Annotated in this window: 57 protein-coding genes and 1 pseudogene (1 of these 58 running past the window's edge); 12 read left to right on the top strand and 46 right to left on the bottom strand. The window is 40.0% G+C overall.

Translation table 11 applies throughout. The features are described from left to right. From ACP69Y_RS10680 to ACP69Y_RS10670, 3 genes are all read right to left on the bottom strand, one after another. Positions 1–837, bottom strand: partial view of a malate synthase G gene (locus ACP69Y_RS10680; RefSeq protein WP_425918374.1) — the 5' end (the start) only. It extends 1329 nt beyond the left edge of the window; the window shows 837 of its 2166 coding nt (coding positions 1–837); its start codon is at positions 835–837; its stop codon lies beyond the left edge, outside the window. A gap of 360 nt (positions 838–1197) precedes the next feature. Further along, on the bottom strand, positions 1198–2346 hold the full coding sequence (zapE, locus tag ACP69Y_RS10675; RefSeq protein WP_425918373.1) for a cell division protein ZapE: 1149 nt from the start codon (positions 2344–2346) through the stop codon (positions 1198–1200). An 84-nt stretch (positions 2347–2430) separates the two neighbouring features. Next, positions 2431–3438: a helix-turn-helix domain-containing protein gene (locus ACP69Y_RS10670; protein WP_425918372.1), complete on the bottom strand. Its 1008-nt coding sequence runs from the start codon at positions 3436–3438 to the stop codon at positions 2431–2433. 155 nt (positions 3439–3593) lie between these two features. Between ACP69Y_RS10670 and ACP69Y_RS10665 the strand changes: the two genes are divergently transcribed. Continuing rightward, positions 3594–5105, top strand: a complete 1512-nt coding sequence (locus ACP69Y_RS10665) for a flavin-containing monooxygenase (protein WP_425918371.1) — start codon at positions 3594–3596, stop codon at positions 5103–5105. A 51-nt stretch (positions 5106–5156) separates the two neighbouring features. After that, entirely contained in the window at positions 5157–6065 is a 909-nt protein-coding gene (locus ACP69Y_RS10660) for a lysine exporter LysO family protein (RefSeq protein WP_425918370.1), read from the top strand. Between the two features lie 133 nt (positions 6066–6198). Here ACP69Y_RS10660 and pyrF read toward each other — a convergent pair whose 3' ends face one another. The 28 genes from pyrF to ACP69Y_RS10520 form a co-directional block, all read right to left on the bottom strand. Then, the gene (gene pyrF, locus ACP69Y_RS10655; protein WP_425918369.1) at positions 6199–6879 is read right to left on the bottom strand and encodes an orotidine-5'-phosphate decarboxylase; all 681 of its coding nucleotides are present in this window, start codon (positions 6877–6879) and stop codon (positions 6199–6201) included. Between the two features lie 36 nt (positions 6880–6915). Continuing rightward, positions 6916–7275 (bottom strand): lipopolysaccharide assembly protein LapA domain-containing protein, encoded by a 360-nt coding sequence (locus ACP69Y_RS10650; protein WP_131216209.1) that lies wholly within the window; start codon positions 7273–7275, stop codon positions 6916–6918. A 24-nt stretch (positions 7276–7299) separates the two neighbouring features. Continuing rightward, positions 7300–7602 (bottom strand): integration host factor subunit beta, encoded by a 303-nt coding sequence (locus tag ACP69Y_RS10645; RefSeq protein ID WP_004648770.1) that lies wholly within the window; start codon positions 7600–7602, stop codon positions 7300–7302. A 160-nt stretch (positions 7603–7762) separates the two neighbouring features. Then, entirely contained in the window at positions 7763–9439 is a 1677-nt protein-coding gene (rpsA, locus tag ACP69Y_RS10640) for a 30S ribosomal protein S1 (protein WP_131216210.1), read from the bottom strand. Positions 9440–9546: 107 nt separating this feature from the next. Further along, positions 9547–10230 (bottom strand): (d)CMP kinase, encoded by a 684-nt coding sequence (gene cmk / locus ACP69Y_RS10635; protein ID WP_425918368.1) that lies wholly within the window; start codon positions 10228–10230, stop codon positions 9547–9549. Between the two features lie 17 nt (positions 10231–10247). Next, on the bottom strand, positions 10248–10679 hold the full coding sequence (locus tag ACP69Y_RS10630) for an SRPBCC family protein (RefSeq protein WP_425918367.1): 432 nt from the start codon (positions 10677–10679) through the stop codon (positions 10248–10250). Between the two features lie 58 nt (positions 10680–10737). After that, positions 10738–11259, bottom strand: a complete 522-nt coding sequence (gene tadA / locus ACP69Y_RS10625) for a tRNA adenosine(34) deaminase TadA (RefSeq protein WP_425918366.1) — start codon at positions 11257–11259, stop codon at positions 10738–10740. A gap of 2 nt (positions 11260–11261) precedes the next feature. Beyond that, positions 11262–12386, bottom strand: coding sequence for an enoyl-CoA hydratase/isomerase family protein (locus ACP69Y_RS10620; RefSeq protein WP_425918365.1), 1125 nt, complete (start codon positions 12384–12386; stop codon positions 11262–11264). Beyond that, positions 12383–13096 (bottom strand): uracil-DNA glycosylase, encoded by a 714-nt coding sequence (gene ung / locus ACP69Y_RS10615; RefSeq protein ID WP_425918364.1) that lies wholly within the window; start codon positions 13094–13096, stop codon positions 12383–12385. The genes ACP69Y_RS10620 and ung overlap by 4 nt, the downstream gene beginning before the upstream one ends. A 50-nt stretch (positions 13097–13146) precedes the next feature. After that, complete coding sequence (locus ACP69Y_RS10610; RefSeq protein WP_425918363.1) at positions 13147–13743, bottom strand: 6-pyruvoyl trahydropterin synthase family protein; 597 nt, start codon at positions 13741–13743, stop codon at positions 13147–13149. Positions 13744–13900: 157 nt separating this feature from the next. Beyond that, positions 13901–14848: a type II secretion system minor pseudopilin GspK gene (gene gspK / locus ACP69Y_RS10605; RefSeq protein ID WP_425918362.1), complete on the bottom strand. Its 948-nt coding sequence runs from the start codon at positions 14846–14848 to the stop codon at positions 13901–13903. Positions 14849–14869: 21 nt separating this feature from the next. Beyond that, on the bottom strand, positions 14870–15604 hold the full coding sequence (gspJ, locus tag ACP69Y_RS10600; RefSeq protein WP_425918361.1) for a type II secretion system minor pseudopilin GspJ: 735 nt from the start codon (positions 15602–15604) through the stop codon (positions 14870–14872). Further along, complete coding sequence (gspI, locus tag ACP69Y_RS10595; protein WP_425918453.1) at positions 15604–15993, bottom strand: type II secretion system minor pseudopilin GspI; 390 nt, start codon at positions 15991–15993, stop codon at positions 15604–15606. The genes gspJ and gspI overlap by 1 nt, the downstream gene beginning before the upstream one ends. 115 nt (positions 15994–16108) lie before the next feature. Beyond that, positions 16109–16666, bottom strand: a complete 558-nt coding sequence (locus tag ACP69Y_RS10590) for a pilus assembly FimT family protein (protein ID WP_425918360.1) — start codon at positions 16664–16666, stop codon at positions 16109–16111. Between the two features lie 9 nt (positions 16667–16675). After that, complete coding sequence (locus ACP69Y_RS10585) at positions 16676–17290, bottom strand: TetR/AcrR family transcriptional regulator (protein ID WP_425918359.1); 615 nt, start codon at positions 17288–17290, stop codon at positions 16676–16678. A 46-nt stretch (positions 17291–17336) separates the two neighbouring features. Continuing rightward, entirely contained in the window at positions 17337–18110 is a 774-nt protein-coding gene (locus ACP69Y_RS10580) for a TatD family hydrolase (RefSeq protein WP_425918358.1), read from the bottom strand. A gap of 26 nt (positions 18111–18136) precedes the next feature. Continuing rightward, on the bottom strand, positions 18137–18478 hold the full coding sequence (locus ACP69Y_RS10575; RefSeq protein WP_425918452.1) for a PilZ domain-containing protein: 342 nt from the start codon (positions 18476–18478) through the stop codon (positions 18137–18139). 19 nt (positions 18479–18497) lie between these two features. Beyond that, positions 18498–19481 carry a DNA polymerase III subunit delta' gene (locus tag ACP69Y_RS10570; RefSeq protein WP_425918357.1) on the bottom strand — a complete coding sequence of 328 codons (984 nt, stop codon included), beginning with the start codon at positions 19479–19481 and terminating at the stop codon, positions 18498–18500. Positions 19482–19510: 29 nt separating this feature from the next. Next, complete coding sequence (gene kdsB, locus ACP69Y_RS10565) at positions 19511–20272, bottom strand: 3-deoxy-manno-octulosonate cytidylyltransferase (RefSeq protein WP_425918356.1); 762 nt, start codon at positions 20270–20272, stop codon at positions 19511–19513. 12 nt (positions 20273–20284) lie between these two features. Further along, positions 20285–21289 carry a tetraacyldisaccharide 4'-kinase gene (lpxK, locus tag ACP69Y_RS10560; protein WP_425918355.1) on the bottom strand — a complete coding sequence of 335 codons (1005 nt, stop codon included), beginning with the start codon at positions 21287–21289 and terminating at the stop codon, positions 20285–20287. A gap of 3 nt (positions 21290–21292) precedes the next feature. Then, positions 21293–23020, bottom strand: a complete 1728-nt coding sequence (msbA, locus tag ACP69Y_RS10555; protein ID WP_425918354.1) for a lipid A export permease/ATP-binding protein MsbA — start codon at positions 23018–23020, stop codon at positions 21293–21295. After that, positions 23020–23442, bottom strand: a complete 423-nt coding sequence (locus ACP69Y_RS10550) for an ExbD/TolR family protein (RefSeq protein ID WP_425918353.1) — start codon at positions 23440–23442, stop codon at positions 23020–23022. The genes msbA and ACP69Y_RS10550 overlap by 1 nt, the downstream gene beginning before the upstream one ends. An 8-nt stretch (positions 23443–23450) precedes the next feature. Next, on the bottom strand, positions 23451–24089 hold the full coding sequence (locus tag ACP69Y_RS10545) for a MotA/TolQ/ExbB proton channel family protein (protein ID WP_425918352.1): 639 nt from the start codon (positions 24087–24089) through the stop codon (positions 23451–23453). A gap of 32 nt (positions 24090–24121) precedes the next feature. After that, positions 24122–25009, bottom strand: coding sequence for a ParB/RepB/Spo0J family partition protein (locus ACP69Y_RS10540; RefSeq protein WP_425918351.1), 888 nt, complete (start codon positions 25007–25009; stop codon positions 24122–24124). Beyond that, positions 25006–25788 (bottom strand): ParA family protein, encoded by a 783-nt coding sequence (locus ACP69Y_RS10535; RefSeq protein WP_067866770.1) that lies wholly within the window; start codon positions 25786–25788, stop codon positions 25006–25008. Before ACP69Y_RS10535 ends, ACP69Y_RS10540 begins: the two co-directional genes overlap by 4 nt. Before the next feature lie 25 nt (positions 25789–25813). Continuing rightward, positions 25814–26446, bottom strand: a complete 633-nt coding sequence (gene rsmG / locus ACP69Y_RS10530) for a 16S rRNA (guanine(527)-N(7))-methyltransferase RsmG (RefSeq protein ID WP_425918350.1) — start codon at positions 26444–26446, stop codon at positions 25814–25816. An 85-nt stretch (positions 26447–26531) separates the two neighbouring features. Further along, positions 26532–27221, bottom strand: coding sequence for an N-acetylmuramate alpha-1-phosphate uridylyltransferase MurU (gene murU, locus ACP69Y_RS10525; RefSeq protein ID WP_425918349.1), 690 nt, complete (start codon positions 27219–27221; stop codon positions 26532–26534). Then, positions 27221–28234, bottom strand: a complete 1014-nt coding sequence (locus ACP69Y_RS10520; RefSeq protein ID WP_425918348.1) for an aminoglycoside phosphotransferase family protein — start codon at positions 28232–28234, stop codon at positions 27221–27223. Before ACP69Y_RS10520 ends, murU begins: the two co-directional genes overlap by 1 nt. A 120-nt stretch (positions 28235–28354) precedes the next feature. Between ACP69Y_RS10520 and ACP69Y_RS10515 the strand changes: the two genes are divergently transcribed. Together ACP69Y_RS10515 and ACP69Y_RS10510 are read left to right on the top strand one after the other, a co-directional pair. Continuing rightward, complete coding sequence (locus ACP69Y_RS10515) at positions 28355–30814, top strand: LPS-assembly protein LptD (RefSeq protein ID WP_425918347.1); 2460 nt, start codon at positions 28355–28357, stop codon at positions 30812–30814. Further along, entirely contained in the window at positions 30814–32118 is a 1305-nt protein-coding gene (locus ACP69Y_RS10510) for a peptidylprolyl isomerase (protein WP_425918346.1), read from the top strand. The genes ACP69Y_RS10515 and ACP69Y_RS10510 overlap by 1 nt, the downstream gene beginning before the upstream one ends. Before the next feature lie 645 nt (positions 32119–32763). On the opposite strand, the gene hfq is transcribed toward ACP69Y_RS10510, so the two are convergent. The 4 genes from hfq to tsaE form a co-directional block, all read right to left on the bottom strand. Further along, a complete protein-coding gene (gene hfq, locus ACP69Y_RS10505; RefSeq protein WP_425918345.1) occupies positions 32764–33291 on the bottom strand; it encodes an RNA chaperone Hfq in 528 nt (175 codons plus the stop codon). 90 nt (positions 33292–33381) lie between these two features. Next, positions 33382–34326 carry a tRNA (adenosine(37)-N6)-dimethylallyltransferase MiaA gene (gene miaA, locus ACP69Y_RS10500; protein WP_425918344.1) on the bottom strand — a complete coding sequence of 315 codons (945 nt, stop codon included), beginning with the start codon at positions 34324–34326 and terminating at the stop codon, positions 33382–33384. Between the two features lie 6 nt (positions 34327–34332). Next, positions 34333–36291, bottom strand: coding sequence for a DNA mismatch repair endonuclease MutL (gene mutL / locus ACP69Y_RS10495; RefSeq protein ID WP_425918343.1), 1959 nt, complete (start codon positions 36289–36291; stop codon positions 34333–34335). Next, complete coding sequence (gene tsaE / locus ACP69Y_RS10490) at positions 36284–36760, bottom strand: tRNA (adenosine(37)-N6)-threonylcarbamoyltransferase complex ATPase subunit type 1 TsaE (RefSeq protein ID WP_425918451.1); 477 nt, start codon at positions 36758–36760, stop codon at positions 36284–36286. Before tsaE ends, mutL begins: the two co-directional genes overlap by 8 nt. A 152-nt stretch (positions 36761–36912) precedes the next feature. On the opposite strand from tsaE, the gene ACP69Y_RS10485 reads away from it, so the two are divergent. From ACP69Y_RS10485 to ACP69Y_RS10475, 3 genes are all read left to right on the top strand, one after another. Next, entirely contained in the window at positions 36913–37818 is a 906-nt protein-coding gene (locus ACP69Y_RS10485) for a pseudouridine synthase (protein WP_425918342.1), read from the top strand. Positions 37819–37932: 114 nt separating this feature from the next. Beyond that, a complete protein-coding gene (locus ACP69Y_RS10480; protein WP_425918341.1) occupies positions 37933–38268 on the top strand; it encodes a type II toxin-antitoxin system RelB/DinJ family antitoxin in 336 nt (111 codons plus the stop codon). Positions 38269–38357: 89 nt separating this feature from the next. Beyond that, positions 38358–38801 (top strand): GNAT family N-acetyltransferase, encoded by a 444-nt coding sequence (locus tag ACP69Y_RS10475; protein WP_425918340.1) that lies wholly within the window; start codon positions 38358–38360, stop codon positions 38799–38801. On the opposite strand, the gene ACP69Y_RS10470 is transcribed toward ACP69Y_RS10475, so the two are convergent. Then, a complete protein-coding gene (locus ACP69Y_RS10470; RefSeq protein ID WP_425918339.1) occupies positions 38794–39504 on the bottom strand; it encodes a pseudouridine synthase in 711 nt (236 codons plus the stop codon). The genes ACP69Y_RS10475 and ACP69Y_RS10470 overlap by 8 nt on opposite strands. 140 nt (positions 39505–39644) lie before the next feature. On the opposite strand from ACP69Y_RS10470, the gene ACP69Y_RS10465 reads away from it, so the two are divergent. Then, a complete protein-coding gene (locus ACP69Y_RS10465; protein WP_425918338.1) occupies positions 39645–40097 on the top strand; it encodes a DUF441 domain-containing protein in 453 nt (150 codons plus the stop codon). A gap of 69 nt (positions 40098–40166) precedes the next feature. Here ACP69Y_RS10465 and ACP69Y_RS10460 read toward each other — a convergent pair. Both ACP69Y_RS10460 and ACP69Y_RS10455 read right to left on the bottom strand, forming a co-directional pair. After that, positions 40167–41132: pseudogene (locus ACP69Y_RS10460) on the bottom strand (sensor domain-containing diguanylate cyclase). 258 nt (positions 41133–41390) lie between these two features. Further along, positions 41391–42311, bottom strand: coding sequence for a LysR family transcriptional regulator (locus ACP69Y_RS10455; protein ID WP_425918337.1), 921 nt, complete (start codon positions 42309–42311; stop codon positions 41391–41393). Positions 42312–42887: 576 nt separating this feature from the next. On the opposite strand from ACP69Y_RS10455, the gene ACP69Y_RS10450 reads away from it, so the two are divergent. Then, positions 42888–43028 (top strand): hypothetical protein, encoded by a 141-nt coding sequence (locus ACP69Y_RS10450; protein WP_425918450.1) that lies wholly within the window; start codon positions 42888–42890, stop codon positions 43026–43028. 235 nt (positions 43029–43263) lie between these two features. Here the strand turns inward: ACP69Y_RS10450 and ACP69Y_RS10445 are convergent, their stop codons facing one another. Continuing rightward, a complete protein-coding gene (locus tag ACP69Y_RS10445) occupies positions 43264–43626 on the bottom strand; it encodes a hypothetical protein (RefSeq protein ID WP_425918336.1) in 363 nt (120 codons plus the stop codon). Positions 43627–44076: 450 nt separating this feature from the next. Between ACP69Y_RS10445 and ACP69Y_RS10440 the strand changes: the two genes are divergently transcribed. Then, on the top strand, positions 44077–45024 hold the full coding sequence (locus ACP69Y_RS10440) for a 3-carboxyethylcatechol 2,3-dioxygenase (protein WP_425918335.1): 948 nt from the start codon (positions 44077–44079) through the stop codon (positions 45022–45024). 92 nt (positions 45025–45116) lie between these two features. Here ACP69Y_RS10440 and ACP69Y_RS10435 read toward each other — a convergent pair whose 3' ends face one another. From ACP69Y_RS10435 to hrpA, 5 genes are all read right to left on the bottom strand, one after another. After that, complete coding sequence (locus ACP69Y_RS10435; RefSeq protein WP_425918334.1) at positions 45117–46832, bottom strand: AAA family ATPase; 1716 nt, start codon at positions 46830–46832, stop codon at positions 45117–45119. Positions 46833–46920: 88 nt separating this feature from the next. Next, positions 46921–48927 carry a hypothetical protein gene (locus ACP69Y_RS10430; RefSeq protein WP_425918333.1) on the bottom strand — a complete coding sequence of 669 codons (2007 nt, stop codon included), beginning with the start codon at positions 48925–48927 and terminating at the stop codon, positions 46921–46923. 168 nt (positions 48928–49095) lie between these two features. Further along, positions 49096–49854, bottom strand: a complete 759-nt coding sequence (locus tag ACP69Y_RS10425) for a lysophospholipid acyltransferase family protein (protein WP_425918332.1) — start codon at positions 49852–49854, stop codon at positions 49096–49098. Between the two features lie 11 nt (positions 49855–49865). Then, positions 49866–50975 carry a beta-ketoacyl-ACP synthase III gene (locus tag ACP69Y_RS10420; protein ID WP_425918331.1) on the bottom strand — a complete coding sequence of 370 codons (1110 nt, stop codon included), beginning with the start codon at positions 50973–50975 and terminating at the stop codon, positions 49866–49868. A gap of 28 nt (positions 50976–51003) precedes the next feature. Further along, complete coding sequence (gene hrpA / locus ACP69Y_RS10415) at positions 51004–54891, bottom strand: ATP-dependent RNA helicase HrpA (protein WP_425918449.1); 3888 nt, start codon at positions 54889–54891, stop codon at positions 51004–51006. A gap of 520 nt (positions 54892–55411) precedes the next feature. Between hrpA and ahpC the strand changes: the two genes are divergently transcribed. Together ahpC and ACP69Y_RS10405 are read left to right on the top strand one after the other, a co-directional pair. Continuing rightward, complete coding sequence (ahpC, locus tag ACP69Y_RS10410; RefSeq protein WP_131215921.1) at positions 55412–55975, top strand: alkyl hydroperoxide reductase subunit C; 564 nt, start codon at positions 55412–55414, stop codon at positions 55973–55975. A gap of 266 nt (positions 55976–56241) precedes the next feature. Further along, positions 56242–56448, top strand: a complete 207-nt coding sequence (locus ACP69Y_RS10405; RefSeq protein ID WP_425918330.1) for a KTSC domain-containing protein — start codon at positions 56242–56244, stop codon at positions 56446–56448. Between the two features lie 74 nt (positions 56449–56522). On the opposite strand, the gene ACP69Y_RS10400 is transcribed toward ACP69Y_RS10405, so the two are convergent. Next, positions 56523–57113: an O-methyltransferase gene (locus ACP69Y_RS10400; RefSeq protein WP_425918329.1), complete on the bottom strand. Its 591-nt coding sequence runs from the start codon at positions 57111–57113 to the stop codon at positions 56523–56525. Between the two features lie 63 nt (positions 57114–57176). Next, positions 57177–57398 carry a DUF1653 domain-containing protein gene (locus ACP69Y_RS10395; RefSeq protein WP_425918328.1) on the bottom strand — a complete coding sequence of 74 codons (222 nt, stop codon included), beginning with the start codon at positions 57396–57398 and terminating at the stop codon, positions 57177–57179. Positions 57399–57671: the final 273 nt, after the last annotated feature.

The raw sequence follows: 57671 nt of genomic DNA, 5'->3' as shown, positions 1-57671 counted from the left end.
TGCATCCACTGCAGCAATCGAATCTTCTAAATCTTGGATAGTGGTTACAGCTGCTTCAAGCACTAAGTCTTTAACGCCAGCCGCATCTGTTTGACCAATCGGACTGGTTGCATCAATTTCAACAATTACATGCAATCCATTATTTTTAAATACAATTTCATTCGGTGCAGCAGCTTCGCCGTTATACCCAACGAATTGTGCTGAATGCGCTAAAGTGGTGGTAGAACCATCTTTTAAAGTCACAACCAGTGCATTGTGCTCTACTGTGTATTTTGTTGCATCTACATGCGAACCATTTGCCAACGGGAAAGTTTCATTTAAGAAATTTTTCGCGAATGCAATTACTTTTTCACCACGGACTGGATTATAGCCCTTACCTTTTTCCGCGCCATCTTCTTCAGGGATCACGTCGAAACCGTAAAGTGCATCGTATAAAGAACCCCAACGCGCATTTGCCGCGTTCAAGCAATAACGTGCATTACGTACAGGTACTACAAGTTGCGGACCAGCCAAAAGCGCGATTTCTTCGTCGACATTTTCTGTGCTGATCTTGAAATCTTCTACTTCTGGTAATAAGTAGCCAATTTCTGTAAGGAAAGCTTTGTAAGCTCCTAATTCAAATTTGTTGTTGCGGTGCCATTCATCAATTTTAGCCTGAAGATCTTCACGCTTAGCTAAAAGCGCCTTATTCTTGGGACTAAGATCAACAACGACTTGCTCGAAGTTTTTCCAGTATGTTTCGCTGTCTAAACCAGAACCTGGTAATGCTTCATTTTCGATAAAATCGTAAAGTTCTTTAGCAATCGCTAACTTGCCTTTTTGAATACGTGCAGTCATTGTCTTTCCTGATATTGCTACTTTTTATAACAAGAGATTCTAGTATACCGATTTAAATCTAGCTGAATAGTACTATCACATTGCTAAATAGTGATCATTTTTTATAAAACAAATATGCATATTATTAAATAAAATAGAGCTCATAAATGCAGTGTCATCATCAACTTGAATACCTTTTTACAGTTTATAAAGTTTTTGAAATGTCGAAATTAGACTTAAGTGCAGATTTATGGATAAAAACAGTACTTAAACCCGACATTGGTATAGTTATAGAGCAAAGATTAAACAATGACTAGCCTTAAATGTCGACTAAATACACATTTTTTAGCAATAAAAAAGCGCCATTTCTGGCGCTTGCTTTTAATTCGCTGGTGATCCTATATTCTGTATAAGCTTGTGCTCCGCATTTAGATACTCATCGGACTGCATTTCTAGTAAACGTGAACGCGTACGTTCAATTTCAAAGGCTAATTTTTCACCTTGATAAATCTCAATAATTGAATCTTCAGAAGTTAATAACAGTTTCACGCCACGATCATAAAACTCATCGACCAGATAAATAAAACGACGTGCGCCTTCCGACAAGTAGTCTGTTAAATGCGGAACGTTACTCACCAGCACGGTGTTATAGATATTGGCGATTTCAATAAAGTCTGCCGGACTACGCGGTTTGAAACACAACTCTGAAAATTCACACCATAAAACGTCTTCAGTATGCCCAACTGTTTCCACAATACGGTTATTAATAATAATCGGCTCTTGAGAAATTTTTTGAGTTTGGGTCAAAGCAGTAAAACGCTGTGCGATCCAGTTTTTGTGATCATGCGTCAGTGGAGATTTAAACAATTGCGCTTGTTTAAGTACGCGTAGACGATAATCTACCCCTGCATCGACATTTAAAATTGCACAGTTCTTTTTCACCATCTCAATGGTGGGAATAAAACGGTCACGGTGAATCCCATTTTTATACAGACCATCTGGGGCAATGTTGGATGTTGCAACCAGCGTGATTCCGCGATCAAATAATTTTTGGAACAATTCACTTAGAATCATCGCATCTGTAACATTCGATACAAAGAATTCATCAAAACAAATCACCACGGCTTGTTGGTAAATTTGATCAGCCACCAACTCAAGTGGATTACGTTGCCCTGATAATTTGTTTAATTCACGATGCACATGCTGCATAAAATGATGGAAATGCATGCGCATTTTGCGACGAAAAGGAATCGAATCGAAAAACTGATCCATCAACCAGGTTTTTCCGCGCCCTACACCGCCCCACATATAGACACCTTTAGGAGAGGTTTGACGACGGAAGCGACGGAAAGCTTTTTTTGATGCCTTAAAACGCTGTAGCAGTTCTTGCCAAACACGATCCAACTCATGGACAGCTTGTGCCTGTGCATCATCCGGCATGAACTGACCAGAAGAGATCGCTTGCGCGTAACGTTCTGCAGGTGACAAAGGAATAAAGGCGGTGCTGTGCTTAGAATTTAAGTCTGACATATGATTGGATACTATTTTAGGCTATTCAAAGTATAGCGAAGTTTGAGATGGAATATATAACACTTTGGCATTAATAAACTTAGGCTATTTAAAGTACTGGCGTGGACTGTATCCAAACCATCTTTTAAAGGCATGATTAAAAGCCGCTGGCTCGGAATAGCCCAGTAACTCTGCGATCATTTCAATAGAATACTCTTTATATTCTATCAACCTTAGTGCTTTATCTTTAATCAGTTGTTCACGTATTTGTTTATAACTGCTCTGTAATTGTTGCAATTGATGGCGCAAGGTTCGCTCTGGAATTTGCAATGCTTGCGCTGTTTCTGCCATCGTTGGCATCACGCCTTGCTGTAACTCTAAATAATCTTGCACACGTTGCACTAATAAAGGTACTTGTTGATCCACTTTTAAGCGTTCTAACTCCGCTATACATTTACTTTCATAGATTTTAAAAGTTATTTTATCTGCGGATGGAATCTGAACATCCAGGACTGCATCATCAAACCAGAATTCTGCACACTTCGAATCAAACCGTAACTCTAAACCATAGTAATCATGATAGTTTTTTAAGAACTCTTGGTTTTCTGGTTGTAAAAATGGCAAATCAATGTGGATTTGAGGAATGCTCAATCCCATCATTTTATAAAGATCTTGAATAAATTTATAGGTCCCTGAAATTTCACATTGCGCCCGTAATAAACCCAGATCACTATTTAAATCATGCGGCTCATAACACAAAGCAACTTTATGCTCTGTATATTTCAAGCTTAAAGCCCCAGTTAAATGGGTTAAAGATTGATACAAAATACCTTTCTCTAAAGCTGTACGTACATTGTCACTGGTCACCAACAGCATCAGTAAAGGACCATAGCCAGCAAGTGCATAATGCTGCCCAATAAACAACCCTTTTTCGGGCGCAACGTCTTGCCCTATGACTTTTAAGATGTCCCACTCCAAACTTGGATGAATAATTGAACTTGGATCCAATGCGTCAGCACGCAGACCAATACTTTGAAGTTTTTGATCGACTGCAACCCCAGCTTTACGCATGCCTTGAATTAAATACATCAAGCCAAGAATTGATCGTTTCATAGCATTGTCAAATTAAAAGAATATGACAGTTTTTACTATAAAATTTCACTCTTGCAAATTGCCGAATCTATCAATTTTTTTGTCATGTCTATCATGTTGCAGATTCATCTATTCATATAAGCTATATAAAAATAGACCTATAAGGCAAATAAAAAATGTGTGATGCAACTCAAAGCAGGCAACTACCACAACAAACTCAAATTGCCGTTATTGGAGCAGGATTTGGCGGCTTAGCCATGGCCATTCGTTTATTACAAAACGATATTCAAGATTTTGTCATTTTAGAAAAAGCGAATGATGTTGGTGGGACTTGGCGTGAGAATCAATACCCGGGTGCAGCCTGTGATGTGCAATCCCATATGTATTCACTTTCTTTTGCAGCTAAAAGTGATTGGTCGAAGCGCTATGCTGAAGCACCTGAAATTTTTGCCTATATTCAAAGCTTAATGAGCGGTTATGATTTGAAAAAATACTGCCATTTTAATTGCGAGGTTATGGCTACCGAATACAATCAGCAAAGTTGTGACTGGAAGCTGACATTAAACAATGACACAACCCTGATGGCTCAATTTGTTGTTTTCGCATCTGGCCCTCTACATGTTCCGCAAATTCCACACATCACAGGCATTGAAAAGTTTCAGGGTAAAGTTTTTCATTCATCGCAATGGGATCATCAATATGACCTCAGCAATAAAAACGTTGCATCCGTGGGTACGGGTGGTAGCGCCATTCAATATATTCCTGAAATCGCCCCCAAAGTGAAGCAACTGTATGTATTTCAACGTACTGCAGCTTGGGTCATTCCACGAGATGAACGTAATTATTCAAGCTTAGAAAAGCAGTTGTTTGATAAGTTTGATTGGTTTAGAAAGCTGCATCGTGCACGTCTCTATTGGTCAAATGAATCGCGTGTAATCCCCATAGTTAAACCAACCGTGATGAAATACACCCAAAAACTCGCGGAAGCTTATATTAAATATCAAGTGAAAGATAAAAACCTGGCTCAAAACCTCACCCCTGATTACATTATGGGGTGTAAACGTATTTTAGTTTCTAACAAGTACTATCCAACCTTTAAACGACGCAATGTCGAACTCGTTACCGATAGCATTCAAGAAATCACCACCAACAGCATCATTAGCAAAGATGGTAAAGAACGTAAAATTGATTGCCTAATTTACGGTACTGGATTTATCACAGACCCACGTATCTATTTAAAATCTTTTAAATGTACGGGAGAAAATGGTCTTGATTTACGAGAGGCTTGGCATGATGGCGCGGAAAGCTTTTATGGCATTTGCACCAAACATTTTCCAAATTTATTTCAATTATTAGGACCCAATACAGTTTTGGCGCACAACTCTGTCCTCTTTATGATTGAGTCACAGGTCAATTATATCTTACAAATGATTCAACTGGTTAAACAATCCCATAGCCATGCAATTGTGGTGAAAGACCAAGTACAAGATCAATTTAATGTAGAAGTACAAAGCCTTCTTAATGGAACTATTTGGCAATCTGGATGTGTCAGTTGGTATCAGCAAGAGGGAGGTAAAAACTTTGCGCTTTGGCCCACCTATACATGGAAATATTGGCTAAAAACCAAAAAACTTAATCCCGCAGATTACCGCTTGCTAAATAAAAAATCTGGAAGTCGTGCAGCCTAAATACTTAATGGTCATAATAAGCAGGTGTCTTTTCACCTGCAGACTTTTTGTATGCAATCACTTTGGTTGATCATCCAACTTCTGATTTGTTTATTCCTTGGCTTCGTTCTTGCCCGTAAACTTCCTCGGTACTTAGAAAGCTTAGCTTTTAAAGTTCTACCCTATTTTACTTATATTCTACTCATTGCCATCGCGATGGAATTTTCTCAAACACTGCACAGCATAAGCAGTCCATTGCAAATTTTATCTCATGCACTCATCCTCTCGATTGCAACATCACTGGGTGCTTTTCTCTGCTGTTATATCCTGTTTAAAAGTATTGGCTATCAACCCACACAAGGTAAAGTATCCGCAAAGTTATTGGTTAAATCGCTGCTTAACATTAGTTATGCCTTTATTGCACTCGCATCAGGTTATGGGCTGGCTGAAATTTTTAATCATTTTGATTATAGCTTGCACCTGAGCACATGGAATCTACTGCTCATCTTTATGTTCTTGATTGGTTTGGATCTAGCCTATTCCCCACTCGACCGCTCATGGCTGAACTGGAAAATCATGCTTGTACCCATCGGCTGTATCGTCGGTTCATTAAGCGGTGCTTTTTTTACTGCAGCAATTGTGAGAGATATCAGCCTCAAAGACCTGATTATGCTGTCACAGGGTTATGGTTTTTATTCCATGACCGGCATTGTGGTAACTGAATTAAAAAATGCCGAGCTGGGCAGTATCGCACTGATGAATGATTTATTCAGAGAGATTATTGCCATTATTTTGATGTATAGCATTGGCTGGCGCTATCCTCGCTCTGCAATTTCATCCGCTGCAGCAACTGCTATGGATGTCACTCTACCTATGGTCAAACAAGCCTGTGGCAATGAGTTTATTCCACATGCCATGGTCAGTGGTTTTATTCTTTCTGTGCTTGCACCGATTTTAGTGAGTGTATTGGCAGCTTTATAAATAATCTGCCTAAATCTTTCACTTCCATTAAAAGATTATCCCCGTCTTTTTCAAAGGAGAGTTAGAAAGGATTTAAAAGAATTAAAACAAAAAAGCCGACATCAAGTCGGCTTTTAAATACACCAAATTTAGATTAAATTGTCGCTAAAATATCACGCAAAGTTTGACTTGGGTCTTCTGATTGAGTAATTGGACGACCAATTACCAAATGCGTTGAACCATCAAGCATCGCCTGTTTTGGCGTTACAATACGTTTTTGATCATCTGCATTTGAACCCGCTGGGCGAATACCCGGAGTGACTAAAGCAAAATCCTGATCCAAAGTTTCGCGAAGCATTTTTGCTTCCTGAGCAGAACACACCACACCATCCAAACCACTGTCTTGAGTGAGCTGAGCAAGGCGTTTTACTTGCTCAACTGGTTCAATATCTAAACCGATATCTTTTAAGTCCTCACGCCCCATTGAAGTCAACACAGTCACAGCAATCAGTTGAGTCTTGTAGTTCCCCGCTTTTAAACGTTCTACACAGGTCTCCATCATCTTACGGCCACCTGATGCGTGTACGTTCACCATCCACACACCAAGATCTGCTGCTGCGCATACGGCTTGTGCAGTCGTATTTGGAATATCATGGAATTTTAAATCCAAGAAAACCTCAAAGCCTTTTTCGTGCAGTGCCTTAACTACACTTGGACCTTCATGGGTAAATAACTCTTTACCAACTTTTACTCGACATAAAGCAGGGTCTAATTGCTCTGCAATGGTTAACGCGTCATATTGGCTTTTAGCATCCAGTGCAACAATGATACTCAAGAGAATTTACCTTCGGTCGGACAAAAAGAAAGCCCATTATAATGGGCTTTTATTTTCGTTGGTAATATCTAATACAGTTTTTTCATGCCTAGTATGAGCTGCAGCTTCAGCAGCAGCCAATTGGGCAGTTTGAATTTGCTCTTTCCGGAGATATTCAATGTCTTTACGCAATCGTTTAATTTCCCAACTATTTTGAAATACTCGGAAAATTTGCACACCTAACAATAAACCCAATACCACACCCAAAGCTAAAGTAAGTAATAACAATAAGCCTAAACGCATAGCAGGAACTTGAGTAAATAGCAGATCTACACTTAGTTCAGTACCATTTTGTAAAACCAAAGCCAGTGAATAGCCAAACAGTACAATAAGCAAAGCAACCAATACGTAACGCATAAATACCCCTTTTGGAATTTTTTATTACTCTGCAGATTCGTTTACTGCATCACGTAATGCCTTACCAGGTTTAAAGTGTGGAACTGCTTTTGCAGCCACTTCAACAGACTTTCCTGTTTTAGGATTACGCCCCACACGTGGATCACGGTGATGCAAAGCAAAACTGCCAAAACCACGAATTTCAATACGATTATCAGATGATAATGCAGCTATCATTTGATCAATCATAATTTTAACAGCTTCTTCGACCAAAGGTTCTGCTAAGTGTGGATTTTTAAGGGAAATTCGCTCTATTAAGTCAGACTTATTCAGTGCTTCCGTAGTCATCTGCGACCTCTTTAATTATCAAGCTACTTTGTAGATGATCCGATAATAACGTGTTTAAATACAAAACGGTAGCGCAATAAGTTAATACTACGCTACCGTTTACAGTATTTGTGTAAAAAGTATTAGTTAATTTACATTAACAATACATTTTAACGCCTACTTAGTTGCCCATTTGAGCTTTGATCAAATCACCAATAGTCTTAGGACCATTTTCTGTAGAAGTTGTTGCTGTTTTCAAGTTAGCAACTGCTTCTTTCTCTTCAGCTTCGTCTTTCGCTTTGATAGACAAGTTGATAGAGCGTGATTTACGATCTACGTTGATGATTTTAGCTTCAACTTCTTGACCAACTTCCAAGAATTTAGTTGCATCTTCAACGCGATCGCGGTTGATTTCAGAAGCTTTAAGAGAGGCTTCAACTTCGTCAGCTAACTTAACAGTTGCGCCTTTAGCGTCAACAGCAGTCACAGTACCTTTAACCAAAGCACCACGTTCGTTAGTTGCCAAGAAATCATTGAACGGATCATTGTTCATTTGTTTGATACCAAGGCTGATACGGTTGCCTTCAGCATCTACAGACAAGATAACCGCTTCAACAGTGTCACCTTTCTTGTAACGACGAATCGCTTCTTCACCTTGTTCGTTCCAAGAAATATCAGACAAGTGAACTAGACCGTCGATACCACCTGGTAAACCGATGAAGATACCGAAATCAGTGATTGATTTGATCGTACCTGATACTTTTTCGCCTTTGTCGTGGTCTTTAGCAAACTCTTCCCATGGGTTAGCACGAGTTTGTTTGATACCAAGAGAAATACGACGACGTTCTTCATCAACTTCAAGAACCATAACATCAACTTCGTCACCAATCTGAACAACTTTAGATGGGTGGATGTTTTTGTTAGTGTGATCCATTTCTGAAACGTGTACTAAACCTTCAACGCCTTCAGCGATTTCAGCGAAACAACCGTAATCAGTCAGGTTAGTTACGCGCGCTTTAACGATTGAACCTTTAGGGTAACGGTTCATGATCGCTAACCATGGATCTTCGCCTAATTGTTTAAGGCCTAAAGATACGCGGTTACGCTCACGGTCAAATTTAAGTACTTTAACAGTAACTTCTTGACCAACTTCAACAACTTCTGAAGGATGCTTGATACGTTTCCAAGCCATATCAGTGATGTGAAGAAGACCATCGATACCGCCAAGGTCAACGAATGCGCCGTAATCAGTAAGGTTTTTGATTGTACCAGTAACTGTTTGGCCTTCTTCAAGTTGAGCAAGAAGAGCTTCACGGTCAGCTGAAGATTCAGCTTCCATAACAGCACGACGAGATACAACAACGTTATTACGTTTAGCATCAAGTTTGATTACTTTGAATTCTAACTCTTTACCTTCAAGGTGAGTTGTGTCACGGATAGGACGAGTATCTACCAAAGAACCTGGTAAGAATGCACGTACTGGACCGATGTCCACTGTGAAACCGCCTTTAACTTTACCAGAGATAACACCAGTAACGATTTCGCCGTCTTCAAAGATTTTTTCAAGTTTAGTCCAAGTTTCAGCACGTTTAGCTTTTTCACGTGACAAAACTGTTTGACCCATACCGTTGTCAAGAGCTTCAACAACAACATCAACAGTATCACCAACTTGAACTTCAAGTTCACGTTGGTCGTTTAAGAATTCAGCGCGGTCAACAATACCTTCTGATTTAAGGCCAGTGTCAACTGTTACCCAGTCAGAGTCGATGCTTACGACAACGCCTTGGATGACAGCACCCTTTTCAACGTTGAGGTTTAATTCGCTTTCTTCAAAGAGGGCTGCAAAAGATTCGGTCATGATATACCTGATAAAGTCAGCGGTCTTGGATCAGACAAGGCCGGTTTAATAAAGCTTCCACATAGTCCGTAATAAACTGATCTAGCTATGCTTTGGCTGAAAATTCTTTAATTGGCTAATTGCTTTTCGACAAAATTGGTCATCAACTTGAATACCTCATCGATGCCCAATTCTGAACTATCGATGATATAAGCATCTGCTGCTGGCTTGAGTGGAGCGACTGTGCGCTCCATATCTCGTTTGTCTCGAGCTTGTATATTAGCTAAAATGTCGCTTATTTTAACATCTAGCCCCATACCCTGCAACTGCTTTACACGTCGCGTCGCTCGGGATTCCGCTGAAGCAGTCAAGTAAATCTTGGCTTGCGCTTCCGGAAAAATAGAAGTCGCCATATCACGTCCGTCTGCAACCAAACCCGGTTCTTGCGCAAAAGCACGTTGACGCTCTAAAAGTGCAGTTCTAAGTTCAGGAATTGCAGCAACTTTTGAAGCAAACTCACCCACTCGTTCAGTACGGATGGTTTGAGTAACATCTTCACCCTCGAGTTGAACCTGAGTACCGGCTTCAGTTGTAACAAATTTTATGTCTAAATTTGTTGCAATTTTAACGCACTGCTCAAGCGCTGAATCCAAGCAATCCAACAATTCTTGTTGATGTAATGACAGCCCCAGCAAACGATATAAAGCACCAGAATCCAGTAAATGAAATTGATAGTGCGCTGCCAGTTTAGCCGCAAGTGTGCCCTTTCCAGAACCACTTGGACCATCGATAGTAATAATTTGAACTGTCATTAATTTTCCACTTTATGCTATACAGTTTTAGCGAGTTTCGAAAAACCTAGTTTAATCGCAGATTTAAGCTGTGCAAGGATTAATTTACTCACAAAGGGTGCGCGTGCCTGCAATTCAATGGTGTAAGTCACTAAAGTTTTGTCAGCATCTTTTGCTTCAAACTCAATAATCCCTAAATGATGTTTTACCAAAGGATTTTTAATAATTTGGTATTCGATACGCTGATTGGGTTCTAGCAAAGTAATTTGCTCCTGCAACGGTTTGACTGGACCAAAGCCCATACGACGCACTGAGCCAACACCATCTGGACGTTCAGGATCTGCAGAGTCTTTAATCCGTTCCACCTGAATCGGTGCGAAGGCAACATTATAAGTTGAGTGTTTTGATAACAAATCAAAAACCTGATCAATAGGTGCACTAAATTCTTTTTTTACTTGAATGGAATTCATAACTTATCCTAATTTTTATTGACAATGCTTATTGTCATTGTAGTTTACATGGTTTTAATTAATGATTCTGATCATTTACGGGCTTTTCTTGTAATTTCTGCAGTCGTTTTTGCTCACGGCGCATCTTAAAAAAATCACTGAGTTGCTTGGAACATTGCTCATTCAAACATCCAGCCTCAATGTCAAACTGATGATTATAATAGCCTGTTTCAAATAACTTTCTCGCACTAATCAGTGAACCTGCTTTTGGTTCAGTTGCACCAAACACTACTTTGGAGATTCGTGCATGAATCAAAGCCCCGACACACATGGTACAAGGCTCTAAAGTGACATACAGAACCGAGTCTTCTGGAAGTCGGTAATTATTCAGATGAGCACAGGCTTGGCGCAATGCTTGAACTTCAGCATGGGCGGTGGGATCATTTAAAGAAATGGGCGCATTATAGCCTGCACCAATAATTTGATTTTGGCTGACAATAATCGCACCGACAGGAATCTCCTGTTTCGATGCGGCAATAGCAGCTTGCTCGTAGGCAAACTGCATCCAGTACTCATCTGTCAATGGTGTTGCATCAGTCATTCTTAACCGATCACACCATAATGTTTCAACAAATTATTCCAGCTTTCATTTTTGGTCACAGGTGGACAATCAGCCAAAATTGCTTTCAGTGAGAAATCCGTTCCTTTTTTCCATTCTGGAGATAAGTCCTTATCCACCAAACGTGCACGCACACCTTCTACGAAATCGGGATGACGAATTTTCCAGTCAGAAATTTGAGTTTCAAGTTCAAATACTTCATTCCATGAATGAACCTGCTTACCCCACTGCCACAATAGCCAAGTTAAAGCTGCGGTTGTAGGCGAACCTTTCTGCAAGTTCTCACTGGCTTGACGTAACCAGTCACTGCGCGCATCACTCAGCCCAATAATAGATTCATAATCATGTTCGAAGTTCACGCCACGGCAAACACTATGAATCACATCTAGCGAGTTTTGCAAGGGTCCCGGACCCACTGGACGGTGCATCCCATTTAACGTGTCATCAATGGCACGAAAATCACCGGCCGGGTAGTGTCCCCAATTAATACTGATGACTTTTTCAAGTACGTTATCACGCTGCGCATCACAAATATGGGTCGCCCAACCAATCCCATAAGCACCTGCTGCGGTCATAATCGAACCGGTTAGCCCAGTAAACAGACCGATAGCCCCGCGATCTGCCAAGAAACGAGTAGCACCAACATCCGGATACAAACCGATGTTAATTTCAGGCATGGCCAAACGTGAATAAGGCGTGACTAAACGGAATGGTGCAGCCATGAATAAACCAAGCCCCCCACCCATCACATAACCTTCACCCCAAACCAGTACAGGCTTAGCATAGTTATGCAGCAATAAATCTAATGCATATTCTTGTTCAAAGAATTTATTTGCTGTCTCAACTTCATCATTTATTACCAATTGACGAAGTTTACGCACATCTCCACCCGCACAGAATGCTTTCGGCGTGGTTGAATCCAACCAAATGGCTTTAACAGCATCATCGTGGTGAAAATCTTGGAACACTTCCAATAGTGCGGTAACGATAGACTCATCCAAAGCATGCAGAGATTTCGGACGGTTCAGGCGAACAATGCGCCAGCCATTTCTTGCTTCTTCTACAATAAGATCAGGATGATAGTTTTTTAATTCAGGAGATTTTGTCATGCGTCCAGCTGCCAATTTATCGGCTCAATGCCATTTTGTTTCAGGTAATTATTTGCTTTTGAAAATACTTTACAGCCAAAAAAACCACCACGGTTTGCTGCAAGCGGTGAAGGATGTGCAGCTTTTAAAATAAGGTGTTTATTCGGGTCGATCCGCTGACCTTTACGTTGCGCATATGCTCCCCACAGGATAAAAACGATATGCTCACACTGCTCATTCAATACATCAATAACATGATCGGTGAAATCTTCCCACCCCTGTTTTTGATGCGAAGTTGGCTGACCTGCTTCAACAGTTAAAACTGCATTCAGCAATAAAACCCCTTGTTCCGCCCAACGTGTTAAATCACCGTGTTTTGAAACAGGAACACCCAGATCGGTATTTAACTCATGGAAGATATTACGTAAAGAAGGCGGTAATGCAAGTCCCTTTTGCACAGAAAAGCTTAATCCATGGGCTTGATTAGGACCATGATAAGGATCTTGACCTAAAATAACGACTTTCACATGGTTTAATGGGGTTGTATTTAAGGCATTAAAAATTAGCGAACTCGGGGGATAGATCACTTTATCTGCGTATTTTTCAGCAATCAGAAACTGCCTTAACTCATCCATTTTTGGGCTAAGCAAAAAATCACTCAAAACCGCTTTCCAACTCGCATCTAACTGAATTTTATTTAGTTGAGCTTGCTGTTGTTCCGTTAAAGACATAACTGCTTCCTAATCCTTTTTTGAAAACCTACCACGTGACTCAATGATCTTTAGAGGTGTACCTGAAGATCAACACTCGGGTTTTGGAATTTAATTCCTTGTTGTAATTTTTCATACATATTCGGGTCAGTCCATTCAACTTGAACTTGTTCAGAGAACACAATTTGTTCAAGACTCAGCACACCCATTTGCTCATTTTCAATATCTTCTACAAAGCTTTGGGCATACCCTGTATCGGTTTCATGCACAATCACAGAGTAAACCTCCACATCACCTTCCCCGTTTTGGGTTTCAGTAGACGCAAGCACCTGTTGGGCCAAGTAGAAGAAAATACGTGAAAATTGTTCTGCCGAAGGAGAAACGGGTAAAGCTACCCAACGTGCACTAAATTTTTTGCAAGCTTCAATATATTCAGCATCATCATGCTGCCAAAAACAAATGGCATGATCGAAACTGTCAAAAATGTCCTTGATTACGCCCTTCAACAACCCGAAGTCGTACACCATTTGACCATGATCAAGCTTCGAAGCTTTAAGCAATAATTCAACTTTATAACTATGACCATGAATCGAACGCTTACAGCGATCCGATGTGCAATTTCGCACAATATGAGCATTTTCAAACTTAAATAACTTACGAATTAACATGTGCCGTGATGTAATCAAAAATATGTGAATTGAATTTGATTATAAAGCAAAAGTGAAAGACTGGACATTACTTTTACTGTTCAACACTATTGACAAAACATATCTTAGCAAAACAAAGAATTAGGCACCTTATATTTCAGTGTATTGGTTTATATCCTTAAAATGGTGCCATACTACGATACGCTACATATACCGTTTTATCTTTACGCACCAAATCACTACTAAACTGACGTTTACGCTCGCTTAACAGCACTTCAATCCTGGCTTTGAAATAGCTGGATTGTACACCCAGCAAATTATTCACTTCATTTCGGACATCAGGATTAACCTGAGTGAAAGGTTCAATCGCCCAAAGATCACTAATATTTGAAAAATGCTCTAACTTTGCTTGGCGTTGCTGCAAGACCTGTTCAACCGCATTTACATCCAACTTGGGATCAAGACTCGCAAGTACCATCGCTGGCGCGGTATTTATATTGACTTTACTGTCTGATGTAGGTGCAGCACTGACATAATCCGCAATTTGCAGATATTTTTGACCTTCAAAGCCACGGACTAATTTAAGTTCTTCAACACTATGAAATTTACTGTTTGACGGTAAATAACCTTGTGGCAAGCCTTGATAGTAATTGGACTCTGCTCCCATCGCACCAATGGTTTCATCATCAGCATCTTGCCAATCAATCACTGCCTCGCTCAATTTTTCTGGCAAACCCACACGGATTAACAGCTTTTCAAACCAAGCTTTCGCCTGAGGATTCGCTGTACCGTCATTGTTGACCAAGCTATTTAAATTAAATTTACCTGATTCATCCTGCAAAGTTCCTGATACAAAGCCATCTTCCACTGGAAAAGCTGGCATCGGTTTGGCCCAGTTCTCTTGCAGATGATCAATATCCCCTGCATTTTTCGCATCATCTACCAACAGCTCTGAAAAAAAGGCTTCTGCACTTTTAGCATACAGTAAAGATTGGTTTTGACGCATCAAATATGCCGTATTTTCAGCAGTATTGGCCTGACGTTTGGCAATCGTCGCAGCAAGAATTGTTGCTAATGCGACCATGACCAAGATCGTAATTAAGGCGATACCCTGCTGCTGCTTCATGTTCAGTCTCTTTAACTTTGGTTATGTTGGATTATTTGAATTGTTATTTTGATTATTGTTCTGCGGTTTTAAGTAGTCTGTATTTAACAAACTAAAAATCCATTCATAAGCAACATCTTTTACTATTAATTTAATTTTAATCCCTTTGGGTAGTATCTGTTTTTGCACGACATCATTTAAATCCACTTGACCCTCTGGCCAGGAGGTTGACTCATTCGGATTTAGCACAACAATTTCAAACTGATCTACATCGTTTAACAACATGCTGGATTCGGGTTGATCGCGTCCACTGCTGTTTAAATTACGATATTTCAAACGATATAGTTTTTTTTCATCTGCACGATATTGATATTCCACACGTTCATCCGCGGAGATACCTTGTTGCAAAGGATCAGCCACCCCTGTTTTACTAAAATTAAAGCGCCCATTTTGCAAAACCAAAGCAGGTTGAATATTTTTATTGATATTCGCGCTAAGTGGCACGGCCTGAACCGTATCACGCAGAATTTGTTGATAGGCCTCTTGTAGCTGGCCCAAATTCACTTCATGTTGAGTATTACGCTCTTTGACTTTGATCAGATAATCAAAAACTTTCCAGCCTAATGCCGAAAGTACTGCAAATATGGCAATCGCCACCAATAATTCAACCAAGGTAAATCCTGAGCGAGGATTAACGAAACAACGTTTCGTCCGAGCGCAAGATGAGTAAGTTTGCTGTGAGTGTAGAGTTGGATTTTTTTTATTTTTCGTCTGCATTAAACTTTGGCCTTATAATTAAAGAAAACCAAATTGGTAATACCGGATTCCACTTTACCTGATTCAGCATTAAACAAACTGACTTGTACTTCTATACGTTGCACATTTGGGCTAATCGTAGATTGTGCAGATTTATCAATTTGCCAGGTTTCACCCTGCTGCGTGATCTGTTTGGATTGTGTTCCTTGCAACCACTCTTGGTTAATTTCCATCACGGCAACTTCATTTAAAGCAACAAATTGCGCTTTGGTACGTAAAATTGCGTTTGATGTCGCTTGCGTATACTGCATCGCCACTTTGGTAAAAGCGATTGCTGCTGTCACAAAAATGGCTAAAGCCACCATCACTTCTAATAGGGTAAAACCTGAGGCACGATTAAGTCGAGTAATACTCGACCTGAGAGGTATTACCTCGCAAGAAAGTCCGAAAGCTGTGCTTGAGGAGCAGCGATGAGTGAAACGCCGTTTCACCGCTGCGCAAGACCAAGAGCTATGCTTGGAATATCTAGCTTTCATTGATTTTACCTAAATGATCAATCTCGATTTCTTCACCAATCGGACGTTGCTCGAAATAAAACTGAATCCGTACCGGTTTTGCTTCACCATTGCCTAGCCAAAGTAATTTTGGTGCATTTGCATTCAGCAAATCATCATTATTGGCATTTTCATAGCGATGATCGAGAGCAGTAATACTGAACGAGACATGCTCAGGTAAAGCACGCTTTTCAAATTCTGAATAGTCTTGCCATTTTTTATTTTGATTGAGAACTGAATTTTGTGTAGCTTGAAGAGATGGAACTAGATATTCAACCACACCATAACGAAATGGCGATACATCTGTAGCAGTTTGAACATCAAGGGCAAAAATGCGTGCCTGATCATTCGCTTCACGATTAATCCTGCGTAAATCCATAATAAACACTTCACGTGCCTGCATGGCTTTACGTTGATCTACCCCGTTAATATGGGTAAGAATTAAAGATGCCATGATTGCCATAATCACAATCACCACCATCAACTCTATAAGGGTAAAACCGCGAATTGATGACGCTGTTTGCTTCATGGCAGACCTTTAGGCAAATTGTTCCGTGGAACGGATTTGTTTTGGCATCGCCAGCGCCTGGTCAATATAAGCCACACGCAATGTATCGCGTGAACCCAAATAACGCTGATAAAAACTAGAATTCAGGATTGCTGCTGCACCGTGGGTTAAAGCCCAAATGGAGGCCAAATAATCACGCACCGACATGCTACTTTGAATGCTTTCCAAATAGCTTTCAGTCATACGAAAAATAATCCGTAAGCGCTGCTTTCTCACCTGATACAGCTCGCTGAATAAATGATGAATTCCTACACCCGTGGTAGAAAGACGTTCTTCAATTTGATGGAACAGCACTGTACGTTCTGGATGATGTAAATGATGCAACATGAAGAAAGCCAAATGTTCTGGAAAAGCTTTCTCTACATCCTTGATCATCTCGAGCAACATCTTCTCATTACGGATAATGAGAAGCATATAGAGTTCATCTTTACTTTGGAAATGTTTATATAGAGTCCCTTTCGCTAGATCGAGTTCTGCTGCCAACGCATCAAGCGTCATCCCTGATTCGCCATTTTCTAATAACAGTTGCTCTGCAACCTGAAAAATTAACGCTTCTCTTGCTCGAAACTGAGCCTGACGATCCATCTTCACCCTGTAACTCTCTTTATGCGCTTATATCAATTCGAATTATTTACTTTAAATTGAGGAGATTTTCAAAATTTTGCATGGTAATGAAAGCAATTTCCTCAACTGACTTATCATATACATCACTTAAGGCTTTGGCTACATAGGGAACGTATTTTGGTTCATTAGACTTCCCTCTATAGGGCATTGGTGCCAAATAAGGACTATCTGTCTCAATCAGAACGCGATCCAGTGGAACCTGCTTGGCCACATCACGTAAATCTTGCGCATTTTTAAAAGAAACAATTCCAGAAAATGACACGTAATAACCACAATCCAGCACCGCCTTTGCAGTTTCCCAATCTTCGGTAAAACAGTGCAGAATGCCATGAGTCGACTTTTCAGCGCGAATGATATCCACCGTATCATGCTTGGCTGATCGGGTATGCACCACTACAGGTTTTTTGACTGCCTGAGAGGCATGAATATGACGGGCAAAACATTGTTTTTGTTCAGCAATGAAATCAGTACTATGAAAATAATCTAGCCCTGTCTCACCAATCGCCCAAACTTTTTCAGGCTGAGCCAGTTCAATTAAATAGTCGGTAGTTGCGCGCGCCATGGTCTCAGGATCTTCACAGGGATGAACCCCGACACTGTATCCGACATCAGCATGACGTGCTGCAATTGTAGCAAGCTCAATATGGTCATCCAGATCAACCGAGATACTCATGAACTTGGATACACCCGCTTCACGCGCCTGTGCTAATGCCAGATCTAAATTGCCATCATAAGGCGTTAAATCCAGCAAGGTTAAATGGCAGTGAGTATCTACAAACACGGTGAGATCCTAAATCGTTTAAACAGCTACATAGTGTAACTAGTTCGCCCCTCAGACTTAATACCTACAAGCAACTTTTCAGCTTCTGATTTGTAATAAACGCCTTTTTCACCAGTCAACTGCATCCCAAAGCCTTGCAACTTGATGCCATTTTGTTTTTGAGAAATCCAGATGACTTTACCTGTTAAAGGAATTTTTTGTGATTGTTCAGGCAAAGTTGCCAGTACAAACACCTCTTCACCAAGTTTTACCGGCTGTGTGGTTGGAATAAATAATCCACCACCGGCAACATAAGGCATATAGCTGGCATACAAGGTGTCTTTATCTGGAATATTCGCCTGAATAATACCGCCCATACGTGGTTGCATCATATTCCCCTTTAAATATTTAAATGTTCATTAGTTTTATACACAATTGATCAAGCACCAAATTAGCTTGTACGTTTTGCTCGATAAACTGTTTAGACTGTTGCAAATCGGAATAAATAGTAAATAAAAATTCCAATGAATATTGTTCTGATAATTCACTTAAATCCAAATCTGGATTTTTAACCTGCTGATTGAGCTTGACACAAATCAAATCGGACAACAAGTATTCAAACATGTGCGAAAAGTCACTAAAACTGAGGGCTTTGTTCCATTTGGTCGCAATTGCCATCGGCATATTTTTTTGACTGACCAATTTTAGCCAATCGTTTACAAACTCTTGTCGTTTGTTTAGCCATTCAGCTTGTGCCAATTGCATGGCCTGCAAAGGCATTTGATTGGACAGATTCAGCAATAGTTGTTTTTGTGTTTGATTCAACTCAGGTAACTGCTGAGACAAATACTCACCTGCCTGAACTTCCGACATCCGATCCAAAGCAAAATGTTGTAAACGGCTACGAATAGTCGCAGGAAGTTTCAGATAATGATCGGCCAGTAAAATAATGACAACACGATCTCCGGGTTCTTCCAGCGTTTTTAATAATGCATTCGCAGAAGCCACATTTAAAGCTTCTGCCGGCTCAATCACAATCACCCGCCAACCATCTACCGTTTGTTGTACAAAGGGCAATAAATCACGAATTTTTTCGATTTTAATTTTGGCGTTTTGCTTTTTATTTTCTTCATCTGTACTGATGTGCACATAGTTCGGATGGGTATCTGATTTCAGCCACAAGCAACTACCACATTCCCCACAAGGTACATTGTTTGCATGGCGATTAGAACACAACACCCAAGCCAAAAAATATTGTGCAAAAGCTTCTTTACCACAGCCTTTTTTGCCATAAAAAAGCAAGCCATGTGCAATTTTCGGGAAACGCCCTGTCAGCGTATCCCAAACGGTTTTTTGCCACGGATAAACTTGTGCGACTACATCGTTTTGCATTGAATTAAAGTCCAACCTCATCCCAACTCTTACTCAAAGCAGGAAACATCCATTTCATTAAGACGATCTAAATCCGCTTGCGTATCCACTCCGGGTGGCAAATTAGCTTCTGCAACCGCAATTGCAATACGATGGCCATTTTCAAGCACCCGCAATTGTTCCAAGCTTTCCAGTTTTTCCAGTACACCCATCTCCCAAGATACATATTCTTGCAGCAAATTCACCCGATATGCATATAAACCCAAATGACGGTAAGCTTGCTGATGTAATTCTTGAATGTCATGCTTCGCACCATCACGATCATAAGGAATTGTCGCACGGCTAAAATACAAAGCCTGGCTGTATTTAGACATCACTACTTTGACAATACTGTCACGATTAAATTCGTCTAGACTGTGAATCGGCTCACACAAGGTAGACATAGAAGATTCAGGTTGTGATTCCAGCAATTGGGCAACCTGTTGCACCAATTGTGCCGGAAGCAAGGGTTCATCACCTTGTACATTAACAATAATGTCTTCACTCGCCCAGCCTTTAATTCGAGCAACCTCGCTTAAACGATCTGTACCTGATGGATGATCAGCACTGGTCAGCACAACATCCACACCTTCTGCACGGCAAACTTCAGCAATCCGCTCATCATCGGTTGCGACACATAAATCATCAAAACCCGCGACTTTTTTTGCTTGATCCACCACCCGTAAAATCATGGCACGACCATGAATTTCCAGTAATGGCTTACCCGGTAAACGTGAACTTGCAAAACGGGCAGGAATAACAATATGTTTCATAAACAACGAACCTTAAGAAATTTGAATACCGAATTGCTGCAATTGCTGATGTAAAACTTCATAACAGCCTGGCGAAAGTACAGCCTCAACAGGAACCACCCAAATTTTCCGTTTAAAATCTGGATTTTGCTTTAGCAAGGGCAAAAGTTTTACTGCATCTTTTTCAGTGGTAATGATTGGACTTATATCTTCAAATTGAAGATCGGTAATTTCATACTCATAATGGTCGGGAAATTCATGACATTGAAATTGATGGATACCAATAGACGCTAAAGTTTCATAAAACCGCTGGGGAAAACCAATCCCGACCACCGCATAAAAATTATCAGATGGATTAAAGGGTGGACTATCTTCAGCATTCAGTAAATAGGGTGTAGCCACTTCTAAATGCATATTTAAAGCAGATGCAGGCGCTGCGGCATGCTCAATGACCGTGCCTGTGTTTAAACGGTTTGGAGGCTCGCGCAAATATCCTTCTGGCAATAACTTTTGATTACCCAAGCCACGATTCTGATCCAGAACAATCCATTCAATTTGACGAGCTAAAGCTAGATGCTGTAAACCATCGTCACTAATGATTAAGTCCAATGTATGCTTAGATAACAGATATTCAATACTGCGCTGTCGGTTTGAACCCACAACCATCGGAACCCCAGTGGATTGAACGATCAAACAGGGTTCATCACCCACAATTTCTGGCATAGATTCCAAATCGACATAAGCTGGAAAAGGACCTTTTCCACCATAACCACGACTAATCACACCCACCCGAACATTTTGACTTTGTAGATAATTTACCAGCTGGATCAGCAGCGGCGTTTTACCGCTTCCCCCGACAGTAATATTGCCGATTACCATTACCGGGACTGGGGCCTGATAGCTGGTCTTAATACCTAGTTGGTAAAGCTTTTTATTCAATAAAAAGCCACCACGATAAATCCATGATAAAGGTCTAAACACAATTAACCACTTGGCCTGTTTATTCCAAGCATCCTGAATCAATTGTGCAATTGACATAAATCAATTTTCCTCGAAATTACGCTGATGCAATTGGTAATAAGCACCATGCTTGGCAATGAGTTCCGCATGCGTACCTTGTTCCACAATTGTACCTTTATCCATTACCACAATAAGATCAGCATTTTCAATGGTCGATAGACGATGCGCGATGACAATGGTTGTGCGATTTTGCATTGCTGCATCAAATGCACGTTGAATATAGTATTCCGATTCGTTGTCGAGTGCACTAGTCGCTTCATCAAGAATCAAGATCGGTGCATTTTTTAAAATAGCACGTGCAATTGCAATACGCTGACGTTGTCCACCTGACAAGTTCAAGCCCTGTGCGCCCAATGGCGTATCGTAGCCTTGTGGCAGTGCCATAATAAAATCGTGCGCATAAGCGGCTTTTGCTGCAGCGATAATATCTTCATCGGATGCACCTTCGAGCTGCCCATAGGCAATATTTTCACGAACGGTTCGATTAAATAGCACCACTTGCTGATTGACCATCGCAATCTGGGTGCGCAAGGTATTCATATCCAGCGCTTGAATATCATGCTGATCTAAATAAATATGACCTGAACTTGCTTCCTGAAAACGCACCAGCAGATTCACTAAAGATGTTTTTCCTGCACCTGAACGCCCCACCAATGCAATGGTTTCACCCGCTTTAACATTCAAGTTAAAATCATGAATCGCTTGATGACCATCAGAATAAATTAAATTCACGCTTTGGAATTGAATATTACCTTTCAATACTGTAGTTAAAGTTCCTGTATTTTTTTCTTCGGGTAAATCGAGTAATTCAAAAACTGAATGTGCTGCCGCCATACCGCGTTGTAATTTTTCATTTACATCCGTTAAAGCTTTAATTGGTTTGCTTAACATACCCGCTGCTGTGATATAAGCAACAAACTCACCGGCACTGGTATCACGCAAAATTTCTGGTCGTAATGCAATCCAGATAATAAGCCCCATAGCAATCGACATAATAAATTGTACAACAGGGCTATTGAGCTGTTGTACCACCACCATTTTCAAACCACGTTTTAAGTTTCTGAGCGAGTGATCTTTAAAACGGGTTTGCTCATACTCTTGCCCACCAAAACCCTTTACCACTAAATTGCCATTTACCGTTTCTTGCACCACATGGTTAACATCCCCCATGGTGTCTTGAACTTGTAAAGATAATTTACGCATACGTTTCGCGGCTTGACGAATCAGAAAACCCATCAACGGAGCAAAAATCAGAATAATCAGGGTGAGTCGCCAATTGCTATATAACAAGTAGCCTAGCAATCCAATCGTAATCAAACCTTGTTGCACAATAGTTTTTAGTGATTCAGATGAAGCAGCGGTTAACTGCTCCACGTTATACATAATTTTAGCAGTGATATGACCACTAGTATTATCTAAATAATATTGAGACGGAAGTCTAAGTAATTTAGCAAAAACCTCCTGTCGGATATTAAAAACTAAATTCCGTGAGATCACTGCCGTGAAATACCCCCCAATAAAGGAACCTACTCCACGGAAAAACATCAGCAAAATAACCAGGAAAGGAAATATAGAAGTAAAGCCTTGATCTCTATTTTGGATTGCAGTAATGATTTTTTCTAGTAATTTTGCAATAGATACTTCTGTTGCTGCACTAATTGCAAAACCGATAAAAACTAATATCGCCACACCCCAAAAAGGCTTCAAATAGCCCAAAAGACGTAGATAGACTTTAAAATCTTGCTTCACTAATAACCTCTAGACGGAACTTTAGTACTAATGTTGATATTAACAAAGCCCAGTTGACCTGCAACATCCATCACCCGAATAACATCCTGATGCGTTGCTTTAGCATCCGCGGCAATCACGAACATTAAATCACGGCGATCATTAGAAATCTGTTTAATTGCAGTATTTAAATCTGCAATGTCTTTACTGTCAATCGATTGTCCGTTAATTGAATAATGCCCTGCAGCATCAACCACCACTTCAACTTTATGATCATATTGCTTGGGCGGAACACCCTGCGCATCCGGCAAGGTTAAATTCATACGGCTAAACTGGTTGAAGGTGGTCGATAACAGTAAAAAAACCAGAATAAACAGCAAGCAGTCGATCATGGGTGTCAAATTAATATGAATATCTTCAACTTGTGTGCGTTTGAATTTCATTTTTCACCCTAACCTGCTTTTCTAATATCTTGTTCTTCATCTGTAGAATCTTGATAGAAAAGTGCTGCATGAAATAAGGTCGATTGTTGCTCAAGCTCAGCAATATACTCTTGCACCAGACGCTGAAAATAACGATAGGCAAATAATGCAGGAATAGCAATAAACATCCCTGCTGCAGTTGTAATCAATGCTTTTGAGATACCTGGAATCATTAAGGTCGGGTTGCTGTTGGTGCCCAAATCAATTACCAAAAATGATTCAATAATCCCCAGAACTGTACCCAACAAGCCCAACAGTGGCGCCACCGCACTTAATGTGCCCAAGAAATTAATATTCTTTTCCAAATAGCCAATTTCTTGAGAAGCAGTGGTTTCCATCTGCGCGCGAGCATATTGCTCATTTTTATTTTTACTTTGATATCCGGCAGTAAAGATGCGTCCCAATGTACTACTTTGCAATATTTTGTCCTGCTGTAATTGTTGCATGACAGCATCGGCAGTCTGAGTGTGATTCAGCAACAATGCTTTGGGCAAAATCATCGATTTTTTTAATCGAATAAAGCGCTCAATGGTTATTGCTACTGTAAAAATCGAACATAAGACAAGGGGAAGCATAAGCCACCCACCTGCCTTGACTAATTCCCACATGTGTTTTTCCCCAATAAAACCAACAAAAAAAATTATTCTGCGAAACAAATATTCAAAATACCATCTAATTCATCAAGTGAATGATACTGAATGACAAGTTTTCCTTTGCCTTGCTTATTATGATCAATTTTTACATCTGCACTAAAACGTTCTGCTAAACGCCGAGTCAACTGCTGGATATCGGGAGCAAGATCCTCTTTGACTTTTTCTTGTTTAGGCGTGTTTAACTCACGTACCAGTTGCTCGGTTTGACGCACTGATAAACTTTTTTCAATCACATGTTCTGCAACTTTCAGCTGATCTTTGGCTTTTAAAGTTAAGATGGCTCGCGCATGTCCCATATCAAGCAGACCTTGCTGCATGAAATCTTTGACCGATTCAGCCAAAGTCAAAAGACGCAATAAATTACTTACCGTCGTACGGGCCTTACCGACTGTATCGGCAATTTCCTGATGACTTAAACCAAATTCTTCATGAAAACGCTGCAATGCCATCGCCTGATCAATTGGATTCAAGTCTTGACGTTGAATGTTTTCAATTAAGGCTAATGCAATGGCAACCTGATCGGTCAAGTCACGTACAATAGCCGGAATTTCAGTTAATCCCGCCAGTTGTGCAGCACGCCAGCGTCGCTCACCGGCAATAATTTCATAGGGGAATTTTTCATCCTCGATTGGACGAATGACAATGGGCTGCATCACCCCATGTTTTTCAATCGAAGCTGCAAGCTCTTGAAGATCGGGTTCATGGATAAAACGACGCGGTTGATATTCACCACGTTTCAGCAAATGAACATCAATCTGCTTCAGCTGACCATGATCTAAACCTTGAGCCTCCATTTGTAATTTTTCTTTCTGGATTGATCCAAGCAAGGCATCCAAACCACGACCTTTAGCTAATCCGCGTTTTTTTGTGGTCATGCTTTAATTCCTTTTTTTACTTTACTTTTCTTTAACACTTCAGCTGCTAAATTTAAGTAAGCAACTGCACCTTTTGAATTTTTCTCAAAATAGATAATCGGCAAACCATGCGCAGGTGCTTCAGCCAGGCGAACATTACGCGGAATCACGGTGTCATACAGCTTCTTGCCAAAGTATTGTTCAAGTTCTTCTGAAACATCACGTGTCAATGCATTCCGTGCATCATACATGGTGCGCAATACCCCTATAATTTGCAAGTCCGGATTCAGAGCTTGCTGAATACGGTCAATGGTTTGGGTTAAATCGGCCAAGCCTTCTAGTGCGTAATATTCACATTGCATTGGAATAAGTACACTATCAACCGCTGCCAAAGCATTTACGGTAATCAGGCTTAGGCTAGGTGCACAGTCCACAATAATATAATCAAAAGAATGTTCAATTTCTTTTAGTGCTTCACGCAGAATAAACTCACGCCCATCCTGTTCCGCAATCGCAAGCTCTACACCAGCCAAATCACGGTTTGCACCTAAAACTTTATAGCCGACTTCTGCTTTGCTAATCGCTGTCTCTATGGGAACTTCACCCAATAAAACATCGGTTACCGAATACAAAAGATCATTTTTTTGGATACCAGACCCCATCGTGGCATTTCCTTGTGAATCCATATCCACAAGTAAAACGCGCTTTTTTAACACAGCTAACGATGCTGCCAAATTTACTGCGGTTGTGGTCTTGCCTACACCACCTTTTTGGTTCGCAATCGCAATAATTTGTGCCATGGTAACCCCAATCCTTCGAAAATAATTAAATACGTTTTAATAAAAGCAGATGACGCTGTTCATCCAATCGCGGAACCTTTAACGCAATAATGTCACAGCTAAATTCCTGCTTAATGGCGGCTACTTCTTCTTCAGGAATTAAGCCTTTCATTGAAGCAATAATACTGTTTTCATGCATATAAGGTTTCGATGCAGTAACAAAGTCGGTTAATGATGCAAAGGCGCGACTGGTAATGACATCGAATTGACCCAAGTCATTGATGCTATCTTCATTTTCAACACGCGTTTGCACAGCAATCACATTTTTTAATTTTAAATCAGCAATAAATTGCTTCAAGAAACGAATTTTTTTGCCATTTGAATCGAGCAAAACACATTCACGCTCTGGCTGACATAATGCAATGATCATGCCCGGCATACCGCCACCCGTACCAATATCGAGCAGACGCCCTTGTGGCAAGTCCTTTAAAATACTTAAGCTATCCAGCAAATGCTTGACCAGCATTTCCTTTGGATCACGAATTGCAGTCAAATTATATGCTTTGTTCCACAATACCAAAGCATCTTGGTATTTGAGTAATAAATTTAAAGCCTCATCGCTGAGCTCTAAACCCAAAGCCTGACTACCCTGCTTGAGTTCTTGAAAAAACGTATGCATATACAATTAACGTCTCGAAAAAGTTAGGTGAAGTATACCGATTTATACATGAAGTCACAGTAGCGAGTGCTTAGTGAATACGCACTTAAGCGTACAAGCCTTGCTTAATTTGTTGATCCAGTGCATTTAATCGTTCCGGAGTGCCGACATCGACCCAAACTGCATGCATCTTCGAAGCTGATATTTTCTGTTCAAGCATGGCTTGTTTCAGCAAGGGTGCCAATGGGCGTTTACCGCCTTCCATACCTTCAAACATTTTAGGATGAATGACCGCTACACCACTATAAGTCAGTGCTTCACCCGGTTGTTTTTGTTCAAAGGTATAAGCGCGACCATTTGCCAAGGTAAAATCACCATTCGGATGCTGTTCCGGATTGGGTACAAATACCAGATGTGCTAAATCTTCTGCAAGCTGCACATTCAATAAACAACTGAAATCCATGGTGGTCCAGACATCACCATTGACCAAGATAAACGGTTCTGTGCCCAACAACGCCAAGGCATTAATAATACCGCCAGCTGTTTCCAAGCCTTCACCTTCATGTGACCACAGGATGTTTACCCCAAACTGTGAACCATCACCTAAAGCTGCAGCCAGTTTTTCACCCAGCCACGCGGTATTAATAACAATTTCAGTTACACCAATTGCTTGTAATTTTTCAATATGCCAAACAATGAGTGGCTTGCCACCCACTTCAAGCAAAGGCTTGGGCTTGTGTAGCGTCAGTGGACGCATCCGGTTACCCATCCCCGCTGCAAGAATCATCGCTTTCATTATGCAGCAACCTCATAGCTGCCATATTTAGCTTCAAATTTCGGCATTACTTTCGATTGAATAAACTGCATAAAAGGTTGCAGTTCTGGATAATCTTTACTTTCTTCAAGTAAATACCACATCACACGCGGCAAATCTTTCAAGTAACCTGTTTTTCCATCACGCTCAAATAAACGCACAAAAATGCCTAAAATTTTAATATGACGCTGAACCGCCATGAAGTCCGCATCACGTTTAAACTGTTCAAAATCGCGATCCTGTTTTGCAGCTGCAGGCAGCAAGTCATAAAACACTTTAAACCATTGATAAACCTGATCTGCGTTCCACTGTACATAAGCATCACGGGTAATCGAGATTAAATCGTAAGTATCGGCACCAATCACCGCATCTTGGAAATCAATTACTCCAAGATCATTCTCTCCTTCAATTTTCATAAGGTTACGGCTATGAAAATCGCGATGCACAATCACTTGCGGTTGCGCCAGTGCTGCATTGGCCAAAATTGCGAAGGTACGTTTAATTAATGCCTGCTCGTCTTGAGTGGGTTGAATATTTAATGAAGGCAACATCCAGTCTGTGAGCAATTCCATTTCAGAAATGAGTTTTTCACAGGAATAAGCCGGAAAATTTCCTGTACCATCAATTGCTTGCAATTCGATCAACTGTTTAAAGCTTTGTGCGTAATAGGCATCAACCGTGTCATCGTTAAGCAAGGTTGAGAGCAAAATATCACCAAAATCTTCTAGCAATAAAAGGCCTTGCTGCAAGTCTTTAGCGACAATATGCGGAACACGAACGCCATGACTATCGAAAAACTGGTCAATCGTCACAAAAGGCACACAATCTTCTTTTTCTGGTGGTGCATCCATGAGCATAAATGTTTTATTATTCAACTTGATTCGTGCATAACGACGGAAGCTTGCATCGCCTGGCAAAAAATTAATTTCAAATTGATCTGAATCAAGTACAGATGTAATCCATGTATATATGATTTGTTCACGTTGTGTTTTCATTTGCGATAAATTCTAAAACAGGCTGAGTTTTTAAAGTACTAAGTGTAGCCACTTATAAACTTTTTCTCTATGATGCGAGAATAATTAATTGCGATTAAGCATACTTGGTTAATGAGACAAATGAAGCATCAGTTTAAATTTAATCCTTTAGCGACTGCTATCTTGACCCTTCTATGTGGCAGCTCGATTTCAAGCTATGCTGAGTCCACACTTCCAGCTTCGACTGTCGACAATCAAAAAATGAAGGACAGCATTCAGGAAGCTTATCCGGGGCAACAATTTTTTGAACAATATTATGTTGATAAATCATCACCTGAAGCTCAGCAACGTCAGGGAAAATATTTAAGTTCCGCTTATTGTCAAGGTGCCTGGGTTACCCCGATTAGCCCAGAAACCAAAGCCGTTGATGCTTCAGATGCCACTTCGGTGGTCACTGCCGATTATGGTCATTACGATCCTAATGGTGACTCTGTCCTTCAAGGCAACGTACTGATTGATCAACAAGGCCGTCAAATTCGTGCCGATAAAATCACCATTGACCAGACTCAAACTTTTGCCAATGCTGAAGGCCGTGTACAAATGGCCCAAGCGGGATTACTCGCACAAAGTGACCAAATCAATTACAACTTAAAAACCCAGCAAGGCGATTTAAAAAACAGCTTCTATATTTCAGAAGAACAGCATGCCCATGGACATGCAGAAAAAATTGCCCGTACTTCTGAAAATGTTGTGGTGATGAACAATGCAACCTACAGCACCTGCCCGCCGGATGAAACGCCCACCTGGAAAATTCAAGCGGATAAAATTACTTTAAATCAGGAAACGGGTCGTGGTGAAACGCGTGGAACCAAGCTGTATGTTAAAGATGTTCCGGTTCTAGCAGTTCCTTACTTTAACTTCCCGATTGATGACCGCCGCACCACGGGTGTTTTGACACCAAGTTTCGGCTTTACCAACGATGGTGGTGTAGAACTTGCTGTCCCAGTTTATTTAAATCTGGCACCAAATTATGATGCTACCGTTACTCCGCGATATATTGCTGATCGTGGGGCAATGCTTGAAGGTGAATTCCGTTATTTAACTGAAAACTTCGGCGCAGGTATGATTTGGGGTGGTTATCTAGCTTCGGATGATAAATATGATGGTCAAGATCGTAAAGATTTGCATCTCCTCCATCAATGGCAAATTAACGATCAATTTTCTACCAACCTAGATTATAACTATGCCTCAGATAAAGATTATTTTGCCGATTTAAATAACAACCCGAACTCGAAGACCGACTTAAACTTGCGTCGGGCCTGGGAACTCAACTATAAAAATGGTATTCCCGGCTTAAAAGCCCAGTTAAAAGTTGAAGACTTCCAGACTCTGGATAAGACAGTGTCTGATGAAGACCGCCCTTATGCCCGTTTACCACAGTTCCTGTTAAATTATAAAACAGGCAATCTACTGGGTTTGCAATACGAATTCAATAACGATACTGCTTACTTTAAAAAGGATATTAGCCTTTCTAATACAGCAAATACAGGCTCCTTTGAACCAAGTGGTACACGTATTTACAATGACTTTGCTGTTCGTTACAACTACCGTAATCCGTGGTCATTTGTTATTCCTGAAGTATCGATTCGTAACATCAACACTTTCTACGATCAAGATACGATTAATGCCAACCAGAACACCAATTCTTCAAGTGAAAGTCAATCGGTAACCGTGCCGCAATTCACCTTAGATACGGGCTTGACCTTTGAAAAAGATGGTAAGTACCTGCAAACCATCACTCCACGTGCATTTTACGCCTACGCACCGTATAAAAACCAAAATGGTCACCCAAATTTTGACTCGGCAACTGCATCAATCAATTATGATCAATTGTTCAGCCCGCGTCGCTTTTATGGTCATGACCGTTTAGAAGACAACAATTTCTTGTCTTTAGGTCTAAGTTATAGCTTATTTGATGAAATTGGTCTGGAACGTTTAAAAACCAGTATCGGACAAAGCTATTACTTCGAAGATCGTCGTGTAAAACTAGATAATGAATCTGATGATTTTGATACTGAACGTCATACTGGTCCTGTTCTCAGTGTATCTAGCCAGCTTTCCCAGAATTTTAGTATTGGTGCAAATTCGGCATGGATGTCAAATGGCGATAATGCTCAACGTGACTTGCAGCTATATTACACCGGTGATCAAGGTAATCTTTATAACGTGGGTTACTTCTATCGCAAAGATATTCCTAACCGACAAAAGCAATATGATCAAGTCGTTGCATCGTTCATTCAGCCTGTATCTAATAACTGGCGTATTATGGGACATGCTCAATACGACATAGATAACAACGTCGCACGTGAATACCTATTGGGTGTAAATTATGAAGCGTGTTGCTGGGGTGTTTCAGTGTATGGACGTTCTTACTACAATGACCTGGATGATGTAAACGCGGATGGCGTAAATGCAAAACGTGCCATTATGGCTGAAGTCAGCCTGAAAGGTTTAGGTGGTTTCAACAAAAAACTTTCATCATTACTAGAAAATCGTATTCTAGGTTTTAATAAAATTAATCAATCTTGGACACAACGTTAATGAAGACAATACAGTTAAAACATTTTTTTAAAGCGACAGCTCTTGCTTTAGCTTTTTCTTCATCAATGGCTACATTCGCACAACCAACAGACGAGGTGGTTGCTTTGGTAGATAACAGTGTCATTTTAAAAAGTGATTTAGATCAAAGTATTGCAGAAATAAAATATCAACTCGAAGCTCAAAAAAAACAGGTTCCACCCGCGCAATACCTGCAACAACAAGCACTCGATCAACTGATTATTCGTCAAGCTCAACTTGAGCAAGTCAAACGCTACAACATTAAACCAAATGAAAAAGAGCTGAATGAAGCAGTTCTTAAAGCAGCCAATCAATCGGGCAGCAAAAGCTTGGAAGCATTTCAGCAGAAATTGGATGCTATTGCCCCTGGCACTTATGAATCATTACGTAACCGTATTGCAGAAGATTTAGCGATTAATCGTTTACGTCAGCAAATCGTGATGTCACGCATTAAAATTAGTGACCAAGACGTAGAAAACTTCTTAAAAACTCCCCAAGGTCAAGCAGCATTAGGCCAGCAAGTTCATGTCCTGCATGTCCGTATTTCGGGTGAAAAAAATATTGAAAAAGTTGCAGAACAAGTAAAGGCTGCGTTAAAAGACAGTAATGATATTGGTGCTATTGATAAAAAATTCACAGCCAATGGCGTAAAAGTCGAAAGTGCAGATATGGGTTTTCGTAATCTGTCAGAAATCCCGGGCGAGCTTGCAGCACGCGTAAGCCCGCTACAGGTTGGGCAAACTACGGACTTGATTAAGGTTCAAGATGGTATACATGTTCTAAAATTGTTAGACCGTAAAGGCGCAGAGCAAAAAGCCATGGTGCCTCAATATCAAGTACGCCATATTTTAATTCAACCTTCTGAGGTCGTTAGTCCTGAAAATGCAAAACAACAAATTGACAGCATTTATAATCGCTTAAAAGCAGGTGAAGATTTCGCAGTACTTGCATCAACCTTCTCCAATGATCCAGGTTCTGCTCGCGATGGGGGGAGCTTAGGTTGGGTGAATCCTGGAGTTATGGTTCCCGAGTTTGAAGCAAAAATGAAAAGTACAGCTGTGGGTCAAACCAGTGCCCCATTCCAGTCCCAATTTGGCTGGCACATCCTTCAAGTGACAGATACTCGCCAAAAAGACATGACGCGTGAATATCAAGAACGTATGGCACGTCAAATTCTGGGTGAACGCCAGTTTGATGCAGAGTTAGATAGCTGGTTACGTGAAATTCGTAGCAATGCTTTTGTCGAGATTAAAGACCCAAGTCTGGATCGTAAAAAAAATAAATAAACTTAATTGAGTTAGAGTTAAAAAAACCAGTTGCAATGAGTAACTGGTTTTTTATTGCATAAACATTCAACCCGGCTTTACATAAAAATTGGGCAAATTCATTTAGGTTTTGTTGACATTTTACAAGTGTAATCAGATCAAACTATAAGAGAGCAACAAAATTTTCATCGTTCCACTTTAGTCTGTCTTATGATAAAACTTGGACATTTATGGGTTGACCATCATTCACAATTGATTCCATTGGGTTGCTATTTGCATCTACTGCCAAATGATTTTTTGGATTGTCTGCATGGATCCTTTTTAAGATATTTTGACTTTTCATATCAGCAATATAATTGTATGTTCGAAAAAAACTTAATGAATCAATATCCTTTCTAAATCAGTATTATTTATAATTAAACATAAATATTTCAATAACTTACTTTCTTTAGGTCAAAAATCAAACTTCTTAACTATTGAGTTGAAATTAGCGATAAAGTTAGGAAAACCTCGCTAAGAGCAACCGGGTCGAATTTTATTTTAATGATTGAATTTTACTTTATCGCTATTTTTACCTAAGCATATATATATACAAATTCAATTTAAAACCATAAATATTTAAATAAAAAAAACCTCTCACGAGGAGAGGTTTTTAAGAATCAACAATTAACGATTATTTTCGTCATCTTGAGAATCTTCAAATTTTGTTTCGCCTTCAAAACCCGGGTTTGATTGACCACCGAAGCCACCTTGACCACCGAAGCCACCTTGACCACCGAAGCCACCTTGACCACCAAAGCCGCCAGTTTGACCACCGAAACCACCTTGACCACCGAAACCGCCAGTTTGACCACCGAAGCCACCTTGACCACCGAAGCCACCCCCTTGACCACCGAAGCCGCCAGTTTGGCCGCCGAAGCCACCTTGACCGCCTTGAGCACCAAAGCTACCAGGAGCGCCTTGAGCACCAGCAGGAGCGCCAGCAGGACGTGGATTACGCGCAGGAACTACTGTAGAAATCGCGTGTTTGTAAACCATTTGGCTTACAGTATTTTTTAATAAAACGACATATTGGTCAAAAGATTCAATATGACCTTGTAGTTTAATACCGTTAACAAGGAAGATAGAAACAGGGATACGTTCCTTACGGAGAGAATTCAAGAATGGATCTTGTAAAGTTTGACCTTTAGACATGTTATAACTCCAAAAAAATTTAAAAATCAGCGCAAAAACTATCTCTATTTTTCAATAAAAATTATAAAAAGATAGTTACTAAATTTTGCTTTATCCGTAACAGTTTCGCAAGTCTTCTTGAGCCTGCGTTATCGTCAAATATGTTTTAAAATTATGCGATTCTTGCAAAGATCTTAACCAGGTATATTGACGTTTTGCAAGTTGTCGTGTCGCAAACAAAGACTTATCCTCCATTTCTTGCCGTTTTTCGTTACTTTGATCACTTTTTTGCAGAAATTCTAAAGTTTGACGATAACCGACAGAGCGCATTGAGGGTAAACTCTCATTTAAATCGTATTTTCCAATCAGACCTTTCACTTCATGTAAAAATCCGATATCCCACATAGTTTTAAGTCGCATCTCTATACGTTTATGTAATTCTACACGATCAGGCAATAAAGCATGATTATGAAAAGTGTAACGGTATGGTACATTTTTAGGTTGTTCAGCTTGTAGTTTTGTAATCGGCTGTCCTGTGAGCTTAAATACTTCTAATGCACGGATGATTCTTTGCTTATCACTGCTCTTAAATTTCTGGCCTGCCAATGGATCTACTGCACACAATTCTGCATAAACCGCCTCCCAGCCCTGCTGCTCTGCGTGCGCTTCTATTTCAGCTCGAATAGCATGATCTGCACTGGGTAAATTGCTAGATAAGCCTTCTAGTAACGCCTTAAAGTAAAGCATGGTTCCACCCACCAAGATCGGCGTTTTACCACGTGCATGTATATCGTCAATCAATACGCAGGCATCTTCGACAAAGTTGGCTGCCGAATAAACTTCCAAAGGGGTAATAATATCAATCAGATGATGCGGATAACGCGCCTGTTCCTCTTTTGTCGGTTTGGCTGTACCAATATCCATATCTTTATAAACCAGCGCAGAATCGACTGAGATCAGCTCAAAACGACCTTGCTCATAAAGTGCACATGCCAAAGCGGTTTTACCACTTGCAGTTGGTCCCATTAAATTGATGACCGGCAATTGATTTGACATGTACAACTACTCTCCTCGAGCAAAAATTTTATCTAATTGTGAAAGTGGAAATGCACGCCAGGTTGGACGGCCATGATTACACTGACTAGCAAATTCGGTTTGTTCCATTTGACGCAGCAAAGCATTCATTTCAGAAAGACTCAAGATACGATGCGCACGAACTGCGCCATGACATGCCATTCCCGCCAAAATTTGATCACGCTTTTGCAGCAAGCCTTGGGCTTCATCACTTGGATCTAAATCATTTAGCAATTCAGGCACTAAAGATTCGAAATCGGCCTTATGTAAAATGGCAGGCACTCCACGTACAATTACCTGTTCATCACCATATTGGTCAATTTCCAGACCTAAACGCGCAAGCTGATCTTTCAAATCATCCACCCGCATGGCTTGCATACGACTAATAGGAATGATTTTGGGAATCAGTAATTGCTGGGAAGTCCAGAATTCTGGTTTGTCCCAAGCGGCTTTCATTTGTTGCAATACAATCCGCTCATGCGCCGCATGCATATCTACAATAATTAAGCCTTCAGTGTTCTGCGCGAGGATATAAATCCCATGCAATTGTGCAATCGCAATACCAAGTGGATGCTCATCGACATGAACTTCAGCACTTTGTTCAAATTGATTCAACGCTGCATTGGCAGTTGATGATGTTGATTCACGTAATGGCGCTAAATAGCTTTGCAAGGCATTATTGAGTTGCTGTGATCCCGTATAGCGACTTTGTGAAGACTGAGATGAATATTGAACAGTTTGTGGAGTGCTGGCATTAAAATCAGTTAATAATTCAGTAGATGACTCAACTGCCATGGCAGGTTGTAGAGTCTTCACAGTACGATGCAATTGAAACTGTTCCTGATAACGCGGATGTTGCGTTTGAGGATTCTGAGTAGCTTCATCTTGCATTTTCATGGCCTGTGCTAAGTCCGCACTTGCCGTTTGAAACTGAGACAGGATTTCTTTGGCAAAATGACGCACAAATTCATGCACTTCACGTTGATTTAAAAAACGAATTTCATGTTTGGTTGGATGCACATTGACATCAATATTTTCAGGATCAATTTCTAAAAACAATAAATATGCCGCATGTTGATGACCATGCAAAATCCCGTCATAAGCCATACGCAAGGCATGTGAAATGGTTTTATCTTTCACAATACGACCATTCACATAGACATATTGCAAATCCGCTTGTGAGCGCGCATCAGAGGGATGACCGAGCCAACCAGATAGACGCATGCTGATGCTATCTGCATCCATCCAATAGGCATTTTCAGTAAATTGACGCCCCAATAATTGCTGAACACGCTGAAAACGGAGTTCACCACTGTCAGCCACCGGCAAGTTCAAACGAATAGTATTGTTATGCTCTAAAACAAAACGTATATCAAAATGGGTTAAGGCCAAACGACGAACAATTTCTTCAATATGCCCAAATTCAGTGCCCTGCTTTTTTAAAAACTTACGCCGTGCAGGCACATTAAAAAACAGATCCTGTATCCGAATATGGGTGCCTTTTTGAGTCGCTACCGCCTGAATTTCCTGATGATCAAAAGCGGTACCGTTTACTTCGACCTGATAACCAATACCTTCATCATTTTGGCTGCTGGTCAGGGTTAAACGGGAAACGGCGGCAATAGAGGCCAGTGCTTCACCGCGGAAACCCAAACTGACAATCGCTTGTAAATCATCCGCAGTTTGAATTTTACTGGTGGCATGACGCATGACTGCCAAGGCTAAATCATCAGGATGAACCCCATGACCATTGTCGATGATTTCAATTAAGGTACTGCCACCTTGTTCAACACGAATAATAAGTTCAGTCGCACCCGCATCAATTGAATTTTCTAATAATTCTTTTACCACCGATGCTGGACGCTCAATCACCTCACCGGCAGCAATTTGGTTCGCCAGTGCAGGATTAAGGGTATGAATACGACGTTCACTTAAATCATTACGCATTGTTAAAATGACTCTCTAATGCTTGTTTTAGTTCTGTAGATGAAAAACTTAAACTTGCTGTACGCGTCAGCTCATCTTCAGATTTTTCAATATTAATAATGAGGTCAGCTGGCGGAATTTCATCGCCACCTTTTGAAGGCCATTCAAATAAAAATAGTGCATTCGGTGTTTCCAGATAATCGCGAATACCCATTAACTCAAGTTCATAAGGATCATTTAAGCGGTATAAATCGAAATGAAAAATGTCTTTACCATTAATATGATAAGGTTCAACCAAGGTATAGGTTGGGCTTTTTACCGCACTTTGATGCCCTAAACTTTGCAAGAAATAACGTGTCAGGGTGGTTTTCCCCGCGCCTAAATCACCAATTAAATAAACCACACCCGTACTAAAATGCTGTGCCAAAACCTGTGCTAGATTTTGGGTATCGTCTTCATTGTTTAAAGTCAAATTAAATGAATACTGCATATTACTCACGACATGATTCCAAAGACCAATTATGATAGCATCGCACTGCTTTATTGCCCATGCTCGCACTTGCAAATGTGTAACTTTTCCTACATTTCCTTTGTAAATATCATTCATTTTGATTAACGACAGATTGATCCAAGACAAATCACATGACCAGCACTGAATTTATTCCGCCCATGATTGATGGCGTAAGCGCAAGCAAAGTATTCCTCCCTAAAATGAAGCCTGCACCGACAACTGTCTATCAATATTTATGTCAGCAGTTTGCACATATTGATGTATCTGAATGGCAGCAACGTTTTACCGACGGATTAATTTATGATGCCTTAGGCCGAATATTAAAGCTGAGCTCTGAATATATTGAAAATAGCCACGTATTTTATTACCGTTTTTTAGCGCATGAAATCCATGTCCCTTTTGAACATGAAATTTTATTTGAAAATGAACATTTTCTGGTCATTGATAAACCCCATTTTTTAACAATCAGTCCAACCGGTCAATATGTTCAAGAAACCCTGTTAGTGCGGTTAAAAAAACAAACGGGAAATGAATTTTTAACCCCTATTCATCGGCTCGACCGTGAAACTGCTGGTGTAGTTTTATTCTCTAAACAAGTGTCTACTCGAGCAATCTATCAAGACATATTTGCACAACGTCAAGTTAAAAAAACCTATCATGCGATTGCGCCTTTTCATGCCGATTTAACATTGCCCTGTTATACTCGTTATCGAATGGAAAAAGGTGAGCCCTTTTACACCATGCAAGTGGTTGAAGGAGCAATAAATAGCGAAACGGAAATTGATTTAATCGAACATGATTCTGCGTGGGCGAAATATGAACTTAAACCGATCACCGGTAAGCAACATCAATTACGTGTTCACTTAAGCAGTTTGGGCATTGCGATAAAAAATGATCCCTTTTATCCTGTGGTACAGCACAAAAGGGAGAATGATTTTTCAACCCCACTCCAGCTTTTAGCCAAACATATTCGCTTCAATGACCCAATCACGACTCAAGAGATGGAATTTTCATCCAACTTTGAATTGACATTGTAATATTCTTGTCATTACAAATTATTTTCGTAAATATAGTGTATGAATATTGAAATTACATTAGATTTGATTAAAATAAATGCTGAAAAGTTAAGTAATTAGATGTATTCAAAAATCATGAGAAAAACAGAAGTTTATCAAATAAGACTTGACTCCCAAGAGAAAAAACAGGCATTTGCAGTGTTTAAACAATTGGGGATTACGCCAGCACAAGCGGTTCGACTATTCTTCAAACAAGTCGTTATAACCAAATCAATCCCATTTTCTATTGAAAATCAAAATATTAACCTTGAACAGCTGTATAAAATCCGTAAATTAAAGCAACAACAAAACAATTTAGAGGGTGGAGCTGAACAAACTATTGATGCTGACGAAGAAATTATTTTAGATGATGATCATTTAGACCTGTTTGAAGAACTGAATGCCATTTTGGGTGAAAGTGACAAAACTTAACAGTGTTGCATTTACAAACAAATTTTAAAAAAACGATTATAAAAAATTAGTTATGCTTCATGCAAAGCAATAAAAGCATGGGGTATAGAATGATCGTAAGACGTGCAACTCTAGAAGATTTACATCCACTTTCAGTTTTATTCGATGAGTATCGCCAATTTTATGGTGCTTCTTCCAACCTAAACTTATCTTATCAATTCTTAAAACAGCGCTTTGAAAATCAGGAAAGTGTGATTTTCATTCATATCAAAGACGATGTCTTTACAGGTTTCGTTTTACTTTATTTAGGTTTTTCTTCAGTAGCATGTTCTATCTATTATATTTTAGATGATGTGTATGTCACCCCAACCTTTCGACGTCAAGGTTCAGCAAAACAACTGATTGATACAGCCATTTTATTTGCACGCCATGAAAATGCACTACGCCTTAGCTTAGAAACGCAAAAAACCAATTACCAATCACATCAACTATATGAAAAAATGGGTTTTGTAAAAGACGATGAATTTCAAACTTATCATTGCTTCCTTAAATAGCCATTCGTGTCTTGGCTAGCTCTACTTGCTGCTGAGTTAAATAAATCCACTTCCCTTGTTCTAATTCAGGAAGTGCCAAAGCACCAATCTGCTGACGATGCAATCGTTCAACTTTATTTCCCACCGCTGCCAGCATCCGTTTCACCTGATGATAAACTCCTTGATGAATGGTCAACTGTAATTCATTCTCTGCAAGTTGAATCACCTCTGTTGCTGCAAAAATACCTGATTCGTTGCGTAATTCTACGCCCTGCTGTAATTGCTGAATCTGTTGCTCTGTCACAGGATCGGCAGTTTGCATTTGATAGACTTTAGCCACATGTTTCTTTGGATGGGTTAATGCTTGTAAAAATTGCCCATCATCCGTGAGTAATAAAAGTCCGCTGGTATCTTGATCTAAACGCCCCACACATTGTAAACCACGGTTTATCAACACATCATCAAAGAGATCAAACACACTAAAATGATGAGTGGCTTGATGTGAACATTCGTAATCTTGAGGTTTATTTAAAGCTATATAGACTTTTTCACGATAATCAAAGCTTTCGCCATATACGGAAAAACTCAAATTCTTTAAATCCAGTTTATGTTTTGCATTGGTGATGACTTCACCTTGGATGGCAATCGCTCCATTTTTAATGAGCTGCTGGCAATGTTTACGCGAACCGAAACCTTGCGATTGCAACATCTTTTCCAAAAACATAAACCTAGCCTTTTAACTATCATAAAAAGCGCATTCTATACTGAATTACAGACTAATTTTATTGTTCCTAGCCTTTAAAGCAAATCTAAGTGCAAAACCCGATACAATAGAGCTTATTTTTTCCAATCTCCCTGAAAGTAATGTCCAATTTAGATTTAAATCTGATCGTCCTTCTGGTTTTATTGGTTTGCGGTATCTTTAGTCATAATACTGCAGTCACGATTGCTGCCGGTGTTTTGATTGTTTTTCGCATTACCCCGCTGAGTGAATTTTTTCCTTATTTGCAACAGCACGGTTTAAATATTGGCATCATTATTTTAACCATTGGTGTTTTAACGCCTATTGCTAGTGGAAAAATTCCCGGAGAGGCGATTTTAAAATCCTTTATGAGCTGGAAATCATTATTGGCCATTGCGATTGGTGTTTTAGTGGCTTGGCTAGGTGGACGCGGGGTTAAGCTGATGAGCAATCAACCCGATGTAGTTGCGGGTTTACTGATTGGTACGGTTGCAGGCGTTGCTGTATTGCGCGGTGTTCCTGTCGGGCCTTTAATTGCCGCTGGTATATTGACCCTGTTTATTGGTCATTCTTAAAAAAGTGAGTCTCTTGGCTCACTAAAGCTTAAAGCTTAATCAATATTGATCAAAAATTTTCAAATATCATCAAGCATTAAGATTAATTTGCCTTTTTTCTCTTTTATTTTTATACATTTTAAAATCAGCATATTCTAATAGCTGTTCTAGGCCTTGTGCATCATCCGGGTATACAGCTAAACCGATGCTTGCGCCAATGCTTAACTTAATATTTTCAAAAACAAAAGGTAAACCAGAGGCTTCAGCAACACGATTCATGGCTGATGTAGCCAACTGCTGATTGGCAATTGAAGTTAAAATAACAGCAAATTTATCACCCCCTAATCGCGCCAATAGATCATCATGCCGAGTGTTACCCAAAATACGTGAGCAATCTCTTTCAGTGCTGCATCACCAAAACGATGTCCAAACTCATCATTGATTGGCTTTAAGCCATCCATATCAATCATCAGAATACCCCGCACCCTGTTTTTGCTTTTTCCACACCTTGAGGTAGACAATCGAGAAATAAGACCCGGTTGGCCAAACCGGTTAATTGATCTTGAGTTGCCAACTTGTAAAGCTCTTGCGCACCAAACTTGGCGACATGATGTATTGCCGCAGCGATTAACTCTGACATCAGACTTAATATCTGTAAATCGCTTGGCTTAAAGGCCTCTACATGCTCTGAATAGATTTTCAGCACACCAATAGCTTCACCACAATGGATCAAATGGCACCACAGCCATAGAGCGTAGTCCGACTCGACGGCAAGCTTCTCGATCAACGCGTTTATTGTTTTCACTCTTTTGGCAATATAAAGTTGCGTTCTGTGTAATACATAAACCAGACAAACTATTGGCCGTTTTTAAGCGTAAGCCTAAAAAGTGGGATGCCTCACCCGACACGGCTCTGTATACCATATCACCATCTTCAGCCAATTCGACCACCGCGCCTGTAGCATGGGTAATCATTTGCGCTTGTCCGCTACCAATGTCATAACGGCATTAATGTCCAGCTCAAGCTAATAGCAGTTTGTGTCTGAATAACGGACATCAATTGCTATGGTGAAGGTTGTTTGGCTTTAGACATGAAGAAACTCAAAAAAATACAGAAAATGAGAGGGAGAAATATTCATGAATATTAGGAACTTTTCAGCAAACTGTATAGCCATATTAGGTGTATTGGTTTGCGCTTTAGTTTTTATATCAGGTGATGGTTTACCATTAATCAAATTCCAGCATAGATGAATTTATGTTCAAATTCATCTACCCCTTTATCATTTCAAATTTTTAACTGAATTTCTAATTGCATTTAAGCAGAATAATACTGATTCCGTTTTTGAGAAAATTTAGCCAATTGCTTTAAGAAACCTTCAAAATAACTTTTCTCTTTCTCTTCTGTTCTATAGCCCGCATACAAAGTACGACGCAAACCTGTAGAAGACACGCAATCTAAACGGCGTGAAGTCACCCAGCCCTTTTGCTCATATTCATTCACGACCCAATCTGGAAGTGCCGCAATACCACGACCACTGGCCACCAATTGAATTAACATCTGAGTTAAATCAGTGGTTCTTATTTGCTTCGGTTGAATATTTGCAGGAATAAACAGTTTCGCCATGATATCTAAACGGTGCTTATCGACAGGATACGTAATCAGGGTTTCATCTGCCAATTCTCGCACCGTGATACGTTCTGCACGTACCAATGGATGAGTATTGGATAAAACCAAACGCGATTCGTATTCAAAAATCGGGAAATATTCGATGCCTTTTAGCGCAATCGGATCTGCTGTAATCAACATATCAAATTCTGCATTTTGTAAAAGTTCATGCGGATTGGCTTCAAAACCTGAAGCAAAATCCAGGTCTACATCTGGATATAAATGACGATACTGATTAAGTAAAGGCATTAACCAGTCAAAACAACTATGACATTCAGATGAGAAAATAATACGCCCGGTCTGACCATGCACAATACGAGTAATGTCAGTTTGAGTAATCTGAATTTGTGGCAATACATCATCAGCCAATTTCAGTAAACGCTGCCCCACATTGGAAAAAGTCACTGGGCGACTACGGCGATTCACCACCTCTATCCCATACCAATGATCCAGTTCTTTAAGTTGATGAGAAATTGCTGACGGCGTTAAACACAAATCATTGGCTGCAGCCACCAATGAACCATGCTCACGCAAGGCAGTTAAAGTTTTTAAATGACGAATTTCTAACATGAGCAAGAGTCCAGCAAAACATCGTTCTGCCCTTGCGCAAGACTTACAGCTATGCTGGAAATGCGGAGGACAGTAAAGAAAGTAAGTTTTGCCTAAGCGCAAGACAAGAAACTATGCTTCAATTGGCGAGGATCAGACAAACCTATAAAAAAGACCTTCATAAAATTTTCAATTATATTGAAAATATGAAGAATATAAAAAGTGAAACTTATCCGAGTGCAAGATAGGTAGCTTTGCTACATGTACGGAAATCTTATAGAAAATCATTTTGCTTAAAGACAAACACTCAGATAAATCTTTAAAAAACAATAATGAATATAATTCAATATACCATAAAATTAATTAGTTTATTTCATGTTAAGTTTTATTCGATGATGTTTTCAACGAAAAGAATATCTCTTGTAGTAAAAACATCATGACTATTGCTTCTGATATTCTTTACTATCCAGGTGTTGGGGCAAAACGTGAAATTAATTTTACTGAGAAAAGCGATTAGAAAGGCAAATCTACTCCAGTCGAATTTTTAGCCCAAGCAAAAACGTGTGTTATTCAGATTTTAAAGATTGCTCGCCCTAAATCACGGCCCTGGATGCAGATATAATCACCATTGAAACTTCACGTTCTGGTCTACAGCTTCTTAAAGTATTCCATGAACAGGGTTATCCAAATGCGATTAGTCCGGTATATCTGATATTCACAGTTCGACAACATGCTTAGTGATTAATGGAGCTTTATAAATCATCCCTGCTGAACGCTTATAGGTAATCCGGACTTGTGGTTTAAAAACACTTAAGTGGACTGAAACAAAAACAGCATGGCTGTATGCATAAAAGGCGAAAGAAGTTCATGAAGAGCTGACTGAAGCTACTTAATTGATTGTAGGTAACTATTTCACAGCAAAGATAGCCCTTTTTTAGGGATTATTTTTATAGGAGATAACATGAATTATCTATTAAGAAAAGCGATAATATTGTGCAGTACTACAGTCATAAAAATTTATGGTAGAACCGGAAATCGTAATCTCGAAATAACTTGAATTTCCGTAATGATAACCCTCGTACTTTTTTATCCCTTTCTTTTTTAAACTGATAAATTCACTATGACCATAATCATATAAATTAAACTCTCGGCCGGTATGTCGTCCCTCAAAAATTACCGATCTCTGATAATCAAAAAGTTTAGCTTCATGTGCATTAACATTTCCGCTAATTTGAGGATATGAGCTTTCGTTATAATCATAAATATTGGATTTAGTGTTGCCAAATTCCAGCTTGGCGACCACTAAGGCTAAAGCGGCTCTCTGATACTGTTTCATAAATTCTTCCTTTTTATTGTTTTAATTGTCTCGAATAATATAAAAAATCATCCTGTTTTCTATTTTAAGACCTATTCAAATTGTTCTTATTCAGAAACAACATAGCAAATTCTTTTTTCAACTCAAAGTATTACTTTTATAATGCCTTAAATTTAATGTTAAATAATTTTGCTCATACTGTTTTTAGGAATCTACACATCTTTAGAACTTTGGTCTTAGCTATGCAAGAATTAAAACTAAACTTAGGATGAAATTGTCAATGCTTTCTCTTTAACCCCCATCCCTACTAAAATAAAATATTGTATTTCAATACTCTAAAATAAATAATTCAATTTTCTGTATTTAATATGAATATTTTTACTATGATTCGATCAAAGATAAATATTGTATTTAGCTATACGTTTATATTTAAGCTCAAATCATTGATTAATGCAGATTTGAGCGAAAACAATGCCGATAAAACTCATTTGTGTCTCGCACACACCTTTACTGGATTTTGCATCTCCTCCTGCAGATATAGAAGCAGCTGCACGTCAAACATTTCAAAAACTGGCAGAACAAGTTAAAGCCTACGATCCCACGTTAATTGTGGTCTTTGGTCCAGACCATTTTAATGGCTTTTTTTATGACCTGATGCCAAGTTTCTGTGTCGGTGTACGTGCAACTGCTGCAGGTGACTGGAATTATGGACCTGCCCCATTAAATGTCCCAGAAGATAAAGCCTTAGGTTTAATTGAACACTGTTTAGAACATGATGTTGATGTTTCCTATTCATATCGTATGCAAGCCGATCATGGGTTTACCCAACCGCTAGATTTACTCTGTGAAGGTCAGCTCGATCGCTATCCGGTCATTCCGGTATTTATTAATGGCGCTGCTGCACCGATGCCAAGGACAAAACGTGTAATCGAACTGGGTAAAGTAATAGGTGAATATCTTAAAACCTTAGATGAGCGTGTTTTAATTATTGGCTCCGGTGGTTTATCACATGATCCACCGACCCCTCAAATTAGCACTGCCCCCCCGGAAGTTCAGGAATTCTTAATTGCGGGCCGCAACCCGACAGCAGAAGCACGTGAGCATCGCCAATCCAAAGTCATTGCAGTCGGACAACGCCTAGCCAATGGTGACTTATCAGCCGCGCTTCCACTGAACCCGGAATGGGATAAAGACTTATTGCAGCGCTTTAAAAATGCAGATTTTGATTATTTAGCCAATATGAGCAATGAAGAAATTCGTCGCGATGGCGGACGTGGCGGTCAGGAAATCCGTGCCTGGATTGCTGCTTTTGCTGCACTTTCTGCAAGTGGTGAATATGATTCCGAGGTGCATTATTACGAGCCGATTCAGGAATGGATTGCAGGTATGGGCATGATGACCGCTGAACCCACATCTTAAACTTTTATCAAGTCATAAACATTCATCTAGCAGCACTCATTTAAATAAAAAGGACATCGAATGATGTCCTTTTTTGATCGAAGCATTGAAACTTATTCAACAAAAAGTAATGCCAAGCGTACCTGATCATAACCCATACGAGGTGTAGTCGCTTCCACGATGGGACGAAGTTTAATTACCCCATCTTCACTAAAATGTTCAGGACTTTGACGCTTCATTAAGCGTTTATAAATTTTACGCACTTGTTCAACCACTTCTTCACCCGGATGTGCAACAGAAATATCCAGGCCCTGCTCTTTATGCAATTTAGCCAAATGATTAATGATGGTTGCAGGGGTTAAACCACGCTCAACCGCAATATCCTGAATTTCATAACCTTCAACAAAAAGTTCACGCGTTTCATCCAGAGTGGCAGTAGCATAATTGGTTTTGCCACCACTTTTTGCTATTTTCTTTTCATTACGCTGAATTTCAGTTTCATTCAAGGTACCGCCGCAATGACGAATAAAGGCTTTATGTTGCGGCGCTAAATCAATCGACTCAAAGTGATTTTCTGCTTCATTGGATAATTCCTGAAAACGTCGATCAGCTTTAATCGCTAAACTATCCAGCTCCAGAGCCTGCTCATTAATTCCGAGCAATTTTAAGCCACTTAAGGCTTTTAGACGCGATATTGCGACATAGCCCTGACCTTTCTCAAAGGTATGAGCCAGATTGATTTCAGCCGCTTCCAAGGTCATGCCCTGAGATTTATGAATGGTAATCGCCCACGCCAAACGCAGTGGAATTTGCTGAAAACTGGCAATGGTTTTACCGGCATCGTTATCCACCGACCATGTTTCAGGCGCAACAATCAATACCGTGCCATCAGTGAGCTTAACTTTAGGTAAAATGCCATGATCATCATCTTCTTCGAAACCAATCACTTCGCCCAAACTGCCGTTGATATAGCCCATATCAAAGTTGTTCTTTACAAACATCACTTTGGCATTTTTCTTTAAGGTGAGATTTTCAGGCGCACGCACGGATGACTTTAAAGTTTCAATCAGTTTGTCATTACCATCACACACGGCTTCAAACTGTCGCTCATCCGCTTCAATGGCATTCAGATGCTTAAAATTAATCACATCCACATCCATATTATGGGTATACAAGCGAGTGAAGGTTTCACCAATATCTTGCTGGCGGGTTTGTTCTAAAGCTTTTAAATGGTCAGCAGTAATACTTTGACTACGAATCGCATTCAAGATGTCATTTAAGTAATCATTACCTTGACGATGTTGCTCCGTTAAATAACAGACCCGGAATTTCGCTTCAACCCACGCATCAGACATAAAGCAGAATTTATCACGGTTACGTTCGTCATTTTTACCAACGGGCGGTAACTGGAAGAAATCACCTGCGACAATGACCTGAATGCCCCCAAAGGCTTCATCACTTTCTTTAAAATATTTGAGAACCTGATTGACCAGATTCAGCTGCTTGGCATGCAACATGGATATTTCATCAATAATCAGCACTTGGGCATTTTCTAAATGCTCTTTTAAGTATTTGCGTTCTTTCATGTTTTTCAGGTCGGCATCAGATAAAAAATCCTTGATGCCAATCCCGGCCCAGGTATGAATAGTCATGCCATTCATATGGGTTGCCGCAATCCCGGTCGATGCGGTAATGGCCACCGGTACTTTACGGGCTTTCAGATAATTGATGTACTGATTGAGAGTATAGGTTTTCCCTGCACCAGCCGAACCTGTTAAAAAGACATTTTCGCCGGCTTTTAAAAGCTTGAGTGCAGTTTCTTGTTTCATAAGACCTATAACCGTAAATTAACGGCTATAGCCTAACGATTTTTTCCCTAAAAGTTAAGCACAGAAAAAAGTTTAACGACAGTAACTGTCACTTAAACGATGTTAACTGTGCATTTAACCAGGAGATAAATTGTAAAGCGACATTCACAAAAAAATATTCAGCTTTTCGATTATGTGAATACTCCAACTGGTCATAGACCAATTGCCCAGCCTGTAAATGACAGCCTAAAGTCAAATGGTGCATACCTGTTTCAGATGCCATATGAAAAGCCACATATTCCCCGTCAATAATTCGCTGTGCATAGCTGACAGCTAGGCAGTGATGACACCATTTTGATTCTTCAATAATTCGGTCTAAATCTGCCAACTCCTCAAAATTCCAGCCTGAAAACTGAATCTTTTTTTCAGGCGTCAAAGGTTGCCATAGCACGGCTGCATAATTTTTCTTTAACTGATTAATAATTTCCTGTTTCTGGATGTGATCATGCCAATCAATCGCTTGATAAAAAAGCCCCATCCAGGTGGTACTTTTGAGCACCATTTTATTGTCGGTAAAATAATCGACCAAATAATCCCGTACATAGGAATCAAAAACTGACACTCTTACATGTCGCTCACGTAAATAAAAGACTTGCCGGAACTTATCCGGCTGCATTTTATAGCGTTGTAATACTATATAAAAATCACGATTTTGATGGGTTTCAGGGCGGATATAAAACATTAAATCTTCAGGTAAAGCGTAGGTTATTTTCTGTAGATACAACATATAGGCTTGCATCACCCGACTTAAACGCAAATAGACCTTTTTTACGATTTGCTCATTGCCTCTCACAACATTCCGCATAAGTTCCATCCATTCATCCAGGTACAGAATAGAAGGACTGATGGCAATACGATGATCATCCAAGGCTTGCGGTTGCCCCTTTAACACCACATTAAGATTGTTTTCATGATCAAACCAAGCTTCTTGCATCGCAAAATAGTGACAGCTATAAATGAACATGAGCGCTGAAGAATGCTGAAAATACTGCAAGGTGGCTAAAATGACTTGGGGATGAACCTGACTGGTATCCACAAAACTTAAAGCCGTCACTGCAACTCTGACACTGCTGTGTTGAATATGGTGACTGAGCCAATCCACCACCTCACCCGATTGTTTAAACAGCCAGTTCACCGCACGAGGATAATCAAATATTGGCTGTTTTGCGACTTTCTTCTGCCAAACTGTAGAGCTCGCATAAAGAAAATTATGCTTTGACAATAAATCATCACGTTGCCAAAGTTCACGGCGCATTAACCGCACAAAGCCTAGTAACTGTGATTTTTCTTCTGCATGACGATATAGCAACTGAATATCATCTTGATGTTCCATTAACTCATTTAAATTAAAACGCTCTTCAAATGACAGTGCCATAATGCGATACATGGCAGCAGGTAAAAACTGCTGCGCACTAAAACAGAATTCATCCAGACATTCCATTAAGGGTTGGAGCGGTAAAAACTGATCTCCACACACCACTTGAATCGAGCAAATCTGTTGCAACATGTGCACAACAGTTTCAGGCAAAGCCGTTTTGTTCAGTACATAATCGGTCAAAACTTTCGAGTGATAAATCTCTATATCTATCATCAGCTGATCAATAATTTCAGCTTCCTCTATACACAGACATCTTAGATAAGCATTGACCCGTTCAGCTCCATTAACCCATGAATAAATCTGGTCAAGTAATAATTGTCGTAATTGCTGGGCTTTTTGACGTAAAAATAATGAATGTTGTGGCTTTAAATCACCAGTTAAAAAATACAGATCATGCAGTATAAATTCTTCAACTAATTCCGCTTTTTGCCCCAAATAAGTAAAATCACACTGCAAGATGCTTTTCAGATCTGAGGCTGGTGCATGAAATTCGAGTTGAAATAAACCATTGGCTATTTGTACAACATGCCGCTCTTGATCAATACGAAACATATTTTGCGCATTCAGATCACCGACAATATTGAGCTGATCTTGAAAAATTTCATTTAGACTTTTAGAAATTCTAAGTAACTGTTTCGCAATCAATGGATACTGCGGTACTAAACGATCCTGTTTCATACTCGCCTCAAATTAAACAACCATCCTGAGATGCATCTAATAATATAGCAAAGCTACTCTCTATGCTGACTTAAGAGTTTAATCAAACCTACTCGATCAATCATTCGAGCTTAATGATTTGATAATTAATTATAAAAACTCTAGAAATAAGATATTACCTAAACCTGCTCAAACTTTCTCAACTTCACGTTGTTGTTTTAACTGCTCTAATCCGGCATAAATTTGTTGCTGAATCTGATCGCGAAAATCTTTCAATTGTTCAGTATCTTTAATATGCATTAAATTTTGTCGCGGCATAAATTGAAAATAAAAAGGTAATCGTTTCGGGATAATATTTTTAGGCAAGGACGGAATCACATCGCCATGCCGGAGTAATTTATCCAGTTGAGGTACTTTCAAAAGCTTTTGAAACCATTGACTTTCAATAATCAGATTGGCATCAAAACCGAGTTCAAAGACTTCATCGCCACCTAATGCTGCAAATGGAACAATGTCGTAGTTAAACTCTTGCGCCAGTTTTAAGAACCCATAACGCTGTTTCCAGATCAGCTGATAAGCCTCACCTTTTCTTTTTAGGACTTCTCGCCCTCCGCCGGGAAAGACCAGAATTGAATACCCCTGTTGCATCACGGCACGGATATATTCTTTATTCCCATCGACCGCACCAAATTTTTTAAACAGGGTGCGCCAACCCGGCAGATAAAAATGGCCATGATCAGCAATACTGACCACAGCCACTTTATGTTGGTTATAGAGGTAATCAATCAGTATCGGTGAATCAAATATTCCATACAGGGTGTGATTACCGACATACATTGCAGGTTTGGATGCATCAATATGTTCAGCACCTAAAAAGGTCGGTCTGAAATACAGTTTGGATAACGCACTTAAACGTTTGATCCATTTTGCATCATGCTCAACCTGCAATAGATTATTCCTTATGCAACAACATGTTTTTGTACAAGAATCGAACCGACAGAATAACCTGCACCAAATGAGCAAAGTACACCGTATTCGCCGTTATTTACTTCATGCGCAGTACGGTGTAACGCAATAATCACACCAGCAGAAGAGGTATTGGCAAATTCATCAAGAATAATAGGCACAAGTGCACGGTCAGCATCTTTACCCACCACGTATTTCAAGATCAGATCATTCATGCTGGCATTGGCTTGGTGTAACCAGAAACGCTTCACATTGGTCGGTGCAATCTGGTTTTTCTCAAGTTGCTCGGTAATGATTTTCGCAACCAGTGGACAAACCTCTTTAAAGACTTTACGACCGTCTTGCTGAAACAGTTTGTCATCTACAACTGCATCTTCACTACGGTTCAAGTAACCAAAGTTGTTGCGAATGTTGTTTGAAAATTGGGTGAATAAATACGTATCTAGAATTTCAAAACCAGTTTTAGTTGTGGTTTCTTCAATAATAGAGGCTGTTGCGACATCACCAAAAATGAAGTGGCAGTCACGTGAACGAAAATCAGTATGACCGGAAGTAATTTCTACATTCACCAGCAGTACACGGCGTGCGCCACATTTAATGGCATCAGCTGCCTGTTTTAGTCCAAATGTCGCAGCAGAACAGGCGACATTCATGTCATAGGCATAGCCTTCAATACCTAAAGCCGTTTGAATTTCAATGGCTACAGCAGGATAAGCACGTTGGATGTTAGAACATGAAAGAATCACAACATCGATATCTTCGGCTGTAACACCGGCATTTTCCATCGCCTGTTTAGCTGCTGTAACGCCCCATTCCGCCTGAATGGAAAATTCATCATTACTGCGTTCACGTAAACGTGGATATAGACGTTTTGGATCTAGCACACCTGACTTTTCAGCAACATAACGACTTTTAACACCCGATGCTTTTTCAATGAATTCTGCATTTGAACCGCGACGCTCTTCAATTTCACCCGCTGCGATTTTTTCAGCATTGTCGTGGTTAAACTGTTCCACATAAGCATTTAAACTTGCAACCAATTCTTCATTACTAATAGCTTCTTCTGGGTGATAAAGGCCAGTACCTGTAATACGAATGCCCATGTAAAACTCCTGCTAATATCCCGCTATGTTAACTGATGCCTAATTGATTCCATACTTTTTGCAATCGGGTTGGAGAAATCGGCATCTTTGTTTTCATTGGCTGGGAGAACAAAGAAATGCGAAATTCTTCAATCATGAAGTACAGTTCTTTCAGGCGAGCATCATTTTTAAACTTAAATAATCTTTCCATCCATGGATCAACTTGATCGATGGCAGAATTGTCCCTTTGTAAGTTATTGGGCAAGCGCTCCAAACGCAAAACTAACGCCTTCAAATAACGGGGAAATTCCTGCCAGATGTCCGCAGATTTCACATACACACAGTTGGAAAGATTCATTAAATCAAGCTGATCTTCAATGTCATCGATATTTTTCCCAAAAAGAGAATCGTCTAAAACCAACAATTTCCGACGAATATCCTGCCACTGGATATAAATATCACTCAGTACTAATAATGCCTCTTGTCCATTCGTTAGGAAAGATTTTTTTACATTTAAAATCAAGTTTTGAAACTCTTCAGTATTGACAGGAAGCTCATTTATTGTCATCTGAAGTGTGGCATAAACCAACATTTGTTCTAATTGAGCTTTGTCACCCAATGGTGAATATGCCAAAGCCAGTGGTTTTGAAATCTGTTTTTTCAGTTGACGAACCAAATCACCCAACTGCATATAAACCAGGCGAATCACCCCTTCCCGATGCTGGCGAATCGCTTCAGCCTGATCATTAAAGGTTTGAATGACCACACCAGATTCATCTTTTGCATCCAGCTCTGCAAATGCTTTGGTCGGAACCAAGGCTTGATATTGCTTAACAATCACCCCGGTCACTTTTTGCGATGCTTCAAAAGTAAAATTGTTAGGGAGGGTTTTAAACTCACCCTTGAGCTGTTTCACAGGACTATGCGTTTCGGTACGACAACGTGCTTTAAGTTCAGCCAGATCACGGCCTTTTTCAATTACCCGACCTTTTTCATCAATGACTTTAATGAACGGCAATAAGTACTGATCAACCCGATCAAACGAGAAATCTTTTGCAGTGATTTGTTCGCCACGTAACTGAAAAGCTAAATAATTGAAGATGTGCTCACGTAAATGTACCGCATCTATCCCGCTCATCAGCTTACGCGCAGTATCCGGAATCGGAACCAGGTTACGACGCTTATCTTTAGGCAGTGATTTTAATAATGCTTCAATCAAATTCTGACGCCAGCCCGGTATGCCCCATGACCAGACATTTTCATCAACCTGCGGCAAGGCTTGCACCGGAATTTTAACCGTTGCGCCATCTTCATCATGACTTGGGTCAAAACGGTAACTGGCAGCTAAACGTAAAGAACCATTGTGTAGATAGTCCGGGAATTGCTGCGTGGTGGGACGGTCATTCATCCACAACGCATCATCATCGACGAATAAATAACGCGGATTTTGCGGTTCCACTGTGGCACGCCAGTCTTCAAATGTTCGACGACTGGCGACCTCTTCAGGAACTTTTGATGCGTAAAACTGATAAATGGTTTCTTCATCGACCACCAGATCACGTCGACGCAGCTTATCTTCAACCCGCTCCACTTCTTCAAGCTTAAGCAAGTTGTGCTTTAAGAATGGCGGTGTAATACCCAAATGACCGGTAGTTAAAGCATCACGCAGGAAAATTTCATGAGCCGCAGGCTGGTCAACTTTTTCATAATCCATCAAACGTTTCGGTTCAATAATTAAACCAAACAATGAAATCTGGTCATAACAATTAACGATACCGGCTTTCTTCGACCAATGTGGCTCAAAATAGTGATGTTTCAGCAAATCACGCGCTGCAAGTAGAATCCATTCAGGTTCAATTTTGGCGAGCGTACGCAAATACACCTGAGAGGTTTCTACCATCTCAAAGGCCATGACCCACGGCGTATTAGTCTTATGCAAAGTCGAAGCCGGGAAAATGCGGGCTTTTTGTTGGCGTACTGCCATGAATACATTACGTTCATCGGTCTTGTTGGCAATAAACGAAAGCAAACCGGTCAGTAAAGCACGATGCAGGTTTTCATAACTGGCTTTTTTATCATTAAAGGAAAGCTTTAACCCTTGCGCCAATTCCGTCAATTGTTCATGGGTTTTTTTCCATTCACGCAAACGCAACCAGCTTAAAAAGTGCTGGCGTGCAAAATTACGACGTTTATTTTCGTTCATCGACGCACGATTATTTTGCAAGGTTTCCCATAACTTGATGTAGAACAAAAAGTCAGAATCACCTTCTTTGAATAAGGCATGTTTCTGGTCGGCTTGGGTCTGTTTATCTGCCGGACGTTCACGCGGGTCTTGTACTGCCAGCGCAGCCACAATAATCAGCACTTCATTCAGCACACCAAAATGCGCACCGCCCAAAATCATACGAGCCAAACGCGGGTCAATCGGCATCTTCGCCATTTGCTGACCAATTTTGGTTAAGCCATTGCTTTGAGCTGCACTTTTGCTTGAGGATGATTTATCACCTTTTGTATCCGATGACTGAAGAGCACTTCCCTTCTCATTCATCGCCCCCAGCTCAATCAGCAGCTTACGACCATCATTGACCAAGCGATGATCTGGCGGCTCGATAAAATCGAAACTCTCCAACTCGCCCAGATTCAGACTTTGCATCTGCAAAATCACCGAGGTTAAATTGGTACGCTTAATTTCCGGTTCGGTAAACTCAGGACGGCTGAGAAAATCTTCTTCAGAATACAGGCGAATACAGACACCCGGCGCAATACGACCACAACGCCCTTTACGCTGATTGGCTGCGGCTTGCGACACGGCTTCAATTGGTAAGCGCTGTACCCGTGAACGATAACTGTACCGTGAAATACGCGCAAAACCGCTGTCAATCACATAGCGAATGTTCGGTACGGTTAAAGCGGTTTCGGCCACGTTGGTGGCTATGATAATGCGTCGCCCACTGCCACCCGGATTAAAAATCCTTTGCTGTTCAGCCAAAGCCAAACGCGCATATAAGGGCAAAATTTCGGTATGCCGTGGACCATGCTTTTGCAGGGTTTCTTGCAGTTCGCGAATTTCCTGTTCAGTACTGGCGAAAATCAGAATGTCGGCATGTTCGGGATGGCCTTTGTCCTGAGCATCCTGAAAACACTCGTTGACCGCCTGAACCACTGCACGCGGCAGGTTTTCTTCAAAGTCATCAAACTCATCGTCATCACTACCACCAATCGTCATTTCTGAAATAGGACGATAACGAAGCTCTACAGGGAAGCTGCGCCCTTCGACTTCAAAAACCGGAGCATCGAAAAAGTAACTGCTAAAACGGTTTACATCTAAGGTTGCTGAAGTAATGATGACTTTTAGATCACGACGCTTAGGCAAAAGCTGTTTGAGATAGCCCATAATAAAGTCGATATTGAGTGAACGTTCATGCGCTTCATCAATAATAATCGTGTCGTATTTGGTGAGGAATCGGTCATTGGATAATTCAGCCAGCAAAATACCGTCGGTCATTAAACGGACAATGGAATCTTGCGAACCCTGTTCATTAAAACGAATTTTAAATCCGATTGATTCACCCAGTTTTTCACCGACCTCTTCAGCAATACGTTGCGATACGCTACGCGCAGCCAGTCGACGTGGCTGGGTATGACCAATCATACCGGTTAAACCACGCCCGGCCAGCATGGCAATTTGCGGTAACTGCGTGGTTTTACCGGAACCGGTTTCACCAGCCACAATAATCACTTGATACTGTTGAATCGCTGCAATCAGCTTGTCTTTATATTGAGTAACAGGAAGGTCTTGGTTCAGCTTGATATTCGGGACGCGTGACAGACGCTCACGTACTTTGTGATTAGATTTTTCTAATAATTCTTGATATTGTGCCTCACTAGCATCTTTACCTTTGCGTAGTCGATTTAAACGATGACGGTCACGTGCCATGACCCATTGATCTACATTTAAATGACTTAACACAGATAATCTATCCCAAAACAAAAAATTGAACTGAATATTTTACGCTGTAACGCTCTCGAGAGAAAGACAAGCAAATGTTTATTCATTACCTTTGATGTAAAGAATATACAAAACCATGGAAAATAGATCACTAGTTAAACTAAATCGACTGTTTATATTCTTTAATGATACTCAAATACTTCATTTTATGATGAAGACTTAGCGTACCAATAATTCATTCTAGAAAAGAAACTTAATTAAAAAAAATTTACCCTTGAATTTTAACCCTTGAACCTTCATGTTCTTAGGCAAGCTGAAAAACTAATGTTTTGTCATTTAGTCATCTTTTTTATGTAGATGAAAGATTCAGATTTGGTGGAATAGTAGCCCTTAACTTAGTTAATTCGGTTTTTCCGATTTCAATTATGTAAAAATACTGTTTCAGCAATAACAAAAAATTCGCTATTCTTTTGGATATCAAATACAAACCTCAATCATGGAGACAATGATGAGCTTAATTAATACAGAAGTTAAACCATTTAAAGCAACTGCATTCCAAAATGGTCAATTTATCGAAGTAACTGAAGCTGATCTTAAAGGCAAATGGTCTGTAGTATTCTTCTACCCAGCTGACTTCACTTTTGTTTGCCCAACTGAACTTGGTGACCTTGCAGACAACTACGCTGAATTCCAAAAATTAGGCGTTGAAATCTATTCAGTTTCTACTGACACTCACTTCACTCACAAAGCTTGGCATGATTCTTCAGAAGAAATCAAAAAAATCCAATACGTAATGGTGGGTGATGCGAACTGGACTCTTGCTAAAAACTTCGACGTATTAATCGAAGCTGACGGTCTTGCTGACCGTGGTACTTTCGTTATCGATCCAGAAGGTAAAATCCAGATCGTTGAAATCAACGCTGGTGGTGTTGGCCGTGATGCTTCAGAACTTCTTCGTAAAGTTAAAGCAGCTCAATACGTTCATGCTCACCCAGGCGAAGTTTGCCCAGCTAAATGGAAAGAAGGCGATGCTACTTTAGCTCCTTCAATCGACCTAGTGGGTAAAATCTAATTTGTATTAGATTGAACTGATTCAAAAAAACCACGCTTTTTAGCGTGGTTTTTTTATGGACTATGTAAAACTTGAGATATTTAACTCTTCAGCTCAATCAAAATTGCATCACAATAAATTCAGAGCGTGACGAGTACTAATATAACAGCATTCATTGATTAGAAATATTACAATTCTGCTATACATGCCCTGACCTTTTTATCATAGTTTCAAAGTATGCAGTCAGTGGCTTACTGCTTTATATCCCTACAAAATGAGGGGCGCTTATGGGAACAATGCTTGTTGTCACTTCTTACAAATACAATGCATCTTCACGCTATTTAAAAATTTTTTATAGCAATGGATCTGGAGAGCTTTATCACCCTGTCCCGGAATTTATTTATAATAATTTACTGCGCTGTACTGATAAAACCGCTTTTGTACAAAAATATTTAGAATACGACGTACACTTTACCCGTATTTCAATTATTTAATCTAAATCAAATAGATAAATCAGGGTCATTTCCCTGATTTATTGATTAAACTCGATTCAGATTCGCGTAATATTTTATTTATAGCAAATCATAAACAAACCCGCACCTATAGATAATGTCATGGTGATAAAACGCCCATCGTCCTTGACCAGCTCAATGAAACTTTTCACTTCTGCGGCATGGGAAATAACATTATCGACAATCAAAACCCCTCCTTGCGGATGAATCATATTTTGCAGATAAGCCCAATAATCGACATAAGCATCGCGCTCAGCATCTAACAATATAAAATCATAATGATTGCTACCGTTTTCTAAAAACTCCTGAGCATCTCCTACCCAAAAATCAATAAATTCATCCAGTGTCAACTCTTGCGCATATTGTTGTGCTTGAGCGGTTCGTGAAGGATCAATTTCTAGTGTGGTCACATGACCTTGAGTGGTTTGCGCTGCATTGGCAAGCCACAAAGTTGAATAGCCTGTAGATGTCCCGATTTCTAGAATTGATTTCGATTGCTGGATACGAATTTGCATCGCTAAAAATAATGCAGAATCAGGCTCAATATTTCTATAACGCTGAATACGGTCATGTTGTAAGGCATCAAATTTGATAAAGCTTTGATACAACTCTTGCATCCGTTGCTGGAATGTCAAACTCATGCTCATATCCGATGTCCCTATCTTTAGCGGTTATTCTGAGTCTAACCGATCCATACCAGAAATCTATATCTATGCAGTTTCTTGAATCAATTTAAATCGAGGGAGCACTTGACCATCAGCCAGAGTGACCGTTTCCTGAAACATCTCTAAAGGACGTACCCACATGGAATAATCACCATATAAGCATTGATAAACCACAAGCTTTTCACGCGTTTCACTATGTGTTGCCACATGAAACACCTGATATAAATTGCCTTTATAATGTTGATAAATTCCGGATTTAAGATTCATTCATTCTTACCTATTAAAGAATCATCCTTATCATAATCAAAAATTTTCCTGACCATGACTTAAATTTAATTATTTCCATAAAAATTAAGATTAACTACTTGAATATTCACGTTAAACCCTCATCTTTAACGTCGAATGCAAACTCATGTAAACGAACAATCAATCTATTTATCCGATTATAAATATTAAAATGAATTGTTTTATCTATTCATTCATTTATCTTAGTATAGCCTTATTAAATAAACATTTACTCCCTTGGAGAGGTTAGCCATG

This window comes from Acinetobacter sp. TSRC1-2 (assembly GCF_049895885.1).
In the GTDB taxonomy this organism is placed as follows: Bacteria; Pseudomonadota; Gammaproteobacteria; order Pseudomonadales; family Moraxellaceae; genus Acinetobacter.
This window is presented reverse-complemented; position numbering and strand designations above follow the sequence as displayed.

What these genes read in the sequence shown, in the direction of transcription:
- zapE (WP_425918373.1), bottom strand. Translation starts at nt 2,346, where the DNA reads ATGTCAGACTTAAATTCTAAGCACAGCACCGCCTTTATTCCTTTGTCA.
- ACP69Y_RS10670 (WP_425918372.1), bottom strand. Translation starts at nt 3,438, where the DNA reads ATGAAACGATCAATTCTTGGCTTGATGTATTTAATTCAAGGCATGCGT.
- ACP69Y_RS10665 (WP_425918371.1), top strand. Translation starts at nt 3,594, where the DNA reads ATGTGTGATGCAACTCAAAGCAGGCAACTACCACAACAAACTCAAATT.
- ACP69Y_RS10660 (WP_425918370.1), top strand. Translation starts at nt 5,157, where the DNA reads ATGCAATCACTTTGGTTGATCATCCAACTTCTGATTTGTTTATTCCTT.
- ACP69Y_RS10650 (WP_131216209.1), bottom strand. Translation starts at nt 7,275, where the DNA reads ATGCGTTACGTATTGGTTGCTTTGCTTATTGTACTGTTTGGCTATTCA.
- ACP69Y_RS10645 (WP_004648770.1), bottom strand. Translation starts at nt 7,602, where the DNA reads ATGACTACGGAAGCACTGAATAAGTCTGACTTAATAGAGCGAATTTCC.
- rpsA (WP_131216210.1), bottom strand. Translation starts at nt 9,439, where the DNA reads ATGACCGAATCTTTTGCAGCCCTCTTTGAAGAAAGCGAATTAAACCTC.
- cmk (WP_425918368.1), bottom strand. Translation starts at nt 10,230, where the DNA reads ATGACAGTTCAAATTATTACTATCGATGGTCCAAGTGGTTCTGGAAAG.
- ACP69Y_RS10630 (WP_425918367.1), bottom strand. Translation starts at nt 10,679, where the DNA reads ATGAATTCCATTCAAGTAAAAAAAGAATTTAGTGCACCTATTGATCAG.
- tadA (WP_425918366.1), bottom strand. Translation starts at nt 11,259, where the DNA reads ATGACTGATGCAACACCATTGACAGATGAGTACTGGATGCAGTTTGCC.
- ACP69Y_RS10620 (WP_425918365.1), bottom strand. Translation starts at nt 12,386, where the DNA reads ATGACAAAATCTCCTGAATTAAAAAACTATCATCCTGATCTTATTGTA.
- ung (WP_425918364.1), bottom strand. Translation starts at nt 13,096, where the DNA reads ATGTCTTTAACGGAACAACAGCAAGCTCAACTAAATAAAATTCAGTTA.
- ACP69Y_RS10610 (WP_425918363.1), bottom strand. Translation starts at nt 13,743, where the DNA reads ATGTTAATTCGTAAGTTATTTAAGTTTGAAAATGCTCATATTGTGCGA.
- gspK (WP_425918362.1), bottom strand. Translation starts at nt 14,848, where the DNA reads ATGAAGCAGCAGCAGGGTATCGCCTTAATTACGATCTTGGTCATGGTC.
- gspJ (WP_425918361.1), bottom strand. Translation starts at nt 15,604, where the DNA reads ATGCAGACGAAAAATAAAAAAAATCCAACTCTACACTCACAGCAAACT.
- ACP69Y_RS10590 (WP_425918360.1), bottom strand. Translation starts at nt 16,666, where the DNA reads ATGAAGCAAACAGCGTCATCAATTCGCGGTTTTACCCTTATAGAGTTG.
- ACP69Y_RS10585 (WP_425918359.1), bottom strand. Translation starts at nt 17,290, where the DNA reads ATGGATCGTCAGGCTCAGTTTCGAGCAAGAGAAGCGTTAATTTTTCAG.
- ACP69Y_RS10575 (WP_425918452.1), bottom strand. Translation starts at nt 18,478, where the DNA reads ATGCAACCACGTATGGGCGGTATTATTCAGGCGAATATTCCAGATAAA.
- ACP69Y_RS10570 (WP_425918357.1), bottom strand. Translation starts at nt 19,481, where the DNA reads ATGCAAAACGATGTAGTCGCACAAGTTTATCCGTGGCAAAAAACCGTT.
- kdsB (WP_425918356.1), bottom strand. Translation starts at nt 20,272, where the DNA reads ATGAAACATATTGTTATTCCTGCCCGTTTTGCAAGTTCACGTTTACCG.
- lpxK (WP_425918355.1), bottom strand. Translation starts at nt 21,289, where the DNA reads ATGTCAATTGCACAATTGATTCAGGATGCTTGGAATAAACAGGCCAAG.
- ACP69Y_RS10550 (WP_425918353.1), bottom strand. Translation starts at nt 23,442, where the DNA reads ATGAAATTCAAACGCACACAAGTTGAAGATATTCATATTAATTTGACA.
- ACP69Y_RS10545 (WP_425918352.1), bottom strand. Translation starts at nt 24,089, where the DNA reads ATGTGGGAATTAGTCAAGGCAGGTGGGTGGCTTATGCTTCCCCTTGTC.
- ACP69Y_RS10540 (WP_425918351.1), bottom strand. Translation starts at nt 25,009, where the DNA reads ATGACCACAAAAAAACGCGGATTAGCTAAAGGTCGTGGTTTGGATGCC.
- ACP69Y_RS10535 (WP_067866770.1), bottom strand. Translation starts at nt 25,788, where the DNA reads ATGGCACAAATTATTGCGATTGCGAACCAAAAAGGTGGTGTAGGCAAG.
- rsmG (WP_425918350.1), bottom strand. Translation starts at nt 26,446, where the DNA reads ATGCATACGTTTTTTCAAGAACTCAAGCAGGGTAGTCAGGCTTTGGGT.
- murU (WP_425918349.1), bottom strand. Translation starts at nt 27,221, where the DNA reads ATGAAAGCGATGATTCTTGCAGCGGGGATGGGTAACCGGATGCGTCCA.
- ACP69Y_RS10520 (WP_425918348.1), bottom strand. Translation starts at nt 28,234, where the DNA reads ATGAAAACACAACGTGAACAAATCATATATACATGGATTACATCTGTA.
- ACP69Y_RS10515 (WP_425918347.1), top strand. Translation starts at nt 28,355, where the DNA reads ATGAAGCATCAGTTTAAATTTAATCCTTTAGCGACTGCTATCTTGACC.
- ACP69Y_RS10510 (WP_425918346.1), top strand. Translation starts at nt 30,814, where the DNA reads ATGAAGACAATACAGTTAAAACATTTTTTTAAAGCGACAGCTCTTGCT.
- hfq (WP_425918345.1), bottom strand. Translation starts at nt 33,291, where the DNA reads ATGTCTAAAGGTCAAACTTTACAAGATCCATTCTTGAATTCTCTCCGT.
- miaA (WP_425918344.1), bottom strand. Translation starts at nt 34,326, where the DNA reads ATGTCAAATCAATTGCCGGTCATCAATTTAATGGGACCAACTGCAAGT.
- mutL (WP_425918343.1), bottom strand. Translation starts at nt 36,291, where the DNA reads ATGCGTAATGATTTAAGTGAACGTCGTATTCATACCCTTAATCCTGCA.
- tsaE (WP_425918451.1), bottom strand. Translation starts at nt 36,760, where the DNA reads ATGCAGTATTCATTTAATTTGACTTTAAACAATGAAGACGATACCCAA.
- ACP69Y_RS10485 (WP_425918342.1), top strand. Translation starts at nt 36,913, where the DNA reads ATGACCAGCACTGAATTTATTCCGCCCATGATTGATGGCGTAAGCGCA.
- ACP69Y_RS10480 (WP_425918341.1), top strand. Translation starts at nt 37,933, where the DNA reads ATGAGAAAAACAGAAGTTTATCAAATAAGACTTGACTCCCAAGAGAAA.
- ACP69Y_RS10475 (WP_425918340.1), top strand. Translation starts at nt 38,358, where the DNA reads ATGATCGTAAGACGTGCAACTCTAGAAGATTTACATCCACTTTCAGTT.
- ACP69Y_RS10470 (WP_425918339.1), bottom strand. Translation starts at nt 39,504, where the DNA reads ATGTTTTTGGAAAAGATGTTGCAATCGCAAGGTTTCGGTTCGCGTAAA.
- ACP69Y_RS10465 (WP_425918338.1), top strand. Translation starts at nt 39,645, where the DNA reads ATGTCCAATTTAGATTTAAATCTGATCGTCCTTCTGGTTTTATTGGTT.
- ACP69Y_RS10455 (WP_425918337.1), bottom strand. Translation starts at nt 42,311, where the DNA reads ATGTTAGAAATTCGTCATTTAAAAACTTTAACTGCCTTGCGTGAGCAT.
- ACP69Y_RS10445 (WP_425918336.1), bottom strand. Translation starts at nt 43,626, where the DNA reads ATGAAACAGTATCAGAGAGCCGCTTTAGCCTTAGTGGTCGCCAAGCTG.
- ACP69Y_RS10440 (WP_425918335.1), top strand. Translation starts at nt 44,077, where the DNA reads ATGCCGATAAAACTCATTTGTGTCTCGCACACACCTTTACTGGATTTT.
- ACP69Y_RS10435 (WP_425918334.1), bottom strand. Translation starts at nt 46,832, where the DNA reads ATGAAACAAGAAACTGCACTCAAGCTTTTAAAAGCCGGCGAAAATGTC.
- ACP69Y_RS10430 (WP_425918333.1), bottom strand. Translation starts at nt 48,927, where the DNA reads ATGAAACAGGATCGTTTAGTACCGCAGTATCCATTGATTGCGAAACAG.
- ACP69Y_RS10420 (WP_425918331.1), bottom strand. Translation starts at nt 50,975, where the DNA reads ATGGGCATTCGTATTACAGGTACTGGCCTTTATCACCCAGAAGAAGCT.
- hrpA (WP_425918449.1), bottom strand. Translation starts at nt 54,891, where the DNA reads ATGGCACGTGACCGTCATCGTTTAAATCGACTACGCAAAGGTAAAGAT.
- ahpC (WP_131215921.1), top strand. Translation starts at nt 55,412, where the DNA reads ATGAGCTTAATTAATACAGAAGTTAAACCATTTAAAGCAACTGCATTC.
- ACP69Y_RS10405 (WP_425918330.1), top strand. Translation starts at nt 56,242, where the DNA reads ATGGGAACAATGCTTGTTGTCACTTCTTACAAATACAATGCATCTTCA.
- ACP69Y_RS10400 (WP_425918329.1), bottom strand. Translation starts at nt 57,113, where the DNA reads ATGAGCATGAGTTTGACATTCCAGCAACGGATGCAAGAGTTGTATCAA.
- ACP69Y_RS10395 (WP_425918328.1), bottom strand. Translation starts at nt 57,398, where the DNA reads ATGAATCTTAAATCCGGAATTTATCAACATTATAAAGGCAATTTATAT.